General features: G+C 66.6%; 47 protein-coding genes, 1 other RNA gene, 1 pseudogene and 2 riboswitches (2 of these 51 only partly in view). Of the genes and pseudogenes, 31 read left to right on the top strand and 18 right to left on the bottom strand.

What is annotated here, in order from left to right; translation table 11 throughout:
- Nucleotides 1–388 carry the end of a hypothetical protein gene (locus AC07UW_RS00205; RefSeq protein WP_495211194.1) on the top strand. 641 nt of this gene lie to the left of the window's left edge, so 388 of the gene's 1,029 nt are visible here — the last part of the coding sequence; its start codon lies beyond the left edge, outside the window; the stop codon is at nucleotides 386–388.
- A 129-nt stretch (nucleotides 389–517) separates the two neighbouring features.
- Here AC07UW_RS00205 and AC07UW_RS00210 read toward each other — a convergent pair whose 3' ends face one another.
- From AC07UW_RS00210 to AC07UW_RS00220, 3 genes are all read right to left on the bottom strand, one after another.
- Nucleotides 518–1,159 carry a hypothetical protein gene (locus AC07UW_RS00210; protein WP_495211195.1) on the bottom strand — a complete coding sequence of 214 codons (642 nt, stop codon included), beginning with the start codon at nucleotides 1,157–1,159 and terminating at the stop codon, nucleotides 518–520.
- Complete coding sequence (locus AC07UW_RS00215) at nucleotides 1,146–2,027, bottom strand: hypothetical protein (protein ID WP_336024640.1); 882 nt, start codon at nucleotides 2,025–2,027, stop codon at nucleotides 1,146–1,148. Before AC07UW_RS00215 ends, AC07UW_RS00210 begins: the two co-directional genes overlap by 14 nt.
- 149 nt (nucleotides 2,028–2,176) lie before the next feature.
- Entirely contained in the window at nucleotides 2,177–2,800 is a 624-nt protein-coding gene (locus AC07UW_RS00220; RefSeq protein WP_132825968.1) for an outer membrane beta-barrel protein, read from the bottom strand.
- 243 nt (nucleotides 2,801–3,043) lie between these two features.
- A riboswitch (FMN riboswitch) is annotated at nucleotides 3,044–3,190 on the top strand.
- A 77-nt stretch (nucleotides 3,191–3,267) separates the two neighbouring features.
- Here AC07UW_RS00220 and AC07UW_RS00225 point away from each other — a divergent pair.
- From AC07UW_RS00225 to thiL, 5 genes are all read left to right on the top strand, one after another.
- Nucleotides 3,268–3,894 (top strand): riboflavin synthase, encoded by a 627-nt coding sequence (locus AC07UW_RS00225; RefSeq protein ID WP_336024644.1) that lies wholly within the window; start codon nucleotides 3,268–3,270, stop codon nucleotides 3,892–3,894.
- The gene (ribB, locus tag AC07UW_RS00230) at nucleotides 3,891–4,991 is read left to right on the top strand and encodes a 3,4-dihydroxy-2-butanone-4-phosphate synthase (RefSeq protein ID WP_336024646.1); all 1,101 of its coding nucleotides are present in this window, start codon (nucleotides 3,891–3,893) and stop codon (nucleotides 4,989–4,991) included. The genes AC07UW_RS00225 and ribB overlap by 4 nt, the downstream gene beginning before the upstream one ends.
- A 158-nt stretch (nucleotides 4,992–5,149) precedes the next feature.
- Nucleotides 5,150–5,617, top strand: coding sequence for a 6,7-dimethyl-8-ribityllumazine synthase (gene ribH / locus AC07UW_RS00235; protein ID WP_025876639.1), 468 nt, complete (start codon nucleotides 5,150–5,152; stop codon nucleotides 5,615–5,617).
- The gene (nusB, locus tag AC07UW_RS00240; RefSeq protein ID WP_025876637.1) at nucleotides 5,614–6,093 is read left to right on the top strand and encodes a transcription antitermination factor NusB; all 480 of its coding nucleotides are present in this window, start codon (nucleotides 5,614–5,616) and stop codon (nucleotides 6,091–6,093) included. Before ribH ends, nusB begins: the two co-directional genes overlap by 4 nt.
- Before the next feature lie 113 nt (nucleotides 6,094–6,206).
- Complete coding sequence (thiL, locus tag AC07UW_RS00245; protein ID WP_495211196.1) at nucleotides 6,207–7,169, top strand: thiamine-phosphate kinase; 963 nt, start codon at nucleotides 6,207–6,209, stop codon at nucleotides 7,167–7,169.
- A 157-nt stretch (nucleotides 7,170–7,326) separates the two neighbouring features.
- Here thiL and AC07UW_RS00250 read toward each other — a convergent pair whose 3' ends face one another.
- The 3 genes from AC07UW_RS00250 to AC07UW_RS00260 form a co-directional block, all read right to left on the bottom strand.
- The gene (locus AC07UW_RS00250; RefSeq protein ID WP_495211197.1) at nucleotides 7,327–7,698 is read right to left on the bottom strand and encodes a DUF805 domain-containing protein; all 372 of its coding nucleotides are present in this window, start codon (nucleotides 7,696–7,698) and stop codon (nucleotides 7,327–7,329) included.
- A 127-nt stretch (nucleotides 7,699–7,825) separates the two neighbouring features.
- On the bottom strand, nucleotides 7,826–8,236 hold the full coding sequence (locus tag AC07UW_RS00255) for a hypothetical protein (RefSeq protein ID WP_336024652.1): 411 nt from the start codon (nucleotides 8,234–8,236) through the stop codon (nucleotides 7,826–7,828).
- A 423-nt stretch (nucleotides 8,237–8,659) separates the two neighbouring features.
- Complete coding sequence (locus AC07UW_RS00260) at nucleotides 8,660–11,050, bottom strand: autotransporter family protein (RefSeq protein ID WP_495211198.1); 2,391 nt, start codon at nucleotides 11,048–11,050, stop codon at nucleotides 8,660–8,662.
- Between the two features lie 337 nt (nucleotides 11,051–11,387).
- Between AC07UW_RS00260 and AC07UW_RS00265 the strand changes: the two genes are divergently transcribed.
- Together AC07UW_RS00265 and AC07UW_RS00270 are read left to right on the top strand one after the other, a co-directional pair.
- Entirely contained in the window at nucleotides 11,388–14,621 is a 3,234-nt protein-coding gene (locus tag AC07UW_RS00265; protein ID WP_495211199.1) for an autotransporter family protein, read from the top strand.
- Nucleotides 14,622–14,871: 250 nt separating this feature from the next.
- Nucleotides 14,872–17,169, top strand: a complete 2,298-nt coding sequence (locus AC07UW_RS00270) for an autotransporter family protein (protein ID WP_495211200.1) — start codon at nucleotides 14,872–14,874, stop codon at nucleotides 17,167–17,169.
- Between the two features lie 163 nt (nucleotides 17,170–17,332).
- On the opposite strand, the gene AC07UW_RS00275 is transcribed toward AC07UW_RS00270, so the two are convergent.
- From AC07UW_RS00275 to AC07UW_RS00290, 4 genes are read right to left on the bottom strand one after another with little or no spacing between them, the layout of a single operon-like run.
- Nucleotides 17,333–18,718, bottom strand: a complete 1,386-nt coding sequence (locus tag AC07UW_RS00275) for an FAD-binding oxidoreductase (protein WP_495211201.1) — start codon at nucleotides 18,716–18,718, stop codon at nucleotides 17,333–17,335.
- Entirely contained in the window at nucleotides 18,715–19,371 is a 657-nt protein-coding gene (locus AC07UW_RS00280) for a metal-dependent hydrolase (RefSeq protein ID WP_495211202.1), read from the bottom strand. Before AC07UW_RS00280 ends, AC07UW_RS00275 begins: the two co-directional genes overlap by 4 nt.
- Nucleotides 19,371–19,739, bottom strand: coding sequence for a YraN family protein (locus AC07UW_RS00285; protein ID WP_025876611.1), 369 nt, complete (start codon nucleotides 19,737–19,739; stop codon nucleotides 19,371–19,373). Before AC07UW_RS00285 ends, AC07UW_RS00280 begins: the two co-directional genes overlap by 1 nt.
- Nucleotides 19,729–21,450, bottom strand: coding sequence for a penicillin-binding protein activator (locus AC07UW_RS00290; RefSeq protein ID WP_495211203.1), 1,722 nt, complete (start codon nucleotides 21,448–21,450; stop codon nucleotides 19,729–19,731). The genes AC07UW_RS00285 and AC07UW_RS00290 overlap by 11 nt, the downstream gene beginning before the upstream one ends.
- Before the next feature lie 81 nt (nucleotides 21,451–21,531).
- On the opposite strand from AC07UW_RS00290, the gene rsmI reads away from it, so the two are divergent.
- Together rsmI and rnpB are read left to right on the top strand one after the other, a co-directional pair.
- On the top strand, nucleotides 21,532–22,350 hold the full coding sequence (gene rsmI, locus AC07UW_RS00295) for a 16S rRNA (cytidine(1402)-2'-O)-methyltransferase (RefSeq protein WP_495211204.1): 819 nt from the start codon (nucleotides 21,532–21,534) through the stop codon (nucleotides 22,348–22,350).
- Between the two features lie 168 nt (nucleotides 22,351–22,518).
- Nucleotides 22,519–22,870: RNase P RNA component class A (gene rnpB / locus AC07UW_RS00300), an RNA gene on the top strand.
- A 157-nt stretch (nucleotides 22,871–23,027) separates the two neighbouring features.
- Here rnpB and AC07UW_RS00305 read toward each other — a convergent pair.
- Entirely contained in the window at nucleotides 23,028–23,780 is a 753-nt protein-coding gene (locus tag AC07UW_RS00305; protein WP_495211205.1) for an NRDE family protein, read from the bottom strand.
- Nucleotides 23,781–24,104: 324 nt separating this feature from the next.
- Here AC07UW_RS00305 and mraZ point away from each other — a divergent pair, with 324 nt between their 5' ends.
- From mraZ to lpxC, 15 genes and pseudogenes are all read left to right on the top strand, one after another.
- The gene (gene mraZ / locus AC07UW_RS00310) at nucleotides 24,105–24,551 is read left to right on the top strand and encodes a division/cell wall cluster transcriptional repressor MraZ (protein WP_025876601.1); all 447 of its coding nucleotides are present in this window, start codon (nucleotides 24,105–24,107) and stop codon (nucleotides 24,549–24,551) included.
- Between the two features lie 14 nt (nucleotides 24,552–24,565).
- A complete protein-coding gene (gene rsmH / locus AC07UW_RS00315; protein WP_495211206.1) occupies nucleotides 24,566–25,534 on the top strand; it encodes a 16S rRNA (cytosine(1402)-N(4))-methyltransferase RsmH in 969 nt (322 codons plus the stop codon).
- Nucleotides 25,531–25,794 carry a cell division protein FtsL gene (ftsL, locus tag AC07UW_RS00320; RefSeq protein WP_025876599.1) on the top strand — a complete coding sequence of 88 codons (264 nt, stop codon included), beginning with the start codon at nucleotides 25,531–25,533 and terminating at the stop codon, nucleotides 25,792–25,794. Before rsmH ends, ftsL begins: the two co-directional genes overlap by 4 nt.
- The gene (locus AC07UW_RS00325; protein ID WP_223494232.1) at nucleotides 25,791–27,635 is read left to right on the top strand and encodes a peptidoglycan D,D-transpeptidase FtsI family protein; all 1,845 of its coding nucleotides are present in this window, start codon (nucleotides 25,791–25,793) and stop codon (nucleotides 27,633–27,635) included. The genes ftsL and AC07UW_RS00325 overlap by 4 nt, the downstream gene beginning before the upstream one ends.
- On the top strand, nucleotides 27,632–29,140 hold the full coding sequence (locus AC07UW_RS00330; protein ID WP_495211207.1) for a UDP-N-acetylmuramoyl-L-alanyl-D-glutamate--2,6-diaminopimelate ligase: 1,509 nt from the start codon (nucleotides 27,632–27,634) through the stop codon (nucleotides 29,138–29,140). Before AC07UW_RS00325 ends, AC07UW_RS00330 begins: the two co-directional genes overlap by 4 nt.
- Complete coding sequence (locus tag AC07UW_RS00335) at nucleotides 29,137–30,531, top strand: UDP-N-acetylmuramoyl-tripeptide--D-alanyl-D-alanine ligase (RefSeq protein ID WP_495211208.1); 1,395 nt, start codon at nucleotides 29,137–29,139, stop codon at nucleotides 30,529–30,531. The genes AC07UW_RS00330 and AC07UW_RS00335 overlap by 4 nt, the downstream gene beginning before the upstream one ends.
- Nucleotides 30,521–31,606 carry a phospho-N-acetylmuramoyl-pentapeptide-transferase gene (gene mraY / locus AC07UW_RS00340; protein ID WP_025876592.1) on the top strand — a complete coding sequence of 362 codons (1,086 nt, stop codon included), beginning with the start codon at nucleotides 30,521–30,523 and terminating at the stop codon, nucleotides 31,604–31,606. Before AC07UW_RS00335 ends, mraY begins: the two co-directional genes overlap by 11 nt.
- On the top strand, nucleotides 31,606–32,925 hold the full coding sequence (gene ftsW, locus AC07UW_RS00345; protein ID WP_025876590.1) for a putative lipid II flippase FtsW: 1,320 nt from the start codon (nucleotides 31,606–31,608) through the stop codon (nucleotides 32,923–32,925). Before mraY ends, ftsW begins: the two co-directional genes overlap by 1 nt.
- Complete coding sequence (gene murG, locus AC07UW_RS00350; protein ID WP_495211209.1) at nucleotides 32,922–34,010, top strand: undecaprenyldiphospho-muramoylpentapeptide beta-N-acetylglucosaminyltransferase; 1,089 nt, start codon at nucleotides 32,922–32,924, stop codon at nucleotides 34,008–34,010. The genes ftsW and murG overlap by 4 nt, the downstream gene beginning before the upstream one ends.
- A gap of 40 nt (nucleotides 34,011–34,050) precedes the next feature.
- Nucleotides 34,051–35,487 (top strand): UDP-N-acetylmuramate--L-alanine ligase, encoded by a 1,437-nt coding sequence (gene murC / locus AC07UW_RS00355; protein ID WP_223494237.1) that lies wholly within the window; start codon nucleotides 34,051–34,053, stop codon nucleotides 35,485–35,487.
- Nucleotides 35,484–36,488, top strand: coding sequence for a D-alanine--D-alanine ligase (locus AC07UW_RS00360; protein WP_495211210.1), 1,005 nt, complete (start codon nucleotides 35,484–35,486; stop codon nucleotides 36,486–36,488). Before murC ends, AC07UW_RS00360 begins: the two co-directional genes overlap by 4 nt.
- Nucleotides 36,485–37,162: pseudogene (locus AC07UW_RS00365) on the top strand (cell division protein FtsQ/DivIB); the annotation flags it as partial. The gene AC07UW_RS00360 and the pseudogene AC07UW_RS00365, both read left to right, overlap by 4 nt.
- Before the next feature lie 68 nt (nucleotides 37,163–37,230).
- A complete protein-coding gene (ftsA, locus tag AC07UW_RS00370; protein WP_025876580.1) occupies nucleotides 37,231–38,466 on the top strand; it encodes a cell division protein FtsA in 1,236 nt (411 codons plus the stop codon).
- A 161-nt stretch (nucleotides 38,467–38,627) separates the two neighbouring features.
- A complete protein-coding gene (gene ftsZ / locus AC07UW_RS00375) occupies nucleotides 38,628–39,863 on the top strand; it encodes a cell division protein FtsZ (protein ID WP_025876577.1) in 1,236 nt (411 codons plus the stop codon).
- Between the two features lie 193 nt (nucleotides 39,864–40,056).
- On the top strand, nucleotides 40,057–40,968 hold the full coding sequence (gene lpxC, locus AC07UW_RS00380) for a UDP-3-O-acyl-N-acetylglucosamine deacetylase (protein WP_223494239.1): 912 nt from the start codon (nucleotides 40,057–40,059) through the stop codon (nucleotides 40,966–40,968).
- Between the two features lie 280 nt (nucleotides 40,969–41,248).
- Here lpxC and AC07UW_RS00385 read toward each other — a convergent pair whose 3' ends face one another.
- Nucleotides 41,249–41,698, bottom strand: coding sequence for a DciA family protein (locus AC07UW_RS00385; RefSeq protein ID WP_025876573.1), 450 nt, complete (start codon nucleotides 41,696–41,698; stop codon nucleotides 41,249–41,251).
- A 12-nt stretch (nucleotides 41,699–41,710) separates the two neighbouring features.
- On the opposite strand from AC07UW_RS00385, the gene AC07UW_RS00390 reads away from it, so the two are divergent.
- The 3 genes from AC07UW_RS00390 to AC07UW_RS00400 all read left to right on the top strand — a co-directional run bounded on the left by AC07UW_RS00390 (nucleotide 41,711) and on the right by AC07UW_RS00400 (nucleotide 46,786).
- Nucleotides 41,711–42,664 carry a M23 family metallopeptidase gene (locus AC07UW_RS00390; RefSeq protein WP_025876571.1) on the top strand — a complete coding sequence of 318 codons (954 nt, stop codon included), beginning with the start codon at nucleotides 41,711–41,713 and terminating at the stop codon, nucleotides 42,662–42,664.
- A 339-nt stretch (nucleotides 42,665–43,003) separates the two neighbouring features.
- Complete coding sequence (gene secA, locus AC07UW_RS00395; RefSeq protein WP_025876568.1) at nucleotides 43,004–45,736, top strand: preprotein translocase subunit SecA; 2,733 nt, start codon at nucleotides 43,004–43,006, stop codon at nucleotides 45,734–45,736.
- Nucleotides 45,737–45,832: 96 nt separating this feature from the next.
- Nucleotides 45,833–46,786, top strand: a complete 954-nt coding sequence (locus AC07UW_RS00400) for a Nudix family hydrolase (RefSeq protein ID WP_495211211.1) — start codon at nucleotides 45,833–45,835, stop codon at nucleotides 46,784–46,786.
- Nucleotides 46,787–46,902: 116 nt separating this feature from the next.
- On the opposite strand, the gene AC07UW_RS00405 is transcribed toward AC07UW_RS00400, so the two are convergent.
- The 3 genes from AC07UW_RS00405 to AC07UW_RS00415 all read right to left on the bottom strand — a co-directional run bounded on the left by AC07UW_RS00405 (nucleotide 46,903) and on the right by AC07UW_RS00415 (nucleotide 49,947).
- Complete coding sequence (locus AC07UW_RS00405) at nucleotides 46,903–47,484, bottom strand: DUF4124 domain-containing protein (protein WP_495211212.1); 582 nt, start codon at nucleotides 47,482–47,484, stop codon at nucleotides 46,903–46,905.
- Nucleotides 47,485–47,525: 41 nt separating this feature from the next.
- Nucleotides 47,526–48,353, bottom strand: a complete 828-nt coding sequence (gene metF, locus AC07UW_RS00410) for a methylenetetrahydrofolate reductase [NAD(P)H] (RefSeq protein ID WP_312107748.1) — start codon at nucleotides 48,351–48,353, stop codon at nucleotides 47,526–47,528.
- Nucleotides 48,354–48,423: 70 nt separating this feature from the next.
- Nucleotides 48,424–49,947, bottom strand: coding sequence for an amidohydrolase family protein (locus AC07UW_RS00415; protein ID WP_495211213.1), 1,524 nt, complete (start codon nucleotides 49,945–49,947; stop codon nucleotides 48,424–48,426).
- A 136-nt stretch (nucleotides 49,948–50,083) separates the two neighbouring features.
- Between AC07UW_RS00415 and AC07UW_RS00420 the strand changes: the two genes are divergently transcribed.
- Together AC07UW_RS00420 and AC07UW_RS00425 are read left to right on the top strand one after the other, a co-directional pair.
- Nucleotides 50,084–50,641: a DUF3228 family protein gene (locus AC07UW_RS00420; protein ID WP_495211214.1), complete on the top strand. Its 558-nt coding sequence runs from the start codon at nucleotides 50,084–50,086 to the stop codon at nucleotides 50,639–50,641.
- Nucleotides 50,642–50,710: 69 nt separating this feature from the next.
- The gene (locus AC07UW_RS00425) at nucleotides 50,711–51,346 is read left to right on the top strand and encodes an energy transducer TonB (RefSeq protein ID WP_495211215.1); all 636 of its coding nucleotides are present in this window, start codon (nucleotides 50,711–50,713) and stop codon (nucleotides 51,344–51,346) included.
- Here AC07UW_RS00425 and AC07UW_RS00430 read toward each other — a convergent pair.
- The 3 genes from AC07UW_RS00430 to ahcY form a co-directional block, all read right to left on the bottom strand.
- Complete coding sequence (locus AC07UW_RS00430) at nucleotides 51,343–51,846, bottom strand: hypothetical protein (RefSeq protein WP_495211216.1); 504 nt, start codon at nucleotides 51,844–51,846, stop codon at nucleotides 51,343–51,345. The genes AC07UW_RS00425 and AC07UW_RS00430 overlap by 4 nt on opposite strands.
- Entirely contained in the window at nucleotides 51,846–52,319 is a 474-nt protein-coding gene (gene ybaK, locus AC07UW_RS00435) for a Cys-tRNA(Pro) deacylase (protein ID WP_100462958.1), read from the bottom strand. Before ybaK ends, AC07UW_RS00430 begins: the two co-directional genes overlap by 1 nt.
- A 231-nt stretch (nucleotides 52,320–52,550) precedes the next feature.
- Nucleotides 52,551–53,996, bottom strand: a complete 1,446-nt coding sequence (ahcY, locus tag AC07UW_RS00440) for an adenosylhomocysteinase (protein ID WP_025876541.1) — start codon at nucleotides 53,994–53,996, stop codon at nucleotides 52,551–52,553.
- 36 nt (nucleotides 53,997–54,032) lie between these two features.
- Nucleotides 54,033–54,115: riboswitch (S-adenosyl-L-homocysteine riboswitch) on the bottom strand.
- Between the two features lie 123 nt (nucleotides 54,116–54,238).
- Here ahcY and AC07UW_RS00445 point away from each other — a divergent pair.
- Nucleotides 54,239–56,449, top strand: partial view of a S9 family peptidase gene (locus tag AC07UW_RS00445; RefSeq protein WP_495211217.1) — the 5' portion only. The gene runs 306 nt beyond the window's last position; only the first 2,211 of its 2,517 coding nucleotides appear in the window; the start codon lies at nucleotides 54,239–54,241; its stop codon lies beyond the right edge, outside the window.

Consider the following 56,449-nt stretch of genomic DNA (forward strand, 5'->3'; position numbering starts at 1 on the left):
GTCTGCACATACCTCTGACGCGCGCTTCAAAGGCTGGAAGGATGGGGAGGACGAGGACGGCAATCGCTGGTGGACGCCGCCGGCGCCGGTCGTGATCGCCGGCAGGCCTGTCTCGCGTTTCATGAAGGTCGGTCAGACCCTCTATGCAGAACTTGATGGAAACATTGCCGGGGACCTGGCAGGCGAATGGGATCTCCCTCCGTATGAGGGCTGGGACGACGTCGCCTTAGTCGGCTTCCACGATACCGACACTGCCGCCGATGGCTGGCTGGAGAACCGCGCACGCATCGCGCGCGATTGGAGGCCCGGCAAAACGCTGCATGGCTGTGAGTACCTGCAGTATCGACCGGAGTTCGGCGAAGATCCAGATGATGATGACGAAGAATGACGATGGCGCGGAATCGCTGGGTGCCGTCCGGCATTGCAAGTGTGTACGCACGGGTCGTTCCACATCATCGCGGTGATCGGGCGCGGCCAAGTGGGCGACGACCTGCGGCTGCTGCTGCGGCCATGAAGTTCAACGATCCTCGCCGGGCGGGTGCTCGTTCCACTCGAAGAAGGGCAGGAACGCATCGGCCAGTTCGCCCATCAGCGGCGAGGGGTTCTGTACGCGCCAAGCACCGCCGTCATGATCGCGCTCGAAGGACACGGTGATGATCCTTTCCCGGTCCGGTGCCGTCGCGATCATCTGCGTATACGCCGTCGCCAGTTCGCTCGCCATCTGTGGGGGATGTGGTCCGTTGAATGGCACCGGGTGCTGCCGATAGACGGGCAGCAGGCCCGTCAGGTCCGGCAGGTGGCAACGGTAGTCAACATCGGCGACGTCTGCCTGCGGATGATGCACGCTGCCGACACTGCAACGCACCGATGTCTGGCGCCTGCGCAGGGCCGCGGCGGCCTGCGGCCAATCGGCCATTTCAGGCGCTTGCTCGAGATGGCTTACGCTCGCCAGCGCCGCCGCGATCGCCGGGCCCTTGGCTGTACCCAGATAGCGGCCCAGCTCGGCTTGGGCCGCGGTATCGCCGTGCACGATCACCTGTGCGTACAGCTCGAACACGTGTCCGGACGTCGGCACAGGCGGCGCCGCCTGTGCCGCAACCGGGGCCAGCAATGCAGCCAGCCCCAGTCGCTTCAGCGCAGCGAACTCACGCGCACGCATCGGTCCACATCATCTCGGCCATCGGACGCAGTGCCTTGCACTCCTGCGTCATTTCCTCGGCCGACATCACCTGCGTCTTGGCCTTCAACTCTTCGGTCATCGCATCCACACCGCTGATCTGGTCCGGTGCGATCTTCGCCACGCAGCTGCGGTGCTGCTGCAGCAGCAGGTCGCAGGCCGGCACGCCGGTCACCTTCGGTGCCTTTGCTGCTTCAACGTCCTGCATCCAGCCATCGAACGGCGCCAGTGCATCCAGCACCGGGCCCACCAGATCATCGAAGTTGCTGCTGTACCAGTAGCCCTTGTCCTTGGCGGTGTACAGGGTAAGGGTGCCGGTCACGGCCTTGCGCGGGCCACTCTGCAGGGCCTGGGTATAGGCCTCGGTGAAGCGCGCGCGCGGAGCCTTGTCCTCACCAGTCAGGCTGGCCAGGAACAACGGCTGCACGCTGCCCAGGTCGGCCAGCTGGCAGCTGAAATCAACCTTGGCGATCTTCTGGTCGTCCACGAATTCGTTGTCTTCCACCGTGCTGCGCGTGGCACGGCACTGCGAGGCCTTCAGCGCCTTGGTGTACATCGCTTCCGCCGCTGCGGGATCGCCCTTCACTCCAGCCACGGCCAGCACCGTCTGCCACGGCTCGGCCAGCGCCTGGGCCATCATGCCCGGCACTGGCGTTACCGAGTCCTGGCCGTCGAAGGCCGGCTTCAATGCGTCGTTGAGCGTGCGCGTGGCGGCGGCATCGTCTTCCAGCAATGCGCGTGCGTACAGATCGAAGGTTTGTTCGGGGGTCAGCTGCGCCGGGGCGGCCGCGGCGAACAAGGGGGCGCACAGCAGTGCGGTGGCCAGCAGGCCGCGGATCGGGGTCTTCATGACGGTGTTCCTGTTCCAGAGGGCGGCAAGCCTAGCGCAATTGTCATTGCATTCGATGGCGTGCCGCAGCCAAGCGTATTGCGCGCGACGGCCAACAAAAAACGGGCCCCTTGCGGGACCCGTTCGATCACACGACGAGGATCGGGCAATCAGAAGCTGGCGCGCACGCCGGCCGAGTACTGGGTGACGTCGCGGTAGCCGGAGATCTCGCCGACCAGACCCCAGGTACGGGTGAAGTTGATCTGGCCACCGAGGGTGCCGACCCAGGTGCCCTTGAACTCGTTGCCACCGTCCATGTAACCGGCCTTGATCCAGGCTTCGGTCATGCGCGAAGGCTTGCCACGCAGGCCCATGGTGGCGCGCACCAGGTTGGTGTGGTCCTTCACGCTGAAGCGGCCGTAGTCCACGTCCTTGACGGTGATTTCAGCCTGCTGGCGGACCCAGGCGATGTCGGCGGTGTAGTCGACGCGGTCGCTGAAGGGCATGTGGTAACCGATGCCCAGCTCCGGCTGGTTCAGCTTGAGCTTCATCGAGCCGTAGTCGTAGTCGTACGACTTGCTGCCGTAGTTCCAGCCGCCGAACACGTGCACCTGCTCGGCCAGCGCGATCGAACCGCGCACATAGCCGCCATCAACCTTCGGATCGTTGAACACGTCGTCGTCGGTCTTGACCTGGGTCCAGCCGCCTTCAACGTAGGTGTAGCTCAGGGCGTCGGCCGAGGCCGAGAACGGGGCAGCGGCCAGCAGGGCGGCCACGATCAGGATCTTGCGCATGGGAATTCCTGTGAATTTCAGTCCATTGGCGGTCCACCTATGCGGCAGTCCGTGGCGACCTCATGTCGTCCGAGCGCCGATTTTAATGAAAGTTTTACGAAAGGCCAGCGACGGCCGTCACAGGCCTGGGCGCACACGGGTGGGGTCGGATCCGTTTCCCATCGGGAAACGGCTCTGACCCCGGGGCATCCGACCCCGTTCAGCCCGGGCTGCTACAATGCCCGGGCCGGTTCGCCGGTACACAAACGTCTTCAGGGCGGGGTGCAATTCCCCACCGGCGGTAGGTGCGCAAGCACGAGCCCGCGAGCGCCCCGGCCTTACCGTCGGGGGTCAGCAGATCCGGTCCAATGCCGGAGCCGACGGTCATAGTCCGGATGAAAGAAGACGGTGCCACAGGGCCTTTGCGGCCCTGCGCCCGCCTGTTTGCCTTGCGGCGTTTTTCGCTCACTTTTCGCGGAGAACGTTACTTGTTTACTGGAATCATCGAAGGCGTCGGCCGTCTGGCCGCACGCGAATCCATCGGCGGCGATGTCCGCTTTACTTTCAATGTCGGGAATCTGCCGTTTGACAACGTGCAGATGGGCGAGAGCATCGCCATCAACGGCGTCTGCCTCACCGTCATTGCATTCGACGGCAGCAGCTTCCAGGCCGATGCGTCCACCGAGACCCTGGGCCTGACCACGCTCGGCCAGCTGGCCGAAGGTGCGGTCATCAACCTCGAACGTGCCATGCGCCCGACCGACCGCCTTGGCGGTCATCTGGTCAGCGGCCACGTCGACGGCCTCGGCCAGGTCCTGTCGATCCATGAAGATGCCCGCGCCCAGCGCTGGCGTTTCGCCGCGCCGGCCGCACTGCGCCGTTACATCGCCAAGAAGGGCTCGATCTGCGTGGACGGCGTCAGCCTCACCGTCAACGAAGTGGACGACGAAGGCTTTGAAGTGGCGCTGATCCCGCACACCGTGGCCAATACCGCGTTCTCCGCCACCGGCGTGGGCAGCGCGATCAACCTGGAAATCGACCTGGTCGCTCGTTATGTCGAGCGGTTGATCGGAGTGCCGACCAACGGTCAGCACCCACAGGGAGATACCCCATGAACTTTGCCACCATTCCCGACATCCTGGAAGACATCCGCCTCGGCCGCATGGTCGTCATCGTCGATGACGAAGACCGCGAGAACGAAGGCGACCTGATCATGGCCGCCGAGTTGGTCAAGGCCAGCGACATCAACTTCATGGTCACCCACGGCCGCGGCTTGGTGTGCCTGCCGCTCACCCGCACCCGCGCCGCCGACCTCGGCCTGGCGCCGATGGTGCAGGCCAATACCGCGCAGTTCCAGACCAACTTCACCGTCAGCATCGAAGCGGCCGAAGGCGTGACCACCGGCATCTCGGCGCACGACCGCGCGCACACCATCCGCACCGCGGTGAAGCCCAATGCCAAGCCGTCGGACCTGCACCAGCCGGGCCACATCTTCCCGCTGATCGCCCAGCCCGGTGGCGTGCTGACCCGCGCCGGCCACACCGAAGCCGGCGTCGACCTGGCCATGCTGGCCGGGCTGGAACCGGCCGGCGTGCTGGTGGAGATCCTCAACCCGGACGGCAGCATGGCGCGTCGCCCGGAGCTGGAAGTGTTCGCCCGCGAGCACGGCCTGAAGATGGGCTCCATCGCCGACCTGATCGCCTACCGCCTGGCCACCGAAAAGACCGTCGAGCGCGTGGACGAACGCGAGATCGAGACCGAGTTCGGCCCGTTCAAGCTGGTCACCTACCGCGACCGCATCGCCCACGACCTGCATTTCGCCCTGGTCCGCGGCACCCCGGATGCGGACACGCCCACCCTGGTGCGCGTGCAGGTGGAAAACCCGCTGGCCGACCTGCTGCACTGGCGCCGTGATGACTTCGGCGTGGCTGCCACCGATGCCCTGCGTGCCATCGATGCCGAAGGCAGTGGCGTGATGGTGGTGCTGTCGGCCCCGCGCGACGGCGAAGGCCTGCTGGCCCGCCTGCGCCAGCAGCCGGCCCCGGTCGTGCCGGGCAAGGACAAGGACGTGAGCCAGTGGCGCCGTAACGGTGCCGGCGCGCAGATCCTGTCCGACCTGGGCCTGGGCAAGCTGCGCGTGCTGGGCACGCCCCGCCGCCAGATCGGCCTGGCCGGGTACGGCCTGGAAGTGGTGGAGACGGTCACCCCGTAACCCGCCCGGTGTGCCGACCAACGGTCGGCACCCACAAAGGGGCGGCCCACTGCAGCTGGTGGGTGCCGACCGTTGGTCGGCACGCCCCGGGCCCCCGCCAGCCACGGCCGGGGCCCATCCACGGTAGAATTACCCCTTAATCGAATCCCAAGCCGCATATGAGCCACTACGAAGGCGATCTTCGCACTCCCGAGTCGGCGCGCTTCGCCATCCTGGCCAGCCGCTGGAACGCCCGCATCACCGATGTGCTGGTTGCTGGCGCCCGCCAGAGCCTGGCCGGCAACGGCATTGCCGAAGCCAACATCGACGTGATCCGCGTGCCGGGTGCCTGGGAGCTGCCGCTGGTCGCCGCGCGCCTGGCCGCCGCCCATGAGCACGCCGCCATCCTCACCCTGGGCTGCGTGATCCGTGGCGACACCCGCCACTACGAGCATGTGGCCGACCGCTGTGCCGAAGGCCTGATGCGCGTGCAGCTGGACTTCGGCGTGCCGGTGTTGAACGGCGTGCTGGCCGTGGAACGCGTGGAAGATGCCGAGGCCCGCGCAGGCGGCAGCCACGGCAACAAGGGCGAGGAAGTCGCACTCGCCGCATTGGAAATGGTCAACCTTCTGGAGCAGCTGCCATGAACAAGAACACCCAGGGCAAGCCCTCCGGTAAACCCGTCCGCCGCGATGGCATCGATCCGGTGCTGCGCTCGCGCGCGCGCCGTCGTGCCGTGCAGGCCATCTATGCCTGGCAGATCTCCGGTGGCAACGGCCAGTCGCTGATCGCCCAGTTCGCCCACGAACAGGCCCGCGAAATCGCCGACCTGGCGTACTTCGAAGCGCTGGTGCATGGCGTGCTCGACAACCGTCGCGACATCGACGAAGCCTTCGGTCCGTACCTGGACCGTGGCATCGACGAAGTGGACGCAATCGAACGCGCCGTGCTGCGCCTGGCCGGTTACGAACTGCGTTACCGCCTGGACGTGCCGTATCGCGTGGTGATCAACGAAGCCATCGAATCGGCCAAGCGCTTTGGTTCCGAACATGGCCACACCTACGTCAACGGCGTGCTGGATCGTGCCGCCGTGGAATGGCGCAAGGTCGAATCGGGTCACTGACCCACCTGTGGTAATGCCGGCCGCTGGCCGGCAACTGCAGGGGTTCTGAGGTTGCCGGCCTGCGGCCGGCACTACCGCGCACGGCGCGGCACGCACAAACGCGGGAGCGCCCCATGTCCCTGGCCGAATTCGCCCTCATCGACCGCATCCGCGCCCGCACCGTCGAGCGCGACGACATCGTGCTCGGCATCGGCGATGACGCCGCGCTGCTGCAGCCGCGCCCGAACGAGCAACTGGTGGTCACCGCCGACACACTCAACAGCGGCGTGCATTTCCCGACCGAAACTCCGGCGTTCGACATCGGCTGGAAGACGCTGGCCGTCAACCTGTCCGACCTCGCCGCGATGGGCGCGCGCCCGGCCTGGTGCACGCTGGCGCTGTCGCTGCCCGAGGCCAGCGAAGACTGGATCGATGCCTTCGCCGATGGCTTCTTCGCTCTGGCCGACCAGCACGACATCGCCCTGATTGGCGGAGACACCACGCGTGGCCCGCTGTCGCTGTCGGTTACCGCGATGGGTCAGGTCTCCCGTGGCCAGGCGCTGCGTCGTGATCGCGCACAGATTGGCGATGACATCTGGGTCAGCGGCACCCTCGGCGATGCTGCCGGTGCGCTGCGGCTGTGGCAGCAGGGCGCATTGAACGTCACGGCAGCCACGCTGCTGGCCGACTACGAAACCCTGCGCCTGCGCCTGCTGCGTCCCGCCCCGCGCGTTACCCTGGGCCTGCGCCTGCGTGCATTCGCGCATGCCGCCGTGGACATCTCCGATGGCCTGCTGGCAGACCTGGGCCACATCGCCGCACGCAGCGGCGTACGCGCCGAAGTCGACGCCGATGCGTTGCCGATGTCTGCGGCACTGCGCGAGCTGCTGGGCCGTGATGGCGCCCGTGACTGCGCGCTGCACGGCGGCGACGACTACGAACTGTGCTTCACCGCCGCCGCCGACCAGCGCGACGCGCTGCACTTCGTCGCCGAATCGCTGGACGTACCGATCACCCGCATCGGCCGCATCATGGAAGGGCAGGGTGTGCATACCGAAGGCCACGACGGCCCGAGCGGTTACGAGCACTTCGCCTGACACACGAGAACGCCGGGCATGGCCCGGCGCTACCGTGTTGTCCTGGTGGGTGCCAACCTTGGTTGGCACGGATGTGTCAGGCCTTCGTGCCGACGCTGTGTCGACCAAGGGCGACGCCTACCAAAGCGGGGCACATCGGCGTTGCCCGGCGTAACCCTTAAACGTGCGGAACGGGCGCGCCAAAGCGGTTGCCGCCCGGCGTGCTGGGCAGCAGCAGGAACACCAGCAGCACCAAGCCTGCAAACGGGACCATTGCCAACAGCAGCCACCAGCCCGATCGATCAGTATCGTGCAGGCGACGAATGGTGGCAGCAATGCTGGGCAATGCGAATGCCAGCCACATCGCCAAGCTCAGCCCGCTCGATGCGAGGATGAGGCCCTGAGAACCGCTGTAGCCGGCATAGAAACTCACAATGTAAAGCGGGATCGAGACGATCACGATGAACAACTGGAACCACCAGAACTCGCTGCGGCTGGCCCGGCCACTGAACTGTGCATAGCGCTTCAGGGGAATCATCATCTTGTGCATCGGTACACTTCCTGGAAAGAAGTGCGCACTATCAATGCCAGTGTGAAGATGAGCCATCGGATTCATTGCAAATGCGGGTGGCAGGCCGCTGAACTGAGCCCTCTTCCGCAGTTCAGAACGCGAAGCGCTATGCCACCCGCAACTGCACATCCACATACTCGGCCAGCCCACGGCAGGCCAGTAGCAAGCCTTCGCGCACGTCATCGCCCACCTGCTGGTCGGCATCGCCGTCCACGCGTACGCGCTCGATGGCGTGCAGCAGTTCCAGCAGCAACGTCAGCCCGGCATTGGCGCGGTCGATGCGTGCCATCGCGAAGCCAAAGCACTGCTTGCGTCCTTTGTCCGGCCACGGCTGGCCATCGGCGGCGTCCACGTGGCGGATGCGCTGCAGGCAGCCGAGCAGGGTGATGCCTTCGCTGGCGTGGGCGCCCATCGTGCTGCCCAACGTGGTTTCCAGTGCTTTGGCCAGGTCGTCTGGCAGGCGTTCGACGGCGTCGCCCAATGTGGCGAACAGATAGGGATAGAGCGAAGAAGTCATGGCGGCGTCCTTGAGTGCGAAGCAAGGGAGCCGCTCTCGCACTGGGCGAGGGCGGCGGACGGTGCGTGGTTGCAATACCGGAGGTTGATGTAGAAACGCCGGCGGGTACGAGACCCCCATGCACCGCCCGCCATAGGGCACGGACGGTTTGCCTGCCGACGCCGCCCAACAAGGAAGGAGCGACGCCGACAGGCAAGCGTAAACAACACATCAACCTAACGGGATTGCAAGCCCGTGCCACCCGTTGTCGGTGGCGCGCCATGATGTGCACGCAAGTGCTGCTATACCAATCAGAAAACTTTCAATTTCGAAAACGTTGCAGACGCATGTCGCATGCGCTGCGCGAAACCAATCACACATGCGCGTGCCAGTTGCGACATTTGTTGTGGCGCCGAGCGCATGCTCGGCGCTACAGAGGGCAGATCACCACGTGTAAGCCACGCTCAGGTTCGCCGTCGCTTCACGGTACCCACTGTCACCGCGCATTGCCCCGAACCCGCCCCTGGCGCTGAAGCCGGAACGGAATTCCACGCGCGCACCCGCGCTCAGTTCATAGCGGTTGCGCGGGATGCCGGCCTTCAGCACCTCATCGTCGAAGGCGATGCCATTGCCGGCACCATCGCGGTACCAGTTGGCCGCCAGATACGGGCTGACCGATGCACCCGCCGCCGAGCGCGATTCACCCTGCAGGCGCAGGCCAGCACGACCGGACAGGCCGCTGTCGCCCGCTGCACGCACCACGGTGCCGTTGGTTTCGGTATGCACGTCGGTCTTCGCATCGGTGTAGACCAACTGCAGTTCCGGCTGCAGGCTCAGCGCGGTAGTGCCGATCTGGCCGATGCCGAAGCGGTAACCGGCTTCCACGGACGACTGCCAGATCTCCGAGTCGTAACGCTCCTCGGCCAGGCCGTCGCCCTGCACGCGGTTGCGGAACTGGCCACGCTGCACGCTGGCATCCACGTACATGGCGTCGTTGGCCCAGTTGCCGTACACGCCCAGTGCACCACCTTCCACCTTGCCGCGTGCGCTGAAGCCGGTCACGTCCGAACGCGAGGTGGCACTGCTGCGTGCAGCGGTGCCCATCACACCCACGCGGCCACGGCCGTCATCGAACACGCCGATGTCCGCACCCAGCTGCAGGCGCGAGCGGTCCACGCGCAGGTCGAGCTGGTTATCCACCGCACCGAGCTTGCTCTGCGTAGCGTCAACACGGGCCCAGCCGCGGATGCCATCCGCGGCAGCGGCGCCGCCCTGGCGGTCGCGGTAGGTGTGGCGCAGCATCTGGTCCAGCGCGAACTGGTTGGCCAGATACGCGCCGGTCTCCGGGCGCAGGATCGGGGGCGGCGGGTCGATCGGGTCCACCGGGTCCACCGGCTTGCACTCGGGCAGGGTCGGGTCGGCCAGACACGGGTCCGGCGCGCCGCCCAGTTCCGAACGCAGGTACCAGTTGCCGTTGGCGTCCTTCACCAGGAAGTACTCGTACTGCCCGCCCACGGCGCGGCCGACCAGATCGAACTGCGCGTTCGACGCACCACCGATGTCGATCAGCTCGATGCCGCGGTCGGTCTTGGCGCCAGCGCCGCCGGCATTGAGCACGCGCACGTCGGCCTGCCCATTGGCATCGCCGGCGATCACCAGCTTGTCGGTCAGCGAGCTGTCGTCGCCCAGCTGGGTGTTGAACAACAGCGTGCCGCCGTTGCCGGTGAACGCATCCAGGCTGAGCGTGTTGAAGCTGCTGCCATTGCCCAGCGCCACGGTACCGCCTGCGCCCAGCGTGAGATGGCCCACGTTGCTGTCGCCGGTCATCAGCCAGGTGCTGTCGCTGTCGATGCTGGCGGTGGTGACATTGATGAAGCGGCCGTCGATCTGCGCGTTGTTGCGCAGGGTGACGTTGACGGTTGCATTGGTCAGGCTGGCGGCGTCGAGCGTCACGTTGCCACTCAGTCGTGAATCATCGACGGAAAAATTCACATCGGTGCGGCTCACGGCACCAGTATCGTTGGCCACAAGCAACACGTTGCCATCGCCGCCGCCCAGCTGCGCACCGTTGACCACGCTGATGTCATAGGTGTTTTCCACGCCGGGAAAGACCTGGATCGCAGCACCGCGGCGGCCGATCACCACGGAATTGTCGATATTCAACGCAATGCGCTGCGAAGGATTGTTGTCGCCCCACAGCATCGCGCCCACGTTTTCACCGGTCACCCGCGAATCATTGACGATGTCCATGCTGCCTGCCATCAGGCGCACACCCAAGCCATTGCTATGGTGAGGCCCGCCGGGGACCATCTCCACATCGATCATGGTGGAGTCAATCAGAGCATACGGTGCACGCACGGGCCACCGGCCCGCGCCGGTGGACGATATATCCACGCCGATCGATTTGCGGTTACCCGGCGACAGATCGGCTGCATTGACCACGATGTGGCTGTCATGGAGGTGGGCAGACGCTTCGCCCATGTCCAACAGGATGCCGCCGATGAAGCCGGAGCGACGCGCGACCAACGAGCTCGCTCCCTGCAGCCACACCGCACGCTCGGCATTGCCGGTGGCATCCACGGTTACATTTTCGAGCGAAATGGTAGAGGTGTCGCTTGCCCAGAGGGTCCTGGTGCGGGTGCCCTTGGCGGTCAGGCTTGATCCATTGATCAGCGTCCAGTCTTCGAACGGCGCAGTGCCGTCGATCTCGACCGTCTGTCCATCCAGATCACCGGCCAGCGCCATGCCGGCGGGGAGCGTGGCGAGCGCAAGCAGCAGGCCCTGCGCCAAGGGGCGCAGCAGGAAAGAATCAGTGGGGGATGGGCAAACGCGCATGGCTCGGTCCTCTACATGGGGAATGGCTAGGACACTGCACTGCCAACGGCACGGCATACCTGTTCAGGCTGGTGACGTATACGCCGCGGCCATGTGTATGCCGAGTGATGGGGCGATTACGACAGTGCGTTTCTGGAACGGGCGCCAGTGTCCTGTGCGCCCGGCTCGCTTCCCATGCAATTAGTTGTAAAGCGCGGTTGCACGATGGCGCGGCCCAAGGGACATTCATCTTCGCCGGCAGCACTGCGACTCCTTGTCGCACGTTGCTTTGCAACGCATTCGATAGTCGCGCTGCCAGCTCCCACCGAGCATGGCCGTCCCCTTACGGAGACGTGTCATGCCCCGATATCACCTGCGTTGCCCCTTGGCTTTGGCGATGGCCCTCGCGCTTGCTGCTCAGACTCCCGTGAAAGCACAGCAGGTCGTTGCTGATGGTGATGAGCAGACGCCGGCGGCGGGGGAGTACCACACGGTCGACCCGGTGCAGCCCGGCGATCCGGCGGGCTACGCGTTCCTGGCCATCAACGGTGGCACCATCATTCCAGCAGGCGAAGTGACGCTGCGCACCGAAGGACTGTATGCCGCGGCGGCGCGTGCGGAAGGCGCAGGCAGCCGGATCGCGCTTCAACAAGGCAGTGTGCTCACCACCGGCTACGGCGCGGCAGGCCTGTCCGCGGCCAACGGAGGTGAGATTCACGCCGTTGGCACGCGTATCCAGACGCAGGGCACGGCGGCCCATGGTGCAGAGGCCATTGATGGCAGCCTGGTGCTTGAGGGTGTGCACATCACCACGCAGGCCGGCCTGTCGCACGGCGTCTCCGTGCAGAACGGCACTGCCCGCGTGATCGACAGCGTGATCGAGGTCAACGCCAGCCAGTCCAATGGCCTGGACGTGCGCGGTGGCAGCCTGCAGGCCGAGCGCGTGCGGATCGATATCGGTAGCAGCGGCTATGGCGTTGCGATGCAGAACAATGGCGACGCACATCTACGTTCGGTGCAGATCAATGGCCTCGGCGCAGGGGCAACAGGGGTGCTGGCAGGGCTGGGCAGATTGGTGCTGGAAGATGTAGACATCGACCTCACCCACGAGCGCTCCGGCGCCGGCATGCAAATTGTGGGAGAGGCGCAGATGCGCGGCGGCAGCATTCATGCGCGTGGCATCAACGCCAGGGTTGTCGGTTTCGCGGCCAGTGGCGGCGGCAAGCTTCTGCTGGATGGCGTGGCGATGTCGGGGTATCACGGCATCGGCATGGCCGCTGGCTCCGAGCTGACGATGTACAACAGCCAGCTGGATACGAATTCCATCGGTATCAACATCAACAAAGCGGGCGGCGTTGTGAAGGTGGCAGGTTCGTCCATCACCACGCGCAATGGTGTGGGCATCCTGATGTTCGAAAAGGGCGATCTGGACGTGGAGAACTCCATCGTCAGCGCCGATGGCGAGTTCTGGCAGGCCGTGTCCATCATGGATGGAACCGCGCGAATCGTGTCCAGCCAGCTGCGGACGCTCGGCCAGAACGGGCATGGCATCTACGCCGAAGGTGCTTCGGGCCGCAGCCCGGAACTGACGGTTGGCAGCTCCGACATTCTTACCGAAGGCAATGGTGCAGCCGGTGCCATCGCCCGTCTTGGCGGCACCGTACACCTTGCTGATAGCGTGGTGCGCACCACTGGCGTCAGTTCGCACAGCGTGTTGTCTGGGGGTACGGGCGAAATGACGCTGGTCAACACCCATGTGCGTACTGAGGGTGAGGGGGCCTGGGCAGCAGTGATCAACGACAACGGCCGCATGAGCATTGATGGTGGCTCACTGGTGAGCGCCCGGCACGGGGGCATCTGGCTGCGCAGCAGCCGCGATCCGGCGCTGACATTGAGCAACGGCGTGGTGGTGTCCGGTGGCAATGGCATCGGCCTGGCGCTGGATGCTGCTGTCGCCGGGCGTTTCGACGTGGTGCTGGACGGTGGCTCGCAGCTGCACGGCGATATCGTCATCACGCCCGAAGACGAGGACGCCGGGTTGGTGCCGCAGTCCGATGTGCATGTTCGTTTGGCCGGCGGCTCGCTGTGGCAGGGGGCTTCTGATCTGGTGCAGACCCTCACGCTTGAAAGCGGTAGTCAGTGGACGTTGACCGGCGATGCCACGGCGGTCGGACTGCAGGTGCGGGACAGTGCGGTGGCACTGTCCGACGGCAGCGGCCGCTTCAACACGCTTACCGTGGACGGTGACCTGCACAGCGAACGCGCCACGTTCCTGTTCCAGGGCGCGCTGGCCGGCGATGACAGCGCGATCGATCGCCTGCATGTACGAGGGGATACCTCGGGTGATGCAAGCATCGTGGTCAACAACATCGGCGGAGTGGGCGCACCTACGGTGGATGGCATCCCGTTGATTGAAGTCGACGGTGCGTCGCTGGCGACCTATGCGCTGGCCGGGCGTGCAGTGGGTGGTTCCCATGAGTACTTCCTGTTCCAGGGCGGTCTTGCCGATCCTTCCGATGGCAACTGGTACCTGCGCTCGCAGTGGTTCGATGTCTGCAAGGACAATCCGAACGCGCCGGGCTGTGTGGTCGATCCTGGCCCGGGGCCGGGGCCTGACCCGGGTGAAGGCGGCGAAGAAGGCGAGGGTGGCGACAACCCGGTGATTCCGCCGCCGGTGCTGCGCCCGGAGACAGGTGCCTACCTGGCCAATCAGTCGGCCGCCATCAACATGTTTGCCCATCGCCTGAACGACCGTATTGGCGCGGTGTCGCTACAGGACGGTCCCACTGCATGGGCGCGCGTGGGCCGCCAACAGGCGGATTTCAGCGCGGTCGGCGGTCAGCTGTCGGTGGATGGCAATACGTCGGTACTGCAGATTGGCAGCGACGTGCTGCGTCGGGGTAACGCGGCCTTTGGCGTGATGCTGGGCAGCGGCCGCACCGACAGTACGGTAGTGTCCGGGCTGACCGGCTACAGCGCCAAGGGTCGCGTGCGCGGTAACGCGGCAGGGGTGTACGGCACCTGGATGCAGGATGCCGGTGGCACGCAGGGTGCCTACATCAATGCAACCCTGCAGTACGGCCGTTTCGACAACCGGGTGCAGGGCATCGGCCTGGAGCCGGAGCACTACGATTCGCGCATGGCCAGTGCATCGCTGGAAACGGGCCACACCTTCAACGTGTGGCAGGGTGCCGCCAGCGCGCTGTATGTGCAGCCGCAGCTGCAGCTGAGCTATGCCGATTTCCGCGCCGACCGCCATGTGGAGAGCAACGGTACGGTGATCGACCGTGCCGATGCCGGCGGCCTGAGCGGGCGCCTGGGCGCGCGCGTGTTCGGCCACGGCACCGCAGCCGGTAACGTCGTGCAGCCTTACCTGGGCGTCAACTGGCTGCGCGGCAGCGGTACCAGCACGTTGCAGTTCAACGGTGACACGCTGGGCGCGGATGTGCCGCGCAACCGCTACGAGGTGCAGGCCGGTGCCGAGCTTAAGCTGGGCCAGCGCCTGGGGACCTGGGGTGGCCTGAGCGTGCAGCGCGGCGAGCAGGGTTACCGGAACGTGTCTGCGCAGATGGGCGTGCGCTACGCCTGGTGATACGGGCCTGCAGGTGGCGCCGGCGAGGGCCCGGCGCCACCTGCAGGCACCGGCCGCGCCGCTCACGGGCCCATCACGCTCCCACGCGACAGCATTAACAAATCCTAAATTTTTTTTTTGTCGCAATCGCCACTTTTACAACTAATTGAATGTGATCGATCCAGTACGACGGACACAGTAGCGGCCGTTACCACCGGACTGCGCACCTCCGCAGTTCGGCTGCCTGATCCATCAAACAGGAACCCTTTCCATGAATCCCATTCAGCACCGCCGATTGCCCCTGGCCCTCATGGCCGCCCTCGCCACCGTGGCCCCCGCTGCCTTTGCCGGCGTGGTTCCGGTGGATGGTGAAGTGGTGTTGGGGCCGGGGGCGCCTGCCGAACGCTGGACGGTGGGAACCGGCGGCACGCTGATCGTGCAGCCTGGCGCGCAGCTCATCGACATTGCCATGAGCGGCGCCGGGACCCTGCAGATGGATGGTGCCACGGTCACCAGTTCCGGCTCTTACGCTGCGATGGTTTCTGGTACAGCCACCATCTCCAATTCATCCCTGACCAACACCAGTCGTGAGGCCTTGCGGGTCACAAATCTCGACCCGTCGTCACCAGACAGGACGACCGTGAACATCAGCGGCAGCACCATCCGATCCGTGGTCAATGCGGTGAGCATGGGTTCCCGCACGGACCTGATGTTGTCCAATACCTCCGTCGCGGGTGGCAACGTTGGCGTCAACTCGTTCGGTGGTCGCCTCAGCGTCCTTGGCGGCAGCCGCATTGAGGGCGTAGCCGCCGGCATCCGGCTCAGGGTGGGCGACATCAGCATGGATACGCCCGGTGAGAACGTCATCGACGGCTCGACCGTGGAAGGCCTTGCCGGCCCAGCCATCGAGGTAAGGGGAACATCCAGCGGCGGCGCTTCGGCCGAGGCACGCATTGCCGTGCGCAATGGCAGCCAGTTGATCGGCGGCAATGGCAACCTGCTGGAAGTGTCGACGACGGGTACTGACCTGCCCATCGCCCACTTCGACGTTCAATCCAGCGCTCTGCGCGGCAACATCGTGGTGGGCGACGATGGCAGCCAGGGCCACGTGACGTTGTCCAACGGCGGCAGCGTCACCGGTGCGTTCACCAACGTCACCAGCGCCACGCTGGACAACGGCGGCCATTGGCAGATGAGCGGCGACAGCAGCGTGGGCACGCTGGCGCTCAACGATGGCGGCACGCTGGCGCTGGGCGATGGTGGCACCTTCAATACGCTCAGCGTGGACACCTTCACCGGCAACGGCGGCACCGTGCTGTTCAACACCGTGCTGGGCGCCGATGGGTCCAACACCGACCTGCTGCACGTGCTGGGCGATACCAGCGGCACCGCCAAGGTGGCGGTCAACAACGTGGGCGGCGCCGGCGCGCAGACGGTGGATGGCATCGAGCTGATCCGCGTGGACGGCGCATCCAACGGCCAGTTCGATCTGGCCGGGCGCGCGGTGGGCGGACAGTACGAGTACTTCCTGCACAAGGGCGGCGTGGCCGGTGGCGAGGGCAACTGGTACCTGCGCTCGCAGCTGCCGACCACGCCGGACCCGTGCGATGCCGATCCGACGCTGCCCGACTGCGGCGGCCCGGTAGTACCGGTGCTGCGCCCGGAAGGCGGTGCCTACCTGGCCAATCTGACCGCTTCGCAGGTGATGTTCCGCCTGGGCTACCACGACCGCCAGGCAGGCCAGAACGGTGGCCGCGGCTGGGCGCGGGTGGACGGTTCGCGTAGTGGCTTCGATGCGGTCAGCCGCCAGCTGGATGTGCAGGGCAACAGCCAGGCGCTGAGCGTGGGGGCAGACCTGCTGCGCAACGCGGACGGCAGCGCCTTCGGCGTCATGCTGTCCGCCGGCAACGCCGGCAGCACCTCCACCAATGCGCTGACCGGCTACTACGCGCGCGGCAAGGTGAAGGGCGCCGCACTGGGTGTGTATGGCACCTGGCGTGCACCGCATGAAGATCCGTATGCAGGGTTCTATGTGGATGGTTCGCTGCAGCGTTCGCAGTTCCGCAACCGGGTTGAAGGCCTGGCTCTGACCCCGGAGCGCTATGACAGCAAGGCGTGGCAGGGCGCGGTGGAAGCGGGTTATGCGGTGCGCGTAGGTGGTGCTGCCAACGGTGGCCTCTACCTGGAGCCGCAGCTGCAGGTCGGGTACAACCGCTGGGATGATCTGCGCCACACCGAAGCCAACGGCACGGTTGTGACCACGCGCGATGCCGATGGGTTGTTCGGCCGTGCGGGCGTGCGCCTTTCCGGTGTGACCCGGTGGGGCACGAGCGCCGCGCAGGTGCAGCCGTATGTGGCTGCGCACTGGCTGCACCAGCGTGCGGCGTCGGGCGTGCTGATGGACGATGAGGCGGTGGACGCGCGCATTCCGCGCAGCCGTGGCGAGTTCAGTGCCGGTGCGTCGCTGAAATTTGCCAATGGAGTGGGCGCGTGGGGTGGGCTGTCGTTGCAGCGTGCCTCGGGTTACCACCAGACCAGCGCCCAGGTGGGCCTGAGCTACAGCTGGTAAACCCCGTGGGGTCGGATCCCTTTGCAACGCAAAGGGATCCGACCCCTTCTGCGTACCCACTCACGTCGCGTGCGCTGCACATCCACGTACTCGGCCAATGCACCGCAGGCAAACAACAGCCCTTCGCGTGCACCAGGGAGGCGGTGTGGACCGCCACCTATCGCTAAGCCGGCGGCAGCACCTTGCCCGGGTTGAGGATGCCATCCGGATCCAGCGCGGCCTTGATCGCGCGCATCGCCGCCAGTGTTTCCGGGGTGAACGCCTTCGCCATGAAATCGCGCTTGGCCAAGCCGATGCCATGCTCGCCCGACAGCGTGCCGCCCAACGCCAGCGTCAGTTCGAAGATCTTCGGCAGCGCCGCGTGCGCGCGTGCGTTCTCGTCGGCATCGTCCGGGTGGTACAGGATGTTGACGTGCAGGTTGCCGTTGCCGGCATGGCCGAAGGTGACGATGGTCAGCGAATAATCGCGGGCCAATGCCTGCACGCCGGCAACCAGATCGGGGATGCGCGACACCGGCACCACCACATCCTCATTGATCTTGCCCGGCGCGACGCTGCGCAGGGCGGGTGACAGCGCTTTGCGCGCCGCCCATAGCTGGTCGCGCGCGCGGCCTTCCATCGCTACATCCAGTTCGATCATGCCGTCGCCTTCGGCGGCGTTGGCCAGTGCCTGCAGCAGGTAGGGCAGGGTGTCGTGGTCACCATCGGCCTCGACCAGCAGCATCGCGCCAGCGTCGGGTACGTCGGCACCGTTGAGGCGCAACAGCTCCAGGCTGCGTGCGTCCATGAATTCCAAGCGCGTGGGAACGACCGGCTGCGACATCAGCCGCGACACGGTAGCGGCGGCCGCGTCGGCATCGCGGTACAGCACACGCAGCCCGGCCTGGCTGACCGGCAGCGGGGTCAGCTTCAGCGTGGCTTCCACGATCAGCGCCAGCGTGCCTTCACTGCCCACCAGCAGGTGGGTCAGGTCGTAACCCGTGGCGTCCTTGGTGTAGGCACCGCCGCAACGGATCACTTCGCCGGAGCCGGTCACCGCCACCAGGCCCAGCACGTTGTCGCGGCTGGTGCCGTACTTCACCGCGCGCGGACCGCCGGCATTGCAGGCCAGGTTGCCGCCGATGCTGCAGATCTCGGCGCTGGAAGGATCCGGTGCCCAGAACAGGCCGTGCGGTGCCAGTGCCTGCTGCAGCGTTCCGTTGAGCACGCCCGGCTGCACCACCGCGCAGCGGTCACCGGCGCGGATCTCGACGATGCGGTCCATGCGGGTGAACGACAGCACAATGCTGCCGGGCAACGGCACCGCAGCGCCGGTGGTGCCGGTACCCGCGCCGCGCGCGACCAGGGCCACGCCATGCACGCGGCAGGCACGCACCAGCGCCTGCACCTGTTCGATATCTGCCGGCAGTGCCACCGCAGCCGGGCGCTGGTGGCGCCACGAGTTGTCCTGCGCGTTGGCCTCCAATGCGCCGTCATCCATGCGCCAGCCTTCCGCGCCCAGCAGGGCGGACAGTTCGGCAACCAGTGCAGCGGGTAGTGCGGTACTCATGACGGATCTCGTGGGGCAGCAGGAGCGGGTTGAATCAGTTTCCAGGCAACAACGGCGCCGGCCAGAGGCAGCCATACCCAGCGCAGTTCGGAGAGCAGTGTGGCCACGCCGCGCGCGCTGAAGAACTGCGGGGCAAACGGTGAAACGCGGATCGGCCGCCACGGCGCGAAGAAGCGGTGTTCGCTCCAGGGCCAGGCCAGCGCCACGCCAAGGCCGCCGGAGGTCATTGCATCCAGCAGCGGATGGCTGGCCGCGCACACGAAGACGAACACCGCCGCTTGCACGGTAGATGCCAACCTTGGTTGGCACAAACCCGCCGACCAAGGTCGGCCGCTACCAACGCTCGGATATGCATGTCCGGTAGATGCCAACCTTGGTTGGCGCGAAACCGCAGACCATGGCCGGCGGCTACCAAAGAACGCCAACACCGCTGCCAACACGGCGAGCACCAGGGCAAACAGCAGCGAGTGGCTGGCACCGCGATGGCCGAACGCATCGGCGTAGGGAATGTGCAGGGCAAAAGCGAGTACATCGGCGTCGGGCAGCATCGCCGCGATTACGCCGGCGGCCAGCAGACGCGGAGAAATACGGCCGCGATCAGCAGCGCACCACAGCGCCAGCGGCACGGCGGCATGGGTGATGATGGAAGGCATCAGCAATCATCCAACCGAAACGCATCGCGCAGCCAGTGAAGCTGCGGGGGTTCGCCCGTGGCTTCAACCACATCGAAGCGGCAGGGCGCATTGGCCACGGCGGGATGTTCCTGCAGGTACAGCTGCGCAGCGTGGATCAAACGCCGGCATTTGCGCGGGTCGACCGAGGCCGCACCGCCACCGAAGTCCTGCCGCGCGCGGTAGCGCACTTCCACGAAGACCACGGTGCCGGCGTCATCCATCACCAGGTCCAGCTCACCGCCGCGATAACGCACGTTGCGTGCGCGCGGCCGCAACCCGGCCTGCTGCAGATGCTGCTCGGCGGCGGCTTCCACCGCCGAGCCACGTTGCAGGTGCTCAGCGACCACCGGCGATCGGCATCGGCCGGCCACCGCTGAAGGTCGACCATGCCGGCTGGCGCAGGATGTTGCCGTTGCTGTCCAGGTACAGCGTGCCGGTGGCGCCGTCCAGGCCGCCTTCGGTGGCCAGCTTGTCCAGGTAGGCGCTGATCTTCCACGCATCGGCGCCAAAGGCGAACAGGCGGCTGGCGGCGCCGCGCGCGCTGGGCAGGGTCTGCGCAACCTGGGCAGCGGACGGCACGCCGGACACGCTGCGCACGTTCCAGGCTTCGTTCGGGTAGATGATGCCGTCCAGTGCCACGTCTTCTTCGACCTTGCCACTGCCGGTGGTCAGCTGCGAGGTACCCACGCGGGTGGCACCACCGGCACCGGCCAGCGCCAGCTGCGGCGCCAGCAGGCGGGCCTGCGGTGCACGTACGGCCAGGAACACGGCATCGACCGCGCCGGCGTTGCGCACCTGCGCGCTGACATCCCCCACCGTTTCGCTGATCGCGATGGTGGCGGCGACGCTGCCGCCGCGCTGGGCGAAGCGCTGGGCGAAGGCGGCTGCGGCGCGACGGCCGGTGTCGTCGCTGCTGTTGATCACCAGCGCCTTGCTGCGCTCGCGGCCACGCATGTATTCGGCGGCGACGATGCCGTCGTCCTCCGGTGCCAGCGAGAAACCGGCGCTGCCGGCGGGCGGTGCATCCTTGCCGCGGTTCAGGCCGAGCACCGGCACCGGCAGCTGCTGGCGGCCGTACACGGCATCCACCTCGTCGCGGCCGAGCGGACCGACCACGAAGTCGGCGCCGGACGCCACGGCCTTGTCATACGCGGCCAGCGCACCGGCCGGGGTACCGGCGGTGTCGAAGAAGTTGACCTCCGGACGACGGCGGGTTTCACCGTAGTAGGCGCTGAGCAGGCCATCGCGCACCGGCTGTGCGGCGGTGGCCAGGCGGCCGCTGAGCGGCAGCAGCACGGCCAGCTTGGCCGGCGGGCGGTAGCCATCGCTCATCGCCGGCGGGCGCTTGCTGGTGTCGAACTGGGCGGTGCCATCGCGATCGAACGGGCGCGGCAGCGGCAGGCCACGGGCGATCAGCGCACGGCCTGCAAAGTTGTACAGCGGGTCATTGGCCGGCAAGGCGGCGGCGCGACTGCGCAGGGTGGCATCGTCGAGGGTGCCGAGCAGGCCGGAGATGGCGGCCTGGTTCTCGCTGCGCGCGGTGCCGGTCAGGCCAGCATGCGCACGGGCGCGTTCGCTGGCGGCGGCAAAGGCATCGCCGGTGGCCTGCAGGGCATTGGCGCGGGCCAGCGACCAGCGCGTGCGCAGGCTCGGGTGCACGTTGTCGGCATGATCCTTCAGCAGGGCCAGTGCCTGTGCCGGCTGCTTGTCGGCCAGCGCCAGTTCGGCGCTGGCCAGCTGGTAACGCTGCAGGCTGGCGCCGGTCAGCTGGCGGGCGGTCACCTGGCCCAGCAGGCTGCGCGCGCGTGCGCTGTCGCCGGCCAAGTGCCAGGCCCAGGCCGCATCGGCCAGCGCGTTGCTGCGGGAACCGCCACGCAGGGTTGCGGCCAGCGCCTCCAGTTGCAGGGCGGCGTCGCGCGGCTTGCCTTGTTCAATCAGCGCCAGCGCCTGGCTCTGGGCCGGCGATTCGGGCGTGCTGACGAGGCTGGTGGTGGCACAACCGGCCAGCAGCATCAACGACAGCGACAGGGCAGAGATGCGTGCGGCGGGCTTGTTCATGATCGGGTCCATGCGATGAGGGCAGCGGCCTTGGCCAGGTACACGCTAGGATTCTACCCTTGCCCCGTGAGTACCGCTGAAATGAGTGTCCCAACCCTGTATGTCGTCGCCACGCCGATCGGCAACCTGGCCGATCTGAGCCCGCGCGCGCAGGAGGTATTGCGTTCGGTGGCGGCCATCTGTGCCGAGGACACCCGCCGCAGTGGCCAGCTGCTGTCCCATTTCGGCATCCAGCAGCCGCTGGTGGCCCTGCACGAGCACAACGAAGAGGCCCTGGCCCAGCGTCTGGTGGCGCGCCTGCAGGCAGGCGAGTCGCTGGCGCTGGTCAGCGATGCCGGCACCCCGCTGGTCAGCGATCCGGGCTTCCGCCTGGTGCGTGCTGCGCGCGCGGCCGGCATCAAGGTCAGCCCGATTCCCGGCGCCTGCGCCGCGATTGCCGCGCTGAGCGTGGCCGGCCTGCCGAGCGACCGCTTCACCTTCGAGGGCTTCCTGCCGGCCAAGGCCAGCGGCCGCCGCGATCGCCTGCAGGGGCTGGCCGGCGAAGTGCGCACGATGGTGTTCTACGAATCCTCGCACCGCATCACCGAGTCGTTGGCCGACATGGCGGCGATCTTTGGTGGCGAGCGCCCGGCCGTGCTGGCGCGCGAGCTGACCAAGCTGTTCGAGACCGTGCTGGATGGCGACCTGGCCGGGTTGCTGGCGCAGGTGGAAGCCGATGACAACCAGCGCAAGGGCGAGTTCGTGGTGATGGTGCAGGGCGCTGGCGACGATGCCGAGGCGCAGCTGGCACATGGCCGGCACGTCTACGCCAAGCTGAGCGAGCACCTGCCGCCGTCGACCGCGGCCAAGCTGGCAGCCGAATTGACCGGCGCACCGCGCAAGGCGTTGTACGGCAGTTGAACGGCGTTGGGTGAAACGCAGCCACGCATGGCGTGGCTCTACTGCGCAGGACGGGCCCGCCCACGTCATTGCGTGTGTAAGGTAGATCCACGCCATGCGTGGATGGATGAACCGCACGCCGCAATCAAACCGGCAGGGCGGGCCTGCGTACGTTAGAATGCGCGCGGCGGAGTCGGCCAGACAGTCGCGTCATCCCTTCGGGGGTGCCGAGGAAAGTCCGGGCTCCATAGGGCAAGGTGCCAGGTAACGCCTGGGCGGCGCAAGCCGACGGAAAGTGCAACAGAAAGATACCGCCTACGTCTTCTTCGGAAGGCCGGTAAGGGTGAAATGGTGCGGTAAGAGCGCACCGCGAGTCTGGCAACAGACCGGCACGGCAAACCCCACCTGGAGCAAGACCAAATAGGGATCCATTGGCGCGGCCCGCGTTGGATCCGGGTAGGTTGCTTGAGCGTTGCGGCGACGTAACGCCTAGAGGAATGACTGTCCACGACAGAACCCGGCTTATCGGCCGGCTCCGCCCCTTCATTCCATCCACGTCCATCCACGCATGGCGTGGATCTACCTATCGCCATCCACGCATGGTGTGGACCTGGTAGTGCCGGCCGCTGGCCGGCAACCGCGTGACATGCCCGGAAGATCCAGAGGTTGCCGGCCAGCGCCCGGCACTATCGTTCCAGTCAGAAAATGACGTGACCCTGTCCGCTGGGTACACCCTGCGGACCAAAGCGGCGCTCATGGATTTCGCCGTGTCCGTTGCCATCAATCAGCAGCACGGTACTGGCGCGGGTGCCGTAATCGTCACCACGGATGAAGGCGGGGCTGAGCCAGCGTTCGCGTTCCAGGCCGATGCCGGTATCGGGCAGGTCGCTGTCGACCGGGCGATGTTCATCCGCCAGGGCCTGCCACAGCGGGTCAAGCGAGTCGGCATCGGCCGCCAGCCACGCCGACAGCGCATCCATCAGCCGCCGGGTCTTCGGCCAGGGCGCATCAAGCGCGCCGTTGGACATGCCATGCACGCCCGCGCCAAGCGTCTGCCGCTCGGCCGGGTGGTTGCCCAGATACTCCAGGCTGTGGCCATCGGCCAGCAGCAGGTTGAACGGGGCATAGGCAGCGGAGATCCCGGCCAGACGTTCTATATGAGTGCCCGCCGGATCGCGGCCACGCAGGTAGTCGGCCACCAGAGCGCCACGCGATGGCCCGGTCTGCGAAGCCTGTGGATCGCGGACGTTGGTCACCACCGCCATCCGGCCGCCGGCACCCACCCCGGCCCAGCCGCCGCCGGAGCGCAGGTCGCGTCCGCCGATGACCGACGTCTCATCCTGCCAGGGGGCCAGGGCTGCAGTCGGTCGGGCGTGGAACTCATCACGGTTGCCGGCCATCACCAGCCGCCAGCGCGGGTGGTGCAACCAGCCAATAGCAAGCAGGCACATGGCGCCATTGTGCCCGGTTTGCGCAGTCCGACGTCGCTTTCGGCCCGCTCCGGATGAATGCGCAGCCCATGTTTCACGCGCCCTCCACACCCCTGAACTTCCGTTCAATCTCAAAAATTGAGACGGATCAGCAACTTGTGGATAAACCTTGAACAACTCTCTAAACATCGGCGCAAACCATTGATGCGGCTGGCGATTTCCCTGCTGAAAAGTTGTTGACAACCCTTGGGCCGCTGCTAAGGTGGGCATCAGAGGGAAATCCGGGTGTTTTGTGGATTTTCGTGGTTCAATGTTTCACCGGGCGAAGGATAAGGTGCACGCGTCGTGTTCCAGGGCGAGACGGCCATCACAGTTGACGACAAAGGACGCATGGCGGTTCCCACCGCTCACCGCGACCTCGTTGCGCGCGTCAGCAACAACCGTCTCGTGTTGACCTACAACCCGTTCGAATCCGGCTGCCTGTGGCTGTATGCCGAGTCGGAATGGGAGCGGGTACGCGACGACGTCATGTCCAAACCCAACACACAGCGCGTCGTACGTCTGCTGCAGCAGAAGCTGGTCGGTTCAGCCGCCCACCTGGAGCTGGACGGCAACGGTCGCATCAGCATTCCCGCCAGCCACCGCGGTGCGGTGGGCATTGAGAAGAAGGCGGTATTGCTCGGTATGGGCGACAAATTCGAATTGTGGAGCGAGCAGGCGCATCGGGCCCTGATCCAGCAGACGTTGTCTGATGAGGATCTGGGTGATGGGTTGCTCGACCTGAAGTTGTGAGCCGGGGTGCCCGGATGCGCCCAGAAGCGCAGACCGGTCACCTTCCGGTGTCGCAGTCGCCGGCGGTGCATCTGCCGGTCCTGTACACCCAGGTCCTGGAAGGCCTGAGGGTGATCGAAAACGGACGTTATCTGGATGGCACGTTCGGTCGTGGCGGTCATGCACGTGGCGTGCTCACCCAGCTCGGTCCCGAGGGACGCCTGCTGGTCATGGACAAGGATCCGGAAGCCATTGCCGTTGCCGAGCGCGATTTCGCGCCGGACCCGCGCGTGTCGATCTTCCGCGGCAGCTTCGCCCAGCTGCTGCAGTGGAACGAGACCGCCGAAGGCCTGGATGGTGTGCTGTTCGACCTTGGCGTGTCCTCGCCGCAGCTGGATGTGGCCGAGCGTGGTTTCAGCTTCGGCAAGGACGGCCCGCTGGACATGCGCATGGACCCGGACAGTGGCGAAAGCGCTGCGCAGTGGATCAACCGCGTGGAAGATCGCGAAATCGCCGACGTGCTGTGGACCTACGGCGAAGAGCGGCAGAGCCGGCGTATCGCCCGCGCCATCGTGGCCCGCCGCGAAAAGCAGCTGTTCACCCGTACCGCCGAGCTGGCCGAGCTGATCGCCTCGGTGATGCCGCGCGGCAAGGACAAGATCCACCCGGCCACGCGCAGCTTCCAGGCCATCCGCATCCACATCAACCGCGAACTGGCCGACCTCGAAGCCGGCCTGGACGCGGCGGTGGAGCGCCTGAAGCCCGGTGGCCGGCTGGCGGTCATCAGCTTCCACTCGCTGGAAGACCGCATCGTCAAGCAGTACATGAACCGCCTGGCCAAGGCACCGCCGGCCAACCGCCGGCTGCCCGAGGCGCAGGCCTTCGTGCCGACCCTGGACCTGATCGGCGGCGCCATCAAGGCCACCGACGAAGAACTGGCGATGAACCCGCGCGCCCGCAGCGCCGTGCTGCGTGTGGCCCAGAAGCGGGAGGCCGATGCATGAGCCGGCTGCTGCTGATCATCCTGTTGGCCTGCACCGTGGCCTCGGCGATCGGCGTCGTGTTCGTGCGTCACCGTCACCGGCAGACGTTCATCGAGCTGTCGCGCGCCGAGCGCGCGCGCGATGACCTGAACATCGAATTCGGCCGCCTGCAGCTGGAGCAGGCGACCCTGGCCGAAGCCAATCGCGTGGACAGCATCGCCCGCGAAAAGCTTGGCATGAAGTTCCCCGAAGCCGCCGACGTGGTGGTGGTGCGCCCATGAGCAAGACCGGCCGCAACCGTCCCCGCAACGCCTTCAACCTGCGCCAGCGCCTGCGCTGGGTAGCCCTGGCACTCGGTCTGTGCTCGGTGTCGCTGGTCGGTCGCGCGGCCTACGTGCAGATCATCAACAGCGACTTCTACCAGCGCCAGGGCGAAGCGCGTTACCTGCGCGAGCTTCCGATCAAGACCTCGCGCGGCATGATCACCGACCGCAACGGCGAGCCGTTGGCGGTGTCCACGCCGGTCGCCTCGATCTGGGTGAACCCGCAGGACCTGCTGCGTTCGCCCGAGCGCATCCCCGAGCTGGCACAGGCGGTGGGCATGTCGGTGGACGAGCTGAGCAGCCGCCTGTCGCAGAAGTCGGACAAGGAATTCATGTACCTGCGTCGCCGGATCAATCCGGACGAGGCAGAGCGCGTGGTCGCACTGAAGATTCCGGGCGTGGCGGCACAGCGCGAGTTCCGCCGTTTCTACCCGCAGGGTGAAGCGATGGCGCACGTGCTCGGCTTCACCAACATCGATGACCGCGGCCAGGAAGGCCTGGAGCTGGCCTTCGACGAATGGCTGCGTGGCAAGCCCGGCGGCAAGCGGGTGATCCGCAACCGCAAGGGCGAAACGGTCGAAAGCGATCTGCTGCGTGCGGCCGAGCCGGGCAAGGATCTGACCCTCAGCATCGACCGCCGCATCCAGTACCTGGCCTTCAAGGAACTGCGCAACGCGCTGGTGGCCAACAAGGCGGCCGGCGGCTCGATGGTGATCATGGATGTGACCACCGGCGAGATCCTGGCCATGGTCAACCTGCCGACCTACAACCCCAATTCGCTGACCAACGCACAGCCGGACACGCGCCGCAACCGTGCGGTGACCGATCTGGTCGAGCCGGGCTCGACGATGAAGCCGCTGACCATCGCCACCGCGCTGCAGGCCGGTGCGGTGACCAAGGACACCGTCATCGATACCAACCCGGGTTACATGACCCTGGGGCGTTTCACCATCCGCGATGTGCCGCGCAACAACGGCGTGCTGAACGTCACCGGCGTGATCACCCGCAGCTCGAACGTGGGTGCGGCCAAGGTCGCCGCGAAGATGCCCGACCAGGTGTTCTACGACGGTGTGCGCCGTTTCGGCTACGGCTCGGTCCCGCACAGCGGTTTCCCGGGTGAGTCCGGTGGCGTGGTGCTGCGTCCGGCCCGCTGGTCGGGCACCACCAAGACGACCATGTCCTACGGCTATGGCCTGAATGTCACGCCGCTGCAGATCGCCACCGCGTACTCGGCGCTGGCCAACGGCGGCAAGCTGATCGCGCCGACGTTCGTGAAGGGCCAGCGCAACGAAGGCCAGCAGATCATCGACGAGAACGTCGCCAAGCAGGTGGTGGCGATGATGGAAACGGTGGTCACCCAGGGCGGCGCCAAGCAGGCGGCGGTGCTGGGCTATCGCGTGGCCGGCAAGACCGGTACCGCGCGCAAGACCGGCCCCGGTGGCTACGAGCGCGGCCACTACAACGCGCTGTTCGCCGGCGTGGTGCCGGCTACCAATCCGCGTTTTGCCACCGTCATCGTCATCAACGATCCGCAGGGCGGCAAGTTCTACGGCGGCCTGGTGTCGGCGCCGGTCTATCACAACGTGATGGAAGGCACCCTGCGCCTGATGGACGTGCCGCTGGATGACCTGCAGTCGTGGCTGGCTGCCCAGCAGTCCGGAAAGATCGGCCATTCGGCCTCGGTGCTGCCGGTGCCGCCGGCCGAAGCCGCACTGCCGGTGGATGCCGCCGCTGAATTCGATGCTGCGCTGCCCAGCGCGCACCCCCATGTGCCGCCCGCGACGGGAGGCACGCAATGAGCCCTTCGATGTTGCTTTCGCAGTTGCTTCCGGACGTGGCCCTGGCGGGCCATGATCCCGTTCTGACCGGCCTGGTGCTGGACAGCCGTGCCGTGCGCCCCGGCAATGCTTTCGTTGCCATCGCCGGTTTCGGCGCGCATGGCCTGGGCTTTGTCGAGCAGGCGCGTGCTGCCGGTGCCGGCGCGATCCTGTTCGAAGCGCCGGCGCCTGCCGAGCTGCCTGCACCGGCCGATGCCATCGCCGTGCCGGACCTGCGTGCGCGTCTGGGGGCGATGGCCGACCAGTTCCATGGCGCGCCTTCGCGGGCGATGACCATGGTTGGCGTGACCGGCACCAACGGCAAGACCTCCACCGTGCAGCTGCTGGCCCAGGCCTGGCACCTGCTCGGTACGCCCAGTGGCAGTATCGGCACGTTGGGCGCCGGACTTTATGGTGCGGTCGAGCCGACCGGTTTCACCACCCCGCTGGTGCTGCAGATGCATGCACTACTGGCGCAGCTGCGCGACGATGGCGCGCGCGCGGTGGCGATGGAAGTCAGCTCGCATGCGCTGGACCAGGGCCGTGTGGATGCGGTGCACTACGACGTGGCGGTGTTCACCAATCTCACCCGCGATCACCTTGATTACCACGGCGACATGGCCAGCTACGGCGCGGCCAAGGCGCGGTTGTTCCATCGCCCGGGCCTGAAGGCGGCGGTGATCAATCTTGACGATGCGTTCGGTCGCCAGTTGTTCGCCGGCCTGCCGGCGGGCGTGCAGGCCATCGGCCTGAGCTCGCGTGGTGCCGACGGTGCCAGCGTGCGCGCCGAAGCGCTGCAGCTGGATGGCCGCGGCATCGGTTTCGAACTGGTCATCGACGGCCAGCGCGCTGCGGTGCAGTCGCCGCTGCTGGGCCGCTTCAACGTGGACAACCTGTTGGCCGTGGCCGGCAGCCTGCATGCGCTGGGCCACCCATTGCCGCGCATCGCCGAGGTGCTGTCGGCACTGCAGCCGATCCGTGGCCGCATGAACCGCCTGGGCGGCGAAGACGGCCTGCCCACCGTGGTGGTTGATTACGCACATACCCCCGACGCGCTCGAACAGGCGCTGGACAGCCTGCACGGCCACCTGCAGGGCACGCTGTTCTGCGTGTTCGGCTGCGGTGGCGAGCGCGATACCGGCAAGCGCCCGCAGATGGCAGCCATTGCCGAGCGCCTGGCCAACCAGGTCATCGTCACCGATGACAACCCGCGTGGCGAAGATGGCGACGTGATCTTGGCCGACATCCTGGCTGGTTTCACCGATGCCTCTGCCGTGACCGTGCAGCGTAACCGCGCGCGTGCGATCGGCCTGGCGGTGAAGCGCGCCGGTGACGGCGACATCATCCTGATTGCCGGCAAGGGCCACGAGCCCTACCAGGAAGTGAATGGCGTGCGGCATGACTTCGACGACACCGAAGTGGCCGCTGCCGCACTGGCTGCGAAGGCCGGTGTTCTAGCAGCCCAGACCGGGGAGGGCGCGGCATGAAGCGCACCCTGCTTTCGCTGATCGCGCACTGGGCCGGTGGCGAGATCCACGGCGACGACGTGGCCATCGACGCCATCAGCAACGATACCCGCAGCCTTGGCCCGGGCAGCCTGTACGTGGCGCTGCGTGGCGAACGCTTCGACGGCCATGACTTCGCCGCTGACGCGCAGGCACGTGGCGCCAGCGCGCTGCTGGTCGAGCGCCTGCTGCCGCTGGACCTGCCGCAGGTGCTGGTGGCCGACAGCGAGCGCGCGCTGGCGAAGATCGCCGCCGGCATGCAGCGCGACCGTGCGACCGAACTGTTCGCCATCACCGGCAGCAACGGCAAGACCAGCGTCAAGAGCCTGCTGCTGGCGATCCTGCAGCAGGTGGCCCAGCACGCGCACAAGGTGGTCTACGCCAACCCGGGCAACCGCAACAACGAGATCGGCCTGCCGCTGGCGGTGATCGACGCACCGGAAGATGCCGACTACGCCGTCTACGAGATGGGCGCTGGCAAGCCGGGCGACATCGCCTACCTGACCGACATCGCACGCCCGCGCTACGCGCTGGTGAACAACATCGCCTCGGCCCACCTGGAGCGGATGGGCAGCCTGTTCGGCGTGGCCGTGACAAAGGGCGCGATCTACGCCGCACTGCCGGCCGATGGCGTGGCCGTGATCAACGTCGACGACGCCTACGGGCGCTGGTTCGAACAGCATTTCATCGGTACCCCGGCACGTTGCCGGGTGCTGCGCTATGGCCTGGAACACACCGCCGACGTCACCGCGCGTGACATCCGTGCCGGTGCGCAGGGCAGCCGCTTCACCCTGGTCACGCCGATGGGCGAGGCGGGCGTGGTGCTGGGCCTGCCGGGCCGCCACAACATCAGCAATGCGCTGGCCGCCGCCAGCCTGGCGCTTGCCGCCGGCATCGAACTGTCACTGGTGGCCACCGGCCTGGCCGAAGCGCAGCCGGTGCCGGGCCGCCAGATCGCCCATCAGCTGCGCAATGGCGCGGTTCTGGTGGACGACAGCTACAACGCCAACCCCGGTTCGCTGGCCGCCGCCATCGACGCGCTGGCCGCCGCCCCGGAAGAGGGCTGGCTGGTGCTGGGCGACATGCGCGAGCTGGGCGCCGATGCCGAGGCGCTGCATGCACAGGCGGGTATCCGCGCGCGTGCCGCCGGCCTCAAGCGCCTGTATGCGCTGGGCCCGCTCAGCGCTGCTGCTGCCGCTGCGTTTGGCGAGGGCGGACATCATTTCACCACCCATGACGCGCTGTCGCAGGCGTTGAAGGAAGCGCTGCACGCCGGCGTGCGCTGCCTGGTCAAGGGTTCCCGTGGCAGCGCCATGGACACGATTGTCAAAGCGCTGCTGGCGCAAGGAGAGGAATCCCCGCATGTTGTATGAACTGGCTCGATGGTTGCAGCAGTTGGAGAGCCTGTTCGGGCTGTTCAACTACCAGACGTTCCGCGCCATCCTTGCCGCGTTGACGGCGCTGTTCCTGTCGCTGTGGCTCGGCCCGGCGATGATCCGCAAGCTTGCCCAGTTCAAGGGCGGCCAGCCGATCCGGACCGATGGTCCGCAGACCCATTTCTCCAAGGCCGGTACGCCGACCATGGGCGGTTCGCTGATCCTGCTCACCGTCACCCTGTCGGTGCTGATGTGGGCCGATCTGCGCAACCGCTACGTGTGGCTGGTGCTGGCGGTGATGCTGTGCTTCGGCGCCATCGGCTGGTACGACGACTGGATCAAGATCGTCCGTCGCGATCCGAACGGCCTGAAGTCGCGCTGGAAGTACCTGCTGCAGTCGATCTTCGGCCTGGCTGCCGGCATCTTCCTGTTCCAGACCGCCGACGTACCGGCGGCGCTGACCTTCTACATCCCGATGTTCAAGTCGGTGGCGCTGCCGCTGGCTGGCATCGGCTTCGTGGCCATCGCCTATTTCTGGATCGTCGGCTTCTCCAACGCGGTCAACCTGACCGACGGCCTGGACGGGCTGGCGATCATGCCGACGGTGCTGGTGGCCTGCGCGCTGGGCGTGTTCGCCTACGCGTCGGGCAACGCAGTGTTCGCCAACTACCTGCAGATCCCGCAGATTCCAGGCGCCGGTGAGCTGGTCATCATCTGTGCGGCGATCGCCGGCGCGGGGCTGGGCTTCCTGTGGTTCAACACCTATCCGGCCATGGTGTTCATGGGCGATATCGGCGCGCTGTCGCTGGGCGCGGTGCTGGGCACCATCGCGGTGATCACCCGCCAGGAACTGGTGCTGGTGATCATGGGCGGCGTGTTCGTCATCGAAACGCTGTCGGTGATGATCCAGGTCGCCTCGTTCAAGCTGACCGGCAAGCGCGTGTTCCGCATGGCGCCGATCCACCACCACTTCGAACTGAAGGGCTGGCCTGAGCCGCGCGTGATCGTGCGCTTCTGGATCATCTCCGTCGTGCTGGTGCTGATCGGCCTGGCCACGTTGAAGGTACGCTGATGAACGACCTGTCGCACCAGGCAACACGCCTTGAGGCCATCGGTGGCAGCTACGACAAGTGGCTGCTCGGCGCGATGATCGCGCTCACCGGGCTGGGCGTGGTGATGGTGGCGTCCAGCTCGATCGCGTTGATGAGCAGCCCGTTCTATTACCTCAACCGCCACCTGATCTTCCTGGCGGTCGGCATCGTGTTGGCCATCTTCGCCGCGCGTACCGAGCTGAAGACCATCGAGCAGTACAACCAGATGCTGCTGCTGGGCTGCTTCGCGCTGCTGGTGGTGGTGTTCGTGCCCGGCCTGGGCAGCAGCGTCAACGGTGCCCGCCGCTGGATCAACCTGGGCATCTCCAAGTTCCAGACGGTCGAAGCGGTGAAGGTGCTCTACATCGTCTGGCTGTCCAGCTACCTGGTGCGTTTCCGCGACGAGGTCAACGCCACCTGGCCGGCGATGCTCAAGCCGTTGGGCGTGGCTGGTGCGCTGGTGGTGCTGCTGCTGCTGCAGCCCGACTTCGGCTCGTCCACCCTGCTGCTGGCGATCACCGCCGGCATGCTGGTGCTGGGCGGGGTGAACATGCCGCGCATGTCGATGCCGGTGGTGATCGGCCTGGTGGGCATGAGCGCGCTGGCGATCATCGAGCCGTACCGCATGCGCCGCATCACCTCCTTCCTCGACCCGTGGGCCGACCAGCAGGGCGACGGCTACCAGCTGTCCAACGCGCTGATGGCGGTGGGGCGTGGCGAGTGGACCGGCGTTGGCCTGGGCAATTCGGTGCAGAAGCTGTACTACCTGCCCGAGGCGCACACCGACTTCATCTTCTCGGTCACCGCCGAGGAGTTCGGTTTCCTGGGCACCTGCGTGATCGTGGCCCTGTACGCACTGCTGGTCGGCCGCACCTTCTGGCTGGGCATGCGCTGCGTGGAAATGAAGCGCCACTTCTCCGGTTACATCGCCTTCGGCATCGGCCTGTGGATCAGCATGCAGACCTTCGTTTCGATCGGCGTGAACCTGGGCATCCTGCCGACCAAGGGCCTGACCCTGCCGTTGATTTCGTCGGGTGGTTCGTCGGTGCTGATGACCTGCGTGGCGATGGGCCTGCTGCTGCGCGTGTCCTATGAACTGAAGCGCGCCGAGCGCCGCCAGGCCGTGCGCATGGGCGCTGCCGACGATGTTGCCGGCCCTGCCGCCGCCGAGCCTTCTGCTGCACCGGTGGCGAAGAACGTGCCGATGGCTGCCGAACCGGCCGCGGCCGAGCCGGCCGCCGTGCGTGGCACCAGCCGCCTGCAGTCGCGCGTCGAACCTACCTTCGGGAGGCTCGGATGAGCGCAGTCCAGAACAACGCCCGGCCGGTGATGATCCTGGCCGGTGGTACCGGCGGGCACATCTTCCCCGGCCTGGCCGTGGCCCGCGTGCTGCGCGCGCGTGGCGTACCGGTCACCTGGATGGGCGCTGATGGCGCCATGGAAACCCGTCTGGTTCCGCAGCACGACATCCGCATCGATACGCTGGCCATCACCGGTCTGCGTGGCAAGGGCAAGCTGGCCCTGCTGGCCGCGCCGTGGCGGTTGATGCGCGCGTTGCGTGCGGCCGGGCTGATCATCCGTGATCGCCAGCCGCGTGCGGTGGTCGCCTTCGGTGGCTTCGCTTCCGGCCCCGGTGGCATGGCCGCGCGCCTGCACGGCCTGCCGCTGATCGTGCACGAACAGAACCGCGCGCCGGGCCTGACCAACCGCATCCTGTCGCGCTACGCGCGCCGCCTGCTGACCGGTTTCCCTGGCACCTTCGCTGCACGCGAGGAGTTCGTGGGCAATCCGGTGCGCGCCGAAATCGCCGCCGTCGCGCCGCCGCAGCAGCGGCTGGCCGATCGCAGCGGTCCGCTGCGCCTGCTGGTGCTGGGCGGCAGCCAGGGCGCACGCGCGCTCAACAGTGGCGTGCCGCAGGCACTGGCCAGCCTGGGTGCGCAGGTGCCGGTGGTGGTGCGTCACCAGAGCGGCGAGAAGCTGCATGCCGAAGCGGTCGAGGCCTATGCCAAGGCCGGCGTGCAGGGCGAGGTCACACCGTTCATCGCCGACATGGCCGAAGCCTTCGCCTGGGCCGACCTGGTGGTGTGCCGTTCCGGCGCGTCGACGCTGGCCGAACTCTGCGCGGTCGGCATCGGCAGCGTGCTGGTGCCATTCCCCGCTGCTGTCGACGATCACCAGACCCGCAATGCGGAGTACCTGGTCGAGCGCGATGCAGCCGTATTGCTGAAGCAGGACGAAACGCTGGCAGACGGCATTGCCGCGCTGCTGCGTGATCTGTCCGAAAATCCCGCCCGCCGCATGCAGATGGCGCAAGCCGCGCGTGCCCTGGCCAAGGTCGATGCCGCCGAGCGCATCGCCGATATCATTCTCGAGGAAGCTGTATGAAGAAGGCACGCTCCAGCGCCTGCCCTGCGCGAGGCCGCGCATGATCCGCCGCCTGCATGACACCAACGATCTGGTGCGCGCGTTCCCGCGCGTGCATTTCGTCGGCATCGGCGGCACCGGCATGAGCGGCATCGCCGAAGTGATGCTGACGCTGGGTTATGAAGTGTCCGGTTCGGACAACGCCGACAACGCTGCCACCCGTCGCCTGGCCGGCCTGGGCGCGCGCATCATGCGCGGCCATTCCGCTGCCAACGTGCTGGGCACCGACTGCGTGGTGGTCTCCAGCGCGATCCGCGAAGACAACCCGGAGCTGATGGAAGCGCGCAGCCAGCGCATTCCGATCATGCCGCGCGCGGCAATGCTGGCCGAACTGATGCGCTTCCGCCGCGGCATCGCCGTGGCCGGCACCCACGGCAAGACCACCACCACCAGCCTGACCGCTGCGGTGCTGAGCGAGGGTGGGCTGGACCCGACCTTCGTGATCGGTGGCCAGCTGCTGGCGGCCGGTGCCAACGCCAAGCTCGGCGGTGGCCAGTGGCTGGTGGCCGAGGCCGACGAAAGCGACGGCAGCTTCCTGCGCCTGAATCCGTTGATGTCGATCATCACCAACATCGATTCCGATCATCTGGAGAACTACGGCAACGACTTCGCCCGCGTGCAGGCGGCGTTCGCCGAGTTCCTGCAGCGCCTGCCGTTCTACGGCCTGGCGGTGCTGTGCATCGACGATCCGGAAGTGGCCGCACTGGCCGCCAAGACCCCGCGCCACGTGATGAGCTACGGCATGAGCCCGCAGGCCGACGTGCGCGCCGAGAACGTGGTGCAGGAAGGTTCGCGCATGCGCTTCACCCTGCGCCTGCCGCAGGGCACCAGCCAGGAAGTGGTACTTGCGCTGCCGGGCAAGCACAACGTGCTCAACGCGCTGGCCGCTGCGGCGGTGGGTTGGCAGCTGGGTGTGTCTCCGGACACGATCGCGCGCGCACTGGCCAGCTTCGCTGGTGTCGGTCGCCGCTTCAACGATCTGGGCGAAGTGACCACCGCCAACGGCGCCAAGGTCCGCATCATCGACGACTACGGTCACCATCCGAGCGAGCTGGAAGCGGTGTTCGCCGCTGCACGTGGCGGCTGGGCGGACAAGCGTCTGGTGGTGGCCTTCCAGCCGCACCGTTACAGCCGTACCCGCGATCAGTTCGACAAGTTCGCCGCCGTGCTGTCGAGCGTCGATGCGCTGGTGCTGAGCGAGGTCTACCCGGCCGGTGAAGAGCCGATCGCCGGCGCCGATTCGCATGCGCTGGCCCGCGCCATCCGTGCGCGTGGCCGCAGCGAGCCGGTGGTGGTGGGCAAGGCATCCGAGCTGGCCACCGTGCTGCCGGACGTGCTGCAGGACGGTGATCTGCTGCTGATGATGGGGGCCGGCGACATCGGCGCCGTCGCCAGCCACATTGCAGTGGAAGGCTTCAAGGCGGAGGGCGAGGCGTGAGCACGCTGACCTTCCCGCCGCTGCGCAGCACCGACCCGGCCGTGTTCGGCCGCGTCGCCGTGCTGCTCGGCGGCAGCTCCAGCGAACGCGAAGTGTCGCTGGATTCGGGCCGCAACGTGCTCGAAGCCCTGCAGTCGCGCGGCGTCGACGCCGTCGCCATCGATGGCATTCCGGCGCTGGCCAAGGCGCTGGCGGCCGGCGGCATCGATCGCGTGTTCAACATCCTGCACGGCCACAACGGTGGTGGTGAGGACGGCATCGTGCAGGGCCTGATGGAGGCCTTCGGCGTGCCCTACACCGGCTCCAACGTGCTGGGCTCGGCGTTGAGCATGGACAAGATCCGCACCAAGCAGGTGTGGCTGTCACTGGGCCTGCCGACCCCGCAGTACCGCGAAGTACACGGAGGTACGAGTGCCGCGGGAGGCAGGATGCCGGGAGCGGCCGAAAAGAATGTCCATGCGCTGGCGGCCGAACTCGGCCTGCCGGTGGTGGTCAAGCCGGCCAACGAAGGCTCCAGCGTGGGCATCAGCCGGGTCACCGACGACGCCGGCCTGGACGAAGCGGTGGCCCTGGCCGCGCGCTACGACGGCCAGCTGCTGATGGAACAGATGGTGGTCGGTGACGAACTGACCGTGGCCATCCTCGGCGATGTCGCGCTGCCGTCGATCCGCATCGTGCCCAAGGGCCAGTGGTACGACTACAACGCCAAGTACATCGCCGAAGACACCCAGTACCTGTGCCCGGGCCTGGATGGAGATGACGAAGACGAGATCCGCCGCATCGCGCTGGCGGCCTTCCGCGCGGCCGGTTGCAGTGGCTGGGGTCGCGTGGACGTGATGCGTGACCGCAGCAGCGGCCGCTTCTTCCTGCTGGAAGTGAACACCGCGCCGGGCATGACCAGCCACTCGCTGGTGCCCAAGGCGGCCGGGCAGGCCGGCATCAGCTTCGAAGAGCTGGTGTGGCGCGTGCTGGAACAGACCCTGGAGGCATCGCACGCATGAACGCGGTGCTGCGCATCTTCGTCTGGCTGTTGGCACTGTCGGTGGTTGCACTGCCGGTGGTGGCCGTGGTCAATGGCTGGGTCGGCGCCGAGCGCTGGCCGCTGGCGAAGCTGCGCGTGCACGGTGAGTTCAAGCGCGTGCCGCCGGAACAGCTGCAGCAGGTGCTGCTGCCGTATGCACATGCCGGCTTCTTCGCGGTGAAGCTGCAGGACGCGCAGGACGCACTGGAAAAGCTGCCGTGGGTGGAAAGCGCGCAGGTGCGCAAGCAGTGGCCGGACGTGCTGGAAGTGACGCTGGTCGAGCACAAGCCGTTCGCGCGCTGGGGCGAAGATCGCCTGCTGTCCGAGCAGGGCAAACTGTTCCCCACGCCCAAGAAGCTGGCCGACCTGCAGCTGCCCGAGCTGGATGGCCCGGACAGCCAGACCGAAGAAGTGGTCAAGCTCTACAACGATTCGCGCGCGCTGTTCGCGCCGGCTGGCGTCGACGTACGCCGGTTGACCATGGACGCCCGCGGCAGCTGGTCGCTGTTGCTGAGCAACGGCACTGAAGTGGTGGTCGGCCGCGACGACGCGCGTTCGCGCCTGCAGCGCTTCGTGCGCGTGCTGCCGCAGCTGGCCAACCAGGCCGCGCCGATCGAGCGCGCCGACCTCCGATATACCAATGGTTTCACGCTGAGCTGGGGCACTCCGGCCGCCCCCGCCAATGCACCGGGCACCCCGGCAAGAAGGACGCAGGAAAGAACATGAATCGCAAGGGTGACAAATCGCTGATCGTCGGCCTGGATATCGGCACCTCCAAGGTGGTGGCGCTGGTGGGCGAGTATTCGCCGGGCAACCCGATCGAAGTGATCGGCATCGGCTCGCACGAGTCGCGCGGCCTCAAGCGCGGCGTGGTGGTGGATATCGAATCGACCGTGCAATCGATCCAGCGCGCGGTCGAAGAAGCCGAGCTGATGGCCGGCTGCGAGATCCGCTCGGTGTATGCCTCCATCTCCGGCAACCACGTGCAGTGCAAGAACTCGCCCGGCATCGTGCCGATCCGCGACGGTGAAGTGACCTGGGGCGACCTGGATCGCGTGCTCGATGCGGCCAAGGCAGTGGCGATTCCGGCCGACCAGAAGATCCTGCATGCGATCCCGCGCGAGTACGTGCTGGATGATTCGCAGGAAGGCATCCGCAACCCCGTCGGCATGACCGGCGTGCGCCTGGAGGTGCATGCGCACCTGGTGGTGTGCGCGCAGTCGGCCGCGGCCAACATCAGCAAGTGCGTGCAGCGCTGCGGTCTGCAGGTGGACGACCTGGTGCTGTCCTCGCTGGCATCCAGCGTGGCGGTGCTGACCGCCGACGAGCGCGAGCTGGGCGTGGTGCTGGTCGACATGGGCGCCGGTACCACCGACATCGCAGTGTTCGTGCAGGGCGCGATCTGCCACACCGCCTCGCTGCCGATCGCCGGCGACCACGTGACCAACGACATCGCGCACATGCTGCGCACGCCGACCCCGGAAGCCGAGCAGATCAAGGTGCGCTATGCATGCGCCCTTGCCCAGCTGGCCACCGCCGAGGAAAGCATCCAGGTGCCGTCGGTCGGTGATCGTCCGCCGCGCCGCATGCCGCGCCACGCGCTGGCGCAGGCAGTGCAGGGCCGCTACGAAGAGATCTTCGAAATGGTGCAGGCCGAACTGCGCCGCTCCGGCTTCGAGGAACTGGTGCGCGCCGGCATGGTGCTGACCGGTGGTGCCTCGAAGATGGAAGGCGTGGTCGAACTGGCCGAGGAAATGCTGCAGATGCCGGTACGCGTGGGCATCCCGCAGCACGTTACCGGCCTGGGCGAAGTGGTGGGCAACCCGGTGCATGCCACCGGCGTGGGCCTGCTGCTGATGGGCAGCCAGATCGAGCATCCGCGCCGGCCGTCGCTGCCGACCGGTCGCGCTGGAAGCATGTTCAAGAAACTCAAGACCTGGTTCCGCGGCGAATTCTGACGCGGGACCTGCACGACCCGGGCTCGCCCGGTTGCAACACCGGCAACACGACGCAACACCGGCAACACATAACCCACACAGCCGCAACGACGGCATGCAGCACGAAGGCAGGACGCCCGAACGCCCATGCAATCGAAAGCGGATACAACGAGGACACGGACATGGCGCATTTTGAACTGATCGAAAAGATGGCACCCAATGCGGTGATCAAGGTGGTTGGCGTGGGCGGCGGCGGCGGCAATGCCGTGGCGCACATGGTCAACTCGGCAGTGGATGGCGTGGAATTCATCACCGCCAACACCGACTCGCAGGCCATCAAGAATTGCGGTGCCAAGCTGCAGCTGCAGCTGGGTACCAATGTCACCAAGGGCCTGGGCGCAGGCGCGAATCCGGAAGTCGGCCGCCAGGCTGCGCTGGAAGACCGTGAGCGCATCATGGACGCGCTGCAGGGCGCGGACATGGTGTTCATCACCGCTGGCATGGGCGGTGGCACCGGTACCGGCGCTGCGCCGGTGGTGGCACAGCTGGCCAAGGAAATGGGCATCCTGACCGTGGCCGTGGTCACCAAGCCGTTCCCGTTCGAAGGCCGCCGCCGCATGCAGGTCGCGCTGAAGGGCATTGAAGAACTGAGCCAGCACTGCGACTCGCTGATCACCATCCCCAACGAGAAGCTGATCACCGTGCTGGGTCGCAACGCGACCATGATCCAGGCCTTCCGTGCCGCCAACGACGTGCTGCAGGGCGCCGTGCAGGGCATCGCCGACCTGATCGTGCGTCCGGGCCTGATCAACGTCGACTTCGCCGACGTGCGCACCGTCATGTCCGAAATGGGCCTGGCGATGATGGGTACCGGTACCGCCCGCGGCGATGACCGCGCGCAGGCCGCGGCCGAGTCGGCCATCCAGAACCCGCTGCTGGACGATGTGAACCTGGCTGGCGCCAACGGCATCCTGGTCAACATCACCGCCGGTGCCGACTTCACCATGGCCGAGTTCGACGAGATCGGCCGCACCATCGACGGCTTCGCTTCGGAAGACGCGACCGTGGTGGTGGGTACCGTGCTCGATCCGGACATGCAGGACGAAGTGCGCGTGACCGTGGTCGCCACGGGCCTGAACCGCGTCTCGGCCAGCAAGACCCAGCGTCCGGGTGAGCGTGCACCGATCAAGCTGGTCCGCAACGCCACCACCGGCCAGCCGGAGTTCGGCGAGTTCGACAACGGCGGCGATGCCGTGTCCAAGGCCGTCGGCGGCATGGGCCTGGGCCTGCGTCGGGCCAGCAGCGACAGCGTGGCAGCTTCCACCCCGTCGGCTCCGGCCTCCTCGGCCCCGGCCGCGGCGGAGCTGCCGAACGACTACCTGGACATCCCGGCGTTCCTGCGCCGCCAGGCGGACTGATCGACGCTGCCCGGGGCTTGTCCCCCCCGGGTTGCGCCACCATGTCCTGAAAACGCGGGCGCCGGGCCAGGATGGGCCCGGCCGCCCTGCTTCACGCGCGTCCTACCGGCGCGCCGGTGTGTCCTGCCGGCGTTTCAGCCGGGGTAGGGGACCCTGCGTGTTAATCTAATGTGTCACTTCCGGCCGTCCCCCCATGATCCAGCAACGCACCCTCAAGAACACGATCCGCGCCACCGGCGTAGGCCTGCACAGCGGCGACAAGGTCTACATGACCCTGCGCCCGGCGCCGGTCAACCATGGCATCGTGTTCCGGCGCGTGGACCTGGACCCGGTGGTGGAAGTGCCTGCGAAGGCTGAGCTGGTCACCGAAGTGACGCTGTGCACCGGGCTGACCTGCAACGACGCCAAGATCCAGACCGTCGAACACCTGATGTCGGCCCTGGCCGGCCTGGGTGTGGACAACATCATCGTCGAACTGTCCTCAGCCGAGCTGCCGATCATGGACGGTTCGTCCGGCCCGTTCGTGTTTCTGCTGCAGTCGGCAGGCATCGTGGAACAGGACGCGCCCAAGCGCTTCATCCGCGTACTGAAGACCGTGGAAGTGACCGAGGGCGACAAGATGGCCCGCTTCACGCCCTACGAGGGTTACAAGCTGGGCTTCACCATCCAGTTCGACCACCCGATGATCCCGGCCAAGCAGTCGCGCCAGGAAATCGAGTTCTCGACGATGGCCTACACCAAGGAAATTTCCCGTGCGCGCACCTTCGGCTTCATGCGCGACCTGGAATACATGCGCGAGCGCAATCTCGGCCTGGGCGGTTCGATGGACAACGCCATCGTGCTCGACGAGTTCCGCGTGCTCAACGAAGACGGCCTGCGCTACGCGGACGAATTCGTGCGCCACAAGATCCTCGACGCGATCGGCGACCTTTATCTGGCCGGCGGCCAGGTGTTGGGTGCCTACGAGGGCTTCAAGTCCGGTCACGCGCTCAACAACAAGCTGGTACGGGCATTGATGGCCGATGCTACCGCCTGGGAATGGGTCACTTACGACTCGCCGGCGGTTGCGGACCCCGTGGTGTATGCCACGCCGGCCTATGCTTGATTCCACAGGGTATTGATTTTAAAGACAAAAACGCCGCCTCCCAGGGCGGCGTTTGCGTTTCCGGTGTTGCCTGGCGCACTGGCGCAGTCGGTGACGCGACGGTAGGGCCGAGGTCACGGTTTTGTGAACCTGTTGGATCCGAAGCCTGAATTTAACGTTGTTTTAACAACAATCTAACGACTGCCCCACCGGGGCCAGCTAGGATGCGACCCGGCCCCCGAAATGTTTCACGCAGCGGTGACACGCGCGACGGGGAGTGGAGCAGGACGCTCCGCTGCTTTCAGGTTTCCCGCTTCGGTTTCGAAGGAAGGTCCTGCAGAGCTGCCAAGGCGTCGCGTAGCCCTTTGTGCGTGGCGGCTGAAACTGCGTGGGGTCCATTCCGGTTGTCGAGCGCTGGGGAGCGCGTGGGAGTGGGAGACGCAGTCTTGACGGTCACCTTGGTGGCCTTCAGCCCGATGGACCGGGCCGCGTCGAGCAACTGGGCTTCGGCAAGCCGCAACTTGGCATGCCAGACCGGGGACTCGACGAGAAAAACGAGGTGTTCCCCGTCCACATTGGCCAGCCGGCAACGGCTGCGCAGAGGTGGCGGCAACTGGGGGCGCAACTGACGGTCCAGCGCGTCGAGCCATAGGGCACGCCGCAGCGGGTTCCCGCTTTTGTCCGCCATCACTGCATCCAGGGCCGGTTTCGGTCGGGATGCGGGACGAACGCTGGATTTCGGCTCAGACATGAAAACTCACTGATGGCATTCAAAAAGATCGTAATCAAAACGCGTGAAGGACAGGCCAAATCGGCGCTCACGCGTTTGCGGTTCTACTTCGAGGACCGCCCCCGAGCCCTGCTGGGCAGCGTGCTCGGCGCAGGTTGCATTATCGGCCTTGCCGGTGGAATTGGCGTCAGCGCGCTCAATGACTCGCGCCTGCAGGCCAAGGTCGACCGCCAGGAGGCCGAGCTGGCCAAGGTCCAGCGCGATGCGCAGACCCAGGTCAACGCGCTGGCTGCCCGCCTCGGCGAGCTGCAGGCGCAGGCCACCCGCCTGAACGCCCTGGGCGAGCGACTGACCCAGATGGGCAAGCTGGAAGACGGCGAATTCGACTTCAACGAGACCCCCGGCCTCGGTGACGGCGATGCCGGCGGCCCGACCGCCGACATTCCGGTGAAGGACGTCAACGCCGACTTACAGGTGCTGGAGCAGCGCTTCGCTGCTTCAGGCCGCCAGTTGTCGGTGATGGAATCGCTGATGTTCGACCACCAGCTGCAGCAGAACGCCGTGCCCTCGCGCATGCCGATCCGCAACAGCTACGTCACGTCCGGCTTCGGTACCCGTGCCGACCCGTTCGGTCGCGGTGCCGCCACCCACAAGGGCATGGACTTCCACGCCCGCGTCGGTGACCCGGTGATGTCGGTGGCCGACGGCGTGGTCAGCTTCTCCGGGGTCAAGGGCGGCTACGGCAACGTGGTCGATGTGGACCACGGAAATGGCTACGTCACCCGCTACGCGCACAATTCGCGCCTGGTGGTGAAGGTCGGCGACCTCGTCCGTGCCGGCCAGGAAGTGGCCAAGGCCGGTTCCACCGGTCGTTCGACCGGCGCCCACGTGCACTTCGAGGTGTGGGAGAACGGCAACGTGGTCAACCCGCGCAAGTTCCTCGGCGATGGCGGCAATACCCCGGTCGGGCGCATCACCCGCGGCTGATTCCGCTTTGGAGTGCCGGCCGGCGGCCGGCACTACCGCCCCCGGAGTACGGGGGCAGCGCCGTAGTCGCGGGGGTGTGGAGACCAGGTAAGCGGGGCCCGCGGTTCGCGCAGCGAAGCGTGGGAGCGCCAGCGCGCATGCGCTGACGCGTACCCGGCCAGCGGCCGGCACTACCGGAATGTTCGGATGCCAATGCCGCCACAGGGTTGAAACCCCAGCGGCCCATCCCAAGCTACAATGGGTGTTGCCATCGACAGGGCGCCAGGCGCCCTGATTCGTTTGCGGCGGACGGATCCTTCCCGGAGCCGTGCGGCATTTCCATCCAACCCGGTTCCCTCAATGATCAACAGCCTGCTTACCCGCGTATTTGGCAGTCGTAATGAACGACAGCTGCGCCAGCTCAACCGCATCGTCGCCAAGATCAATGCGCTGGAGCCGGAGATCGAGAAGCTTTCCGACGAGCAGCTGCAGGCCAAGACGCCGGAATTCAAGCAGCGCATCGCCGGAGGTGAAGCCCTCGACAAGGTGTTGCCGGAAGCGTTCGCGGTCTGCCGCGAGGCCGGTCGCCGCGTGCTGGGCATGCGCCACTACGACGTGCAGCTGATCGGCGGCATGGTGCTTCACCTGGGCAAGATCGCAGAAATGCGCACCGGTGAAGGCAAGACCCTGGTGGCGACCCTGCCGGTGTACCTCAACGCGCTGGAAGGCAAGGGCGTGCACGTGGTCACCGTGAACGACTACCTGGCCCGCCGCGATGCCGCGCAGATGGGCAAGCTGTACAACTGGCTGGGCCTGAGCGTGGGCGTGGTCTACCCGGGCATGCCGCACAGCGACAAGCGCGAAGCCTATGGTTCGGACATCACCTACGGCACCAACAACGAATTCGGTTTCGACTACCTGCGCGACAACATGGCGCTGTCCAAGGCTGACCGCTACCAGCGCGGCCTGCACTACGCCATCGTCGACGAAGTCGACTCGATCCTGATCGACGAAGCGCGTACCCCGCTGATCATCTCCGGCCCGGCCGACGATTCCCCGGAGCTGTACATCCGCGTCAACCGCATCGTGCCGAACCTGGTCAAGCAGGAAGCGGAAGACGGCGAAGGCGACTTCTGGGTCGATGAGAAGGGCAAGCAGGTGCACCTGTCCGAAGCGGGCATGGAGCACGCAGAACAGCTGCTGGTCGAAGCGGGCATCCTCGATGCCGAGACCGAAGGCCTGTACGCGGCGCAGAACCTGACCGTGGTCCACCACCTCAACGCCGCCCTGCGGGCGCACGCCATCTACCAGCGCGATGTGGACTACATCGTGCGCGATGGCGAAGTGGTCATCGTCGACGAATTCACCGGCCGTACCCTGGCCGGCCGTCGCTGGTCCGATGGCCTGCACCAGGCGGTGGAAGCGAAGGAAGGCGTGCCGGTCCAGCGCGAGAACCAGACGCTGGCCAGCATCACCTTCCAGAACCTGTTCCGCATGTACAAGAAGCTGTCCGGCATGACCGGTACGGCCGATACCGAAGCATTCGAGTTCCAGAGCATCTATGGCCTGGAAGTGGTGGTGATCCCGACCAACCGTCCGACCATCCGCAAGGACAGCCCGGACCAGGTGTTCCTCAACCGCAAGGGCAAGTTCAATGCGGTGCTGGCCGACATCGAAGAGTGCGCCAAGCGTGGGCAGCCGGTGCTGGTGGGTACCACCTCGATCGAAACCTCGGAAATGCTGTCCGAGCACCTGCGCAAGGCGGGTGTGAAGCACGAAGTGCTCAACGCCAAGCAGCACGACCGCGAAGCGACCATCGTTGCCAACGCCGGTCGTCCGGCTGCCGTGACCATCGCCACCAACATGGCCGGTCGCGGTACCGACATCGTGCTGGGTGGTTCGCTGGAAGCGGAAATCCACGAGCTGGGCGAAGGCGCGACCGACGAGCAGAAGGCCGCGATCAAGGCCGAGTGGCAGAAGCGCCATGACGCGGTCAAGGCTGCGGGCGGCCTGCACATCGTCGGCACCGAGCGCCACGAATCGCGTCGTATCGACAACCAGCTGCGTGGCCGTTCGGGCCGCCAGGGTGATCCGGGTTCGTCCCGTTTCTACCTGTCGCTGGAAGACAACCTGATGCGCATCTTCGCCTCCGACTGGGTGCAGAAGGCCATGCGCATGATGGGCATGAAGGAAGACGACGTCATCGAGGACCGCCTTGTCAGCCGCCAGATTGAAAAGGCACAGCGCAAGGTCGAGGCCCACAACTTCGACATCCGAAAGAACCTGCTGGATTTTGACGACGTCAACAACGACCAGCGCAAGGTGATCTACGCCCAGCGCGACGAACTGCTGGACGCCGAGTCGGTGAAGGACAACGTCGATGGCATCCGCGACGACGTGATCTTCGACATCGTCGCCCGCTTCGTGCCGCCGAACTCGGTGGACGAGCAGTGGGACCTGCGTGGCCTGGAAGCTACCCTGCAGTCGGACTTCGGCGTGGACATGTCGCTGACCGATCTGGTCAAGTCGCACGAGGAACTGGACGCCGAAGGCATCACCGCCAAGGTGCAGGAACGCATCAACCAGCACTTCGCCGAGAAGGAAGCGGGTGTGGGCGAAGAGACCATGCGCGCACTGGAGAAGCACGTGATGCTGACCGTGCTCGACCAGAGCTGGAAGGAACACCTGGCGCGCATGGATTACCTGCGCCAGGGCATCTACCTGCGCGGTTATGCGCAGAAGCAGCCGAAGCAGGAATACAAGAAGGAAGCCTTCGAGCTGTTCTCGGACATGCTGGAGAACGTCAAGCGCGAAGTGGTGACCTTGCTGGCCCGCGTGCGCATCCGCAGCGACGAGGAAGTGCAGGCACTGGAAGCAGCCGAGCGCCAGCAGGTGGAGGCCCGCCTGAGCCAGTCGCAGTTCCAGCACCAGGACGCTGGCGGCTACGGTGCCGACGAAGAGGCGGCGCAGGTGGAGGCCGCCCAGCAGGGCGTGGCGCAGCTGCAGCGTGACGAGCCCAAGATCGGTCGCAACGATCCGTGCCCGTGCGGCAGCGGCAAAAAGTACAAGCACTGCCACGGCCAGCTGAGCTGACCCCCGGAGAGCCCCGCGAAAGCGGGGCTTTCCTGTTCTGGGCCTTGAAGCGCCCGGCGATTGCGCCGGTGCCCCGCTTTTCGGCATGCTCCCCCCATGCCTTCCCCGAAACGATCGATCCACGTCGTAGCCGCCGTCATCACTGACGCCCGCGGTCGTATCCTGCTCAACCGCCGCACCGAAAGCCGTGACATGGCCGGCCTCTGGGAATTCCCGGGCGGCAAGCGCGAGCCCGGTGAGACCTCCGAACAGGCGCTGGTGCGCGAGCTGCACGAGGAGCTGGGCATCGAGGCCGAGGTGGGCGAGTGGATCATGGACGTGCCGCAGCGCTACCCGGACAAGGACCTGACCCTGGAAGTGCGCCACGTGCGCAGTTGGAAGGGCGCCCCGCGTGGACGCGAGGGCCAGGCCATCACTTGGGTGACGCCGGACAAGCTGGCCCGTTATTCAATGCCGCCGGCCGACCTGCCGGTGGTGGCCGCACTGCGCCAGCCGGACTGCTACCTGATCACCCCTGCGCCGGACGTCGATGAGGGCGGCCTGCAGCGTTGGCACGGCCAGCTGCAGCAGGCCGTGGCTTCGGGGCAGCAACGCATCCAGCTGCGCTTGCCCGCCGAGCATCCGCAGCGTCAGGGCGTGATCGAGCAGGCCGTACGCGCACATCGGCGCGGTGTGCAGTGGCTGCTCAACCGCGATATCGAACTGGCGCGCACCCTGGGGGTTGGCGTGCACCTGGGCAGCGAGCAGCTGCAGTCGCTGCAGGAACGCCCGCTGCCGGCCGGGCAGCTGGTGGCGGCCTCCTGCCATGACCTTGAACAGCTGCTGGCCGCACAGCGGCTGGGCTGCGACTTCGCCGTGCTGGGGCCGGTGCAGGCCACTGCGAGCCATCCCGATGCAATGCCGTTGGGGTGGAAGGCCTTCGCCGCGATGCGCGCGCAGGTCTCGCTGCCCATCTACGCGCTCGGCGGCATGACACCGCAACATGTGGTCGAGGCACGCCGGCATGGCGGGCAGGGTATCGCCGCCATCCGCGGACTGTGGCCGGCGTAGCGCCATACACAGGGTCGCAAGCAAGTAGATCCACGCCATGCGTGGATGAGCAGACCCACGTCACGCAGCGACCAGTAGATCCACGCCATGCGTGGATGGCGGTTCAGCAGACCCGCTCACAACGTAATCCAGAAACACCCGTATTGCCGCCGCAGCCCAAGCACCGTCGCCGCTCGCGTCGCGCTGCCCGGCAGGGTCTGCTCCAACCGCAACCCGACCGGGCGCCTTGCAGTCGGTGCAGGTGCCGTATCCGATTCCAATTCCTGCGCGCCAGGACCCGCGCCCTCATCGACATCCTGCCGCGGATACACCGGCACCACGTCCACCAGCGGTCGTCGCACCACCGATTCCAGCTGGCCAAGAATGCGCTGCGCGCCGGCATCGGACACCGCGCCCCACAGGTACAGCGAAGAGAGCCGGTTCACATCACCGATGCTGACCGCGGTGTTCAAGGCCTGCACCAGTTCGCTCAAACGACGTGGACAGCTGCTGCCGAGGCTGTCGCGTTGCAGGGTATTGCCGGAAGGCGTTGGTGGCGGGCGCCGGGACTGCGCACCCAGGCTATCGCAGGGGCGGTCGGTATAGACACTTTGCCCCTGCGGATCGGTGCATCGGTTCAAGCGCGTGGACTGCGCCTGCGCAACGGCGCAGACGCCGGGCAGCAACAGAACCAGCAACAGGGACAGGACGAGCTTCATCGACGCAGCGTAGCGCCGATTGCGATAACACAGCGTACTTTTCAGCCCTGCAGCAGCTTCAGTACCGAGACCGTCGGCTTGGCCAGGTTCAAGGTATAGAAGTGCAGGCCCGGTGCGCCTCCTTCGACCAGGCGCTGGCACAGCTTGGCCACCACTTCGGCGCCGAAGGCGCGCACCGATTCGGCGTCGTCACCGTAGGCCTGCATCTTGCGGCTGATCCAGCGCGGGATTTCCGCACCGCACTGTTCGGAGAAGCGGCGCAGCTGGCTGAAGTTGGAGATCGGCATGATGCCCGGGGTGATCGGCACCTGCACGCCGAGCCGCTGCACTTCGTCGACGAAGTGGAAGTAGGCATCGGGATTGAAGAAGTACTGGGTGATGGCCGCATCGGCACCGGCGTCGATCTTGGCCTTGAAGTGCTTCAGGTCGAGCAGTGCGTCCTGCGCCTGCGGATGCGTTTCCGGATACGCGCCCACTTCGATGCGGAAGGCATCGCCGTGTTCGGCGCGGATGAAGGCGATCAGTTCGGAGGCGTAGCGCATGTCGCCGGGGAAGCCCATGCCCGACGGCAGGTCGCCGCGCAGCGCGACCAGGCGCCGGCAGCCGATGGCACGGTACAGCTTGAGCAGCTCGCGGATCTCCTGGCGGGTGCCACCCACGCAGGACAGATGCGGGGCCGCCTCGAAGCCGTGGTGCTGGTTGAGATGGCGCACGGTCTCGGAGGTGTAGCTGAGGGTCGAGCCACCGGCGCCGAACGTGCACGACACGTACTCGGGTGCGTACTCCTTGAGCTTGGCCGCGGCACGGTCCAGTTGGCTACGCTGCTCATCGGTCTTGGGCGGATAGAACTCGAAGCTGATGGCGGTCATGGCACGGGCGGCGGCATCGGGTGTGAAGCAGTATATCTCTCCATCGAGATGGATGTAAAACAAGACGCCGCTACAGTTCCGCGCTGACCGGGCTGGTCACGAATCCCCACAGCAGTCGCGCCATCACCGCAGGTGAGCGTGCCTGCGCGCGGGAGTAGGCCAGCAGTGCATCCAGCCTTTGACGGTCGTAGAGGTGGCCGGCCAGCAGCACTGCATGCACGCGCCGGCTGTTGCCGATGTCCAGCAGAGGATTGCCGTCCAGCAGCACCAGGTCGGCCGCTTTGCCGACCTCGACACTGCCATGTCGGGCCTGCAGGCGAAGGTGCTGTGCGGCGTGCAACGTGGCTGCGCGCAGCGCGTCGGCATGGCTGAGTCCGGCCTGGTGCAGCAGTTGAAGTTCATCGTGATAGCGGAAGCCGCCAAGCCCGGTGTCGGTGCCCACCAGCACCGGAACGCCAGCGCGGTGCGCAGCGCCGGTCAGTGCCAGGCCATGATTGAAATAGGCCTGCAGCGCGCGCTCTCCACGTTGGCCGGGGTAGCGGGTGACCGTGGCCTGCAGGTCGTCGCGCCAGGCCCAGCGCGAAAGCGGATCGAGGTACGCCAGCCGCGGGTCATCGATGAAGCCCGGATCGCGCGCGCGGGCGTCCTCCTCGCGGGTGACATGGGTGGGCACGAACGCGCTGCCACTGGCCTGCATCAGTGCGAAGGCGGCGCTGCACGTTGCAGGCTCGTAGCTGTCCACCATGCGCTCGGCCAGGGCTGTCGGGTCTTCTCCATCCAGCGCCCCGCTGCGCCATGCCGCTGCGGATCCGGCGCAGTGGCGAACGAACAGATGCGCGTGTTCAAAGCTGTGCTGTCCGGCCTGCAGAGCCTCTTCCAGCGCCACCGCCCTGGGCAGGTGACCCACCAGCGGACGATGCAGTTGCCGCGCCTCGGCAGCCAGCCGTTGGTAGGTATCCGGGCGCAGCCGGTTGTAGACCTTCAGTGCATCCACGCCGCGCTCGGCGTACTCACGCGCGCGACGGACGGCGTCCTGTGGTGCCAGCGCAGGGTCTTCGAAGTAGAAGCTGGCCACCTGCACGAAGCGCGGCGCGGTCAACGTGCCAGCGATGGCCTGTGCGCTCCAGCGTCGCTTGTCGGCAACACAGGCGATCAGCGGATCGGTCGGCTGCGGACAGTCCATCATGTCGCGGGTGCCGGTGATGCCGTTGGCCAGCATCAGCGGGAACTGCAGTTGCGGAGACAGCTGCAGCGCGTGGGTGTGCATGTCCCAGAAGCCGGGCAGCAGCCAACGGCCACCGGCGTCGAATACGTGCAGGGTGGCATCGTGAGGGCCATCGCCGATGGCGATGATGGTGCCGTCGCGCACCGTGACCGTGGTGGGCGCGCTGGCGATGCCGTTCTGCACGTCCACCACTCGTGCGTTGATGATCACCCGGCTGTTGCCGACGTCGGGCGGTGGCGGCGCTGGCAACGGCCAGATCAGGGCGGCAGCGAACAGCAGGGACGGAGCGAGAAGCACAGCCGCTACTGCCTTCAGCAGAGGCCGTTGGTGTGATCGAGGGGAAGGGGACAACGCGCGTGCTGCATCCATGAGCCTGCAATCCCTACGGTAGGTCGAAGGCAGGGTGGGGCAAGTCCGGTTCGGATGCCAGTGACTCTCGGCCTGCTCCCCCTGCACCGCCGGGGGCGGTTACCCTGTGCAGCGGATTCTTCGATCACACCGCGCCATGTCCATCGTCCTCACCGATTTCGCCCGCCCCCGCCTGTTCCCGCGCGTACCGCGCGGCAACACCATCCAGGACTGCAGCGCCGAGCAGTTCCAGGCGCATCTCAACGCGCACCCGCCGCTGAAGGTGCTCGATGGCTATGCGCCGTTCTGCAAGCTGTTCGTCTATGAGAACTGGACCAGCACGCGCTGCCTGACCGTGCCGATCACCGACGCCAACCGGCACCAGCTGCGCAGTGGCTACGAGGCGCGCAACCGTGAGGAACTGCCGGTGCTGGTGCGCTGGTTCGAGGGCGTGGAATCGCCACGGGCCAATTACCTGGTGGTGATCCTGTACAGCGCCGAGCAGCTGGCCAAGGAGGATTCACCCATCGAGGCGGATTGGGGCATCGTCGGCTGCATCTATACCGCCGAACCGGAAGAAGTGCCGATGGCGCCGATCACCATGATGCGCAATGCGCTGGGCGTGGAGGAGGGCGGCTCCGGTGTGCCGCTGGACCGTGCGGCGTACCAGCGTGCCGTGGCGTTCTGGGAGAACAACGCCAACTGGCGCCCATGATCGGGACGCTGTGAAATGGCCGCGCAACAACACGCTACGATGGCGGCAGATTGGCGCAGGAGGTGAAGAATGATGATGGGACGCATGAACCCACGGGGCGCTGTGCTGGGGACCGTGCTGCTTGCCGCTGGTGGTTGCTCGGCGGGATACGACGCCGACGCGTCCTGCGGAAGCTTGTCCGAGCCGGCGGCGGTCCGTGATGCCAGTGTCGACCAGTTGCAGGCATCCAGTATCGGAGGGCGCTGTACGTTCCGCGCAAACGGGAGCGATGCAGCAGCACTGCAACGCCAGCAACGCATGCTGGAGGCGATCTCCCTCATCGCATGTGGCAAACCGGCAAACGCCCAGCCGACGCAGGGAACATCGGGCTTCGAACTGCAGATGCCTTCGCGCTGCGCGCTCTCCGCACGCACGTCGCAGGTTGTCCAGGATGCCGCTGGCTGGCGTCTTGACCGCCCGTCCATGCCGAGCTATCCGGCGGCTGCACGCGCTGACAACCTGCAGGGCAAAGTGAGCATGAGCGTGCTGTTGAATGACCAGGGGCACACCGAAGCAGTCATCGTTGCGGGGGCCAGCGGTCATCCGCTGCTCGACGAAGCGGCAGTGAAGGCCGCGCTGGGATGGCGATGGAAGCGGGAGGGAGGGACCTCCAGCACCCCACGTATGAGCATGGTGCCTGCCACAGCCACGTTTGCGAGCGATTAGCCGGCCGAAGTCCCCGCCATCGGTGTCCACTCCCACCACGGGTAGTGGTACTCGCGATCGATGGCATCCCAGTGCTGGCCGCAGCAGGTGCAGGCCACACGATGCCGGTCGCCCCAGCCGTCATCGGCTACGCCGAGTTCCAGCAAGCGCACATGACCCTGTTCGATCAGACGGCGTGGGTCGAAGAACAGATAATCCGGATACAGCGCGCACAAGCAGCCGGTGCGTTCACGCCAATAGCTCAGGCGGCGCAGTGCGGCCTGCAGGTGCACACTGTTGCTGACCAGCGCACCGCCAAGCTGCACGCCTTCGCAGGCCTGCTCGATCCGCTCCGTCTGCGGCGCCAGCGCATCCAGCGTCGTGGCGCTGAACAACCGTGCCAGGCGGCTGCTGGCTGCATGGATACGACTGGCATCGCGCGACAGCAGATCCTGCAGCAGCACATCGGCCTGCGGATCGTCCAGCCGCGGCGGCGGCGATGTGGACCATGGCCAGCGCATCAACGGGGCCTGCCGATCGCGGCGTAGTGGCCGCCGGTCAGGTGCAGCAGGTCGGCCGGTGCCAGCTCCACTTCCAGGCCACGCCGTCCCGCGCTGACGTGCAGGGTGGGCAGTGCCTGCGCGCTGGCGTCGAGAAAACTGCGCAGGCGCTTCTTCTGCCCAAGCGGGCTGATGCCGCCGACCAGATAGCCGGTTGCGCGCTGCGCGGCATCGACGGCGGCCATCTCGCACTTCTTGCAGCCGGCCGCCTCGGCCAGTGCTTTCAGGTCGAGCTGGCCGGCCACCGGTACGATCGCTACCAGCAGTTCGTGTGTTTCGGTGTTGGCCAGCAGGGTCTTGAATACCTGTGCCGGGTCCAGGCCCAGCTTTTCGACGGCTTCGCCGCCATAGGATTCGGCATGGGCGTCGTGCACGTAGCTGTGCACGGTATGGGCGATCTTCTCGCGCTTGAGCAGGTTGATGGCCGGGGTCATGGATACATCGTAGCGCTGCGCGCGGGCATTGCCTTGACTGAGACTACTGCGTGTGGCCAATGAACAGCATCCACGCGTGGCGTGGATCTACAGCACCTTTGTGTCGGATGGATGCAGGGCGCATGACCGAACGCCAACGCAGAACGGGCGCCCGAAGGCGCCCGTCCGTGTGCATCCGTTGCTGGGGTCAGAGCCCTTTCCTGCGGAAAGGGATCCGACCCCGCGCAGGCATCAGTAGCGGTAATGATCCGGCTTGAACGGACCTTCCACCGGCACGCCGATGTAGTCGGCCTGTTCCTGGCTCAGGGTGGTCAGCTTCACGCCGATCTTTTCCAGGTGCAGGCGGGCCACTTCTTCGTCCAGCTTCTTCGGCAGCAGGTACACCTTGTTCTCGTAGGTGCCCTTGTTGGCCCACAGGTCGATCTGGGCCAAGGTCTGGTTGGCGAACGAGTTGGACATCACGAAGCTCGGGTGGCCGGTGGCGCAGCCCAGGTTGACCAGGCGGCCTTCGGCCAGCAGGAAGATCGCATTGCCGTTGGGGAAGATGTACTTGTCCACCTGCGGCTTGATGTTGACGTGCTTCACGCCCGGGAAGGCGACCAGCGCATCGACCTGGATCTCGTTGTCGAAGTGGCCGATGTTGCAGACGATGGCCTGGTCCTTCATCGCGCTCAGGTGCTCGATGCGGATGATGTCCTTGTTGCCGGTGGTGGTGACGTACAGGTCGGCACGGCCCAGGGTGGATTCGATGGTGTTGACCTCGAAGCCTTCCATCGCAGCCTGCAGGGCGCAGATCGGGTCGATCTCGGTGACCACCACGCGCGCGCCGTAGGCACGCAGCGACGCGGCGCAGCCCTTGCCGACGTCACCGTAGCCGCAGACCACGGCGACCTTGCCGGCCAGCATCACGTCCATCGCGCGCTTGAGGCCGTCGGCCAGCGACTCGCGGCAGCCGTACAGGTTGTCGAACTTGCTCTTGGTGACCGAGTCGTTGACGTTGATTGCCGGGATCAGCAGGGTGCCGGCCTGCGCCAGCTGGTACAGGCGGTGCACGCCGGTGGTGGTTTCTTCCGAAACGCCCTTCCAGTCCTTGACCACGCGGCCCCAGTAACCCGGGCGCTCCTTGGCCACGCGCTTGAGCAGGTTCTTGATGACCTGCTCTTCGTGCGAAGCGGCCTTTTCGTCGACCCAGGTGCTGCCGTTTTCCAGCTCGTAGCCCTTGTGGATCAGCAGGGTCACGTCACCGCCGTCGTCGACCACCAGCTCCGGGCCGGTCAGGGTGCCGTCGGGCAGGGTGAAGGTCAGCGCGTCCAGGGTGCAGTCCCAGTACTCTTCCAGCGACTCGCCCTTCCAGGCGAACACGGGGGTGCCGGTGGCGGCGATCGCCGCAGCGGCGTGGTCCTGGGTCGAGAAGATGTTGCACGAAGCCCAGCGCACGTCGGCGCCGATGTCCTTCAGGGTCTCGATCAGCACCGCGGTCTGGATGGTCATGTGCAGCGAGCCGGTCACGCGCACGCCCTTCAGCGGCAGCTCGGCCTGGTACTTGCGGCGGATGGACATCAGGCCCGGCATCTCGTGCTCGGCGATGTCCAGTTCCTTGCGGCCCCAGTCGGCCAGGGTGATGTCGCGGATCTTGTAGTCGCCTTCGGTGGAGAAGGTCTTGGCAACAGCATTCATGCAGTAGCTCCGGTTGTGGGCGAGCGGATGCTCGCATCTGGCCGGGCGCCGTTGTTGCAAAGCCACCTGGCCGAGCCTGGCCGGTCTCAGAGGATCCGGTCGCAGCGCCCCTCGGCAGGGGAGGATGCCCATTATATCGCGCCTCCGCTGTGACACAGCGATGACCCAACCATCGGCAGATGGGCGGATGTGCATGGCCTGTTAAGGTCGAGGGCTTCACGCAGCGAACAGGTGGAACAATGATGAGCATGCACGCACGCCGCAACCGGCGCCTGACTGGCCTGGTCCTGTCGATGGCCCTGCTGGCGGTGGTCCCGCAGGCCTGGGCTGCCGCACCGCAGGCGGCCGCGGCGCAGGCGCAGGGCGTGGCCGGCTACGAGCTGCCCTCGGCCGCACTGCAGGCCGTGGTCGACGCGCCGCGGGCGCCGTCGCTGTTCCTGTCGCCGCGCCGGGATGTGGCCGCGCTGATGCAGATGCCGTCGCTGCCGTCGATCCAGGTGGTGGCGCAGCCGGAGCTGAAACTGGCGGGCCTGCGCATCAATCCGAAAACCTTCTCTGACAGCCGCTTCAGCTTCGGCCAGAAGCTGTGGTTGATGAATGTGGCCGACGGCAAGGAGCGGCAGATCAGCGGGTTGCCGGCCTCGTTGTCGATCGCCAGCCTGACGTGGTCGCCGGACCAGAAGTGGCTGGCCTTCAACCAGGTCGATGCCGCTACCGGTGCCAATGAGCTGTGGCTGGTGGACGTGGCCGGCGGCAGCGCCCGTCGTCTGGTCGCGGGCCTGAACACCGTTCTGGGCACTGGCTACCAGTGGTTGCCGGACAGCCGAGGCCTGGTGGTGTTCACGCGCCCGGCCAACCTTGGCGCCGCGCCGGCTGCCGATGGCATCCCGACCGGCCCGGCCGTGCAGCAGACCAGCCAGGGCGGCGGCGTGGTGTCGATCCGCACCTACCAGGATCTGCTGAAGAACGAGGCCGACGCCCGTCAGTTCGATTACTACGCCACCACCCAGCCGGTGGAGGTCAGCCTGGATGGGCAGAGCCGTGCCATCGGTGCAGCCGGAATCTTCATGGGCTTTGCGGTGTCGCCCGATGGCCGCTTCGTGCTCAGCCAGCCGGTGCAGCGTCCGTACTCCTACGTGGTGCCGCTGAGCAGCTTCCCGCGCCGCATCGAAGTGCTCGACCGCAGCACCGGCAAGCTGGTGCATACCGTGGCCGTACGGCCGCTGGTGGAAGGCCTGCCGACCGGCAACGATGCCGAAGTGACCGGCGTGCGTGACATCAGCTGGCGCGGCGATGCCGATGCCACCCTGGTCTGGGCCGAAGCGCAGGATGGTGGCGACCCGAACCGGGAAGCCAAGGTGCGCGATGCGGTGTTCATGCAGGCCGCACCGTTCGACACGCCGCCGGTGACCCTGGCCCAGCTCGGCAGCCGCTATGCCGGCATCAGCTGGGGCCGCGGCGACCTGGCCCTGCTCAACGAATCGTGGTGGAAGACCCGCCGCAGCAAGACCTGGCTGATCGCACCGGACAACGCCAGCGCCGATGCCAAGTTGCTGTGGGATCGCGACGCGCAGGACCGCTACGCCGATCCGGGCCGCCCGCTGATGGCCAGCGATGACCGGGGCCGCTCGCTGCTGCAGACCACCGCTGATGGCGGCAGCCTGTACCTGGCCGGTGCCGGTGCATCGCCGGAAGGCGACCGTCCGTTCGTTGATCGCTTCGATGTGGCCAGCGGCAAGGCAACCCGCCTGTTCCATTCGCAGGCACCGACCTACGCCGCGCCGGTAACGCTGCTGGATGCGCAGGCCAGCTCGCTGCTGATCAGCCGCGAGAGCCCGGATGAACCGACCAACTTCTACGTGCAGTCGCTGGCCGACACCAACGCCGCACCGCGTGCGCTGACCCATTTCGCCCATCCGCTGCCGCAGCTGAAGGGCGTGCAGAAGGAGCAGATCCGCTACAAGCGCAAGGACGGCGTCGACCTGACCGCGACCCTGCTGCTGCCGCCCGGCTACGACCCCAAGCGCGATGGCCCGCGGCCGCTGCTGATGTGGGCCTACCCGGGTGAGTTCAAGAGCGCAGCGGCCGCCAGCCAGGTGACCGATTCGCCGTACCGCTTCAACGCGATCAGCTACTGGGGCCCGCAGGCGTTCCTGGCCAAGGGTTATGTGGTGTTGGCCAGCCCGTCGATGCCGATCATCGGCGAAGGTGACAAGGAACCCAACGACACCTACATCGAACAGCTGGTGGCCAATGCGCAGGCAGCGGTGGACGAGGTGGTGCGGCGTGGTGTTACCGACCGCGAGCACATCGCCATTGGTGGCCATTCCTACGGTGCATTCATGACCGCCAACCTGCTCGCGCACACCCGCCTGTTCAAGGCCGGCATCGCGCGCAGCGGCGCCTACAACCGCACGCTGACCCCGTTCGGCTTCCAGGCCGAAGAGCGCAAC

It is taken from the genome of Stenotrophomonas sp. GW821-FHT02D01 (assembly GCF_059421765.1).

Excerpts from the sequence above, each read along its gene's own strand:
- AC07UW_RS00210 (WP_495211195.1), bottom strand. The coding sequence starts at position 1,159 with ATGCGTGCGCGTGAGTTCGCTGCGCTGAAGCGACTGGGGCTGGCTGCA.
- AC07UW_RS00215 (WP_336024640.1), bottom strand. The coding sequence starts at position 2,027 with ATGAAGACCCCGATCCGCGGCCTGCTGGCCACCGCACTGCTGTGCGCC.
- AC07UW_RS00220 (WP_132825968.1), bottom strand. The coding sequence starts at position 2,800 with ATGCGCAAGATCCTGATCGTGGCCGCCCTGCTGGCCGCTGCCCCGTTC.
- ribB (WP_336024646.1), top strand. The coding sequence starts at position 3,891 with ATGAACTTTGCCACCATTCCCGACATCCTGGAAGACATCCGCCTCGGC.
- ribH (WP_025876639.1), top strand. The coding sequence starts at position 5,150 with ATGAGCCACTACGAAGGCGATCTTCGCACTCCCGAGTCGGCGCGCTTC.
- nusB (WP_025876637.1), top strand. The coding sequence starts at position 5,614 with ATGAACAAGAACACCCAGGGCAAGCCCTCCGGTAAACCCGTCCGCCGC.
- thiL (WP_495211196.1), top strand. The coding sequence starts at position 6,207 with ATGTCCCTGGCCGAATTCGCCCTCATCGACCGCATCCGCGCCCGCACC.
- AC07UW_RS00250 (WP_495211197.1), bottom strand. The coding sequence starts at position 7,698 with ATGCACAAGATGATGATTCCCCTGAAGCGCTATGCACAGTTCAGTGGC.
- AC07UW_RS00255 (WP_336024652.1), bottom strand. The coding sequence starts at position 8,236 with ATGACTTCTTCGCTCTATCCCTATCTGTTCGCCACATTGGGCGACGCC.
- AC07UW_RS00260 (WP_495211198.1), bottom strand. The coding sequence starts at position 11,050 with ATGCGCGTTTGCCCATCCCCCACTGATTCTTTCCTGCTGCGCCCCTTG.
- AC07UW_RS00265 (WP_495211199.1), top strand. The coding sequence starts at position 11,388 with ATGCCCCGATATCACCTGCGTTGCCCCTTGGCTTTGGCGATGGCCCTC.
- AC07UW_RS00270 (WP_495211200.1), top strand. The coding sequence starts at position 14,872 with ATGAATCCCATTCAGCACCGCCGATTGCCCCTGGCCCTCATGGCCGCC.
- AC07UW_RS00275 (WP_495211201.1), bottom strand. The coding sequence starts at position 18,718 with ATGAGTACCGCACTACCCGCTGCACTGGTTGCCGAACTGTCCGCCCTG.
- AC07UW_RS00280 (WP_495211202.1), bottom strand. The coding sequence starts at position 19,371 with ATGCCTTCCATCATCACCCATGCCGCCGTGCCGCTGGCGCTGTGGTGC.
- AC07UW_RS00290 (WP_495211203.1), bottom strand. The coding sequence starts at position 21,450 with ATGAACAAGCCCGCCGCACGCATCTCTGCCCTGTCGCTGTCGTTGATG.
- rsmI (WP_495211204.1), top strand. The coding sequence starts at position 21,532 with ATGAGTGTCCCAACCCTGTATGTCGTCGCCACGCCGATCGGCAACCTG.
- AC07UW_RS00305 (WP_495211205.1), bottom strand. The coding sequence starts at position 23,780 with ATGTGCCTGCTTGCTATTGGCTGGTTGCACCACCCGCGCTGGCGGCTG.
- rsmH (WP_495211206.1), top strand. The coding sequence starts at position 24,566 with ATGCGCCCAGAAGCGCAGACCGGTCACCTTCCGGTGTCGCAGTCGCCG.
- ftsL (WP_025876599.1), top strand. The coding sequence starts at position 25,531 with ATGAGCCGGCTGCTGCTGATCATCCTGTTGGCCTGCACCGTGGCCTCG.
- AC07UW_RS00325 (WP_223494232.1), top strand. The coding sequence starts at position 25,791 with ATGAGCAAGACCGGCCGCAACCGTCCCCGCAACGCCTTCAACCTGCGC.
- AC07UW_RS00330 (WP_495211207.1), top strand. The coding sequence starts at position 27,632 with ATGAGCCCTTCGATGTTGCTTTCGCAGTTGCTTCCGGACGTGGCCCTG.
- AC07UW_RS00335 (WP_495211208.1), top strand. The coding sequence starts at position 29,137 with ATGAAGCGCACCCTGCTTTCGCTGATCGCGCACTGGGCCGGTGGCGAG.
- mraY (WP_025876592.1), top strand. The coding sequence starts at position 30,521 with ATGTTGTATGAACTGGCTCGATGGTTGCAGCAGTTGGAGAGCCTGTTC.
- ftsW (WP_025876590.1), top strand. The coding sequence starts at position 31,606 with ATGAACGACCTGTCGCACCAGGCAACACGCCTTGAGGCCATCGGTGGC.
- murG (WP_495211209.1), top strand. The coding sequence starts at position 32,922 with ATGAGCGCAGTCCAGAACAACGCCCGGCCGGTGATGATCCTGGCCGGT.
- murC (WP_223494237.1), top strand. The coding sequence starts at position 34,051 with ATGATCCGCCGCCTGCATGACACCAACGATCTGGTGCGCGCGTTCCCG.
- ftsA (WP_025876580.1), top strand. The coding sequence starts at position 37,231 with ATGAATCGCAAGGGTGACAAATCGCTGATCGTCGGCCTGGATATCGGC.
- ftsZ (WP_025876577.1), top strand. The coding sequence starts at position 38,628 with ATGGCGCATTTTGAACTGATCGAAAAGATGGCACCCAATGCGGTGATC.
- lpxC (WP_223494239.1), top strand. The coding sequence starts at position 40,057 with ATGATCCAGCAACGCACCCTCAAGAACACGATCCGCGCCACCGGCGTA.
- AC07UW_RS00385 (WP_025876573.1), bottom strand. The coding sequence starts at position 41,698 with ATGTCTGAGCCGAAATCCAGCGTTCGTCCCGCATCCCGACCGAAACCG.
- AC07UW_RS00390 (WP_025876571.1), top strand. The coding sequence starts at position 41,711 with ATGGCATTCAAAAAGATCGTAATCAAAACGCGTGAAGGACAGGCCAAA.
- secA (WP_025876568.1), top strand. The coding sequence starts at position 43,004 with ATGATCAACAGCCTGCTTACCCGCGTATTTGGCAGTCGTAATGAACGA.
- AC07UW_RS00400 (WP_495211211.1), top strand. The coding sequence starts at position 45,833 with ATGCCTTCCCCGAAACGATCGATCCACGTCGTAGCCGCCGTCATCACT.
- AC07UW_RS00405 (WP_495211212.1), bottom strand. The coding sequence starts at position 47,484 with ATGAAGCTCGTCCTGTCCCTGTTGCTGGTTCTGTTGCTGCCCGGCGTC.
- metF (WP_312107748.1), bottom strand. The coding sequence starts at position 48,353 with ATGACCGCCATCAGCTTCGAGTTCTATCCGCCCAAGACCGATGAGCAG.
- AC07UW_RS00415 (WP_495211213.1), bottom strand. The coding sequence starts at position 49,947 with ATGGATGCAGCACGCGCGTTGTCCCCTTCCCCTCGATCACACCAACGG.
- AC07UW_RS00420 (WP_495211214.1), top strand. The coding sequence starts at position 50,084 with ATGTCCATCGTCCTCACCGATTTCGCCCGCCCCCGCCTGTTCCCGCGC.
- AC07UW_RS00425 (WP_495211215.1), top strand. The coding sequence starts at position 50,711 with ATGATGATGGGACGCATGAACCCACGGGGCGCTGTGCTGGGGACCGTG.
- AC07UW_RS00430 (WP_495211216.1), bottom strand. The coding sequence starts at position 51,846 with ATGCGCTGGCCATGGTCCACATCGCCGCCGCCGCGGCTGGACGATCCG.
- ybaK (WP_100462958.1), bottom strand. The coding sequence starts at position 52,319 with ATGACCCCGGCCATCAACCTGCTCAAGCGCGAGAAGATCGCCCATACC.
- ahcY (WP_025876541.1), bottom strand. The coding sequence starts at position 53,996 with ATGAATGCTGTTGCCAAGACCTTCTCCACCGAAGGCGACTACAAGATC.